Source organism: Deltaproteobacteria bacterium, from assembly GCA_016875395.1.
Taxonomy (GTDB): Bacteria; Myxococcota_A; UBA9160; order UBA9160; family UBA6930; genus VGRF01.
The window spans coordinates 1-55361 of sequence record VGRF01000018.1 but is presented as its reverse complement, the minus strand read 5'-3'; the positions used below and the strand labels follow the sequence as shown (position 1 = coordinate 55361).

Sequence of the window (55361 nt, the reverse complement as noted above, 5' to 3'; positions counted from 1 at the left end):
CTGCTGAACGGCGTGAAGCGCGCGGCGATGGAGTCGCGCCCGCTGAGCGGCGGAGCGATTCCGCTCACGCTCGACGACCTCGAAGTGAACGAGTGCGACTACTCGACGCAGACGACCACGGTGTTGTTACTGGACATGAGCTGGTCGATGTCGTGGGCGGGCCGTTTCCCCGCCGCGAAGCGGGTCGCGATGGCGCTCGATCACCTGATTCGCACGCGCTACCCGCGCGACAAGTTCTTCGTGGTGGGCTTCTCGACGCGCGCGAAGGATCTCCCGATCCAGAAGCTGCCGTACGCGACGTGGGACATGGGCGACCCGTTCACGAACCTGCAAGAAGGTCTGATGCGCGCCGAGCAGCTGATCCTCGAGAACCCGAGTCCGAGCCCGCAGATCCTCGTGATCACGGACGGCCAGCCCACGGCCTACTTCCGCGGCAAGGAGCTGCACGTGGAGTGGCCCATGGGTTTCGGCGGCGTCTCGCCGCACGCGGTGGCGGAGACGCTGAAGACGGTGCGCCGCGTGACGGGGCGCGGCGTCACGATCAACACGTTCATGCTCGACGATTCGCCGGAGCTCGTGGGGTTCGTCGAGCGCATGACCGAGATCAATCGCGGGCGCGCGTTCTTCACGTCGCCGACGGCGCTCGGCTCGTTTCTCACGGTGGACTACCTCAACCACAAGCGCTCTCGAAGCCGCGGTTGATTCGCTCGCACGCGGCGTGTTGTTAGGAGCTTCGAGGCGGTCCGCTCCTTCCTTCGCGACGATCGCGCGCCACCCAGCGGCGAGCGGCGCGCTCCTTGACTTCGCTCGCCTCGCCGCAGGCTGAAGTCGATGCCGTAACGCGCTCGGAGCGGCACCGCTACGGTTCCGTTTTGCAACCGGGAGCGTCCATGCCCAGCCTGACCCTGAAGAACGTGCCGCCCGACGTGCATCGAAGGCTCAAGGCCCGTGCACGTCGCCATCGGATGAGCCTCAACCGCGAAGCCATCGAGTGCCTACGCGAGGCAACTGGTGTGAGGCAGGTGGATCCGGAGATGATGCTGGCTGAGATTCGCGAGCTGCGTGCACGCGTGAATGGGAAGCTGAGCGAACGGCAGCTCGCGAAGCTGAAGGGACGCGGACGGCCGTGATCGTCGTCGACACGAACGTTCTCGCGTACCTGCTGCTGCCGGGGCCCTTCACGCGCGCCGCGGAGCAGCTGTACGAGATCGACCCGGATTGGTGCGTGCCGCTGCTCTGGCGCTCGGAGTTCCGGAGCGTGCTCGCCGGCTTTCTGCGCCGCAGCAGCGTCGATCTGCCGACCGCGACGCGGATCGCGGAGCGGGCGGCGGGCGTCGTGCGAGGCCGCGAGTACGTCGTCGGCTCGGCCGAGGTGCTCGAGGCGATTTCTTCCTCGACGTGCTCCGCATACGACTGCGAGTTCGTCGTTCTCGCCCGCGAGCTGGGCTTCAGCTTGATCACGACGGACAGCCGAATCCTGCGAGAGTTCCCGGGCGTCGCCCGATCGCTGCGAGCGGTCGTCGCCGAGGGCGCCTAGCGATGTCTCGCACGCTCAAGCACGACATCCCCGGCCCCGACCGGCGCGTCACGATCGACGACGTGCGCGCGAAGGGGTGGGGCGCTTTGTTTGCGCCCGAGCTTCGCGAGCCGTTGGCGCCGCTCGTGGTCGAGATCGGGTTCGGGCGCGGCGAGTTCCTGCGGCAGCTCGCTGCGAACGATCTCGCGACGCCGCACGTCGGCATCGAGCTGTCGTGGAAGCGCGTGCTGAAGATGGCGCGGCGGATCGCGAAGGCGGGCGATCCGAACATTCGCCTCGTGTGTGCGCGCGGCGAGGACGTGCTGCAGGAAGTCGTGGGCGACGCGAGCGTCGCGACGTTCTGGATCAACTTCTCCGATCCGTGGCCGAAGGCGCGGCATCACCGGCGCCGGCTGATCCAGACGCCCCTCGTGCGGCAGCTCGCGAAGCGGCTCGTGCCGGGCGGGATCCTGCACGTCGCGACGGACGACGTGCCGTACGCGCAGCACATCGACGAGGTGTTAGGAGCCGAGGCGCTGCTCGAGAACGCGCTCCCCGCGCGCTGGCTGCCGGAGATCGCGGGGCGGCCCGTGACGGCGTACGAGGCGATGTGGCGCGAGGAAGGGCGACCGCTGCACTTCTTCACGTACCGAAGGCGCGCGTCGTGAAGCCGGCGCGCCCGCAGCTGCGCGACTTCTCGCCCGACGCGCTGCGCGCGCGCTTCAAGAGCGAGGGCATCTCGCCGTATCGCGCGGATCAAGTCGTGCAGTGGCTGTATGCGCGCGGCGTCGACGATCCGGCGCTGATGACGGATTTGCCCGCCGAGCTGCGCGAGCGGCTTGCGAGTGACTATGAAACGCGCGCGCTCGAGGTGCGCGATCCGCAGTTCTCGGTGGACGGCACGATCAAGGCCGCGCTCGTCGCGCGCGATGGCGCCGTGCTCGAGGCGGTGCTGATCCCCGAGGAGGAGCGCACCACGCTGTGCGTGTCGACGCAGGTCGGCTGCCCCCTCGCGTGCTCCTTTTGCGCCACCGGCACGCTCGGGCTCGATCGCAATCTCGGTGTGGCGGAAATCGTCGAGCAGGTCGTGCGCATGGGCGCGCTGCTGCCCGAAGGGCGCCGCATCACGAACATCGTGTTCATGGGCATGGGCGAGCCGCTGCTCAATCTCAAGAACGTGGTGGAGGCGGTGAAGACGCTGATTCACCCGAAAGGCTTCGCGATGGCGCCGCGGCGCGTGACGGTGTCGACCGCGGGCGTGGTGCCGCGCATCGCCGACTTGCTGGAGCAAGTGCCGGTGAACCTCGCCGTCTCGCTGCACGCGCCGACCGATGCGCAGCGCGACGAGCTCGTGCCCATCAACAAGCGCTTTCCGCTCGCGGAGCTGTTCGGCGCGCTGCGCAGCATTCCGAGGCTCTCGCGCCGCCACCCGATCTTCTTCGAGTACACGCTGCTCGCGGGCGTGAACGACTCGCTCGACGATGCGCGGCGGCTCGTGGAGCTGTTACGGGACGTGCCGGCGAAGGTGAACCTCATCCCGGTGAATCCGCACGCAGGCTCGCCCTACCGCGCGCCCGACGACGACGTCGCGGATCGCTTCATGGGCGTGCTGTCGCGTGCGGGCATCACGGTGACGCTCCGGCGCAGTCGCGGCGCCGACATCGACGCCGCCTGCGGTCAGCTCGCCGCGAGGCGCCCGGCCAGCGCCCCGTCAGGCGCCACCGCCGGCTGACCGAAGAGGCGCGAATGCTCTACGCGGTCGGAGACATCCACGGCGATCTGCGCAAGCTCGATGCGCTGCTCGCGAAGCTCGCCCTCGCGAGCGGGGACCGCCTCGTCTTCCTCGGCGACTACATCGACCGCGGCCACGAGTCCGCGGCCGTGGTGGCGCGGCTGATCGAGCTTTCGCGCCATTTCGAGTGCAAGTTCCTGATGGGCAACCACGAGTCGATGTTCCTCGACTTCCTCGGCTGGCGCGGCGCGGCGTACTTCGGCGGCGACGCGTTCCTGATGAACGGCGGCGACCGCACGCTCGCGAGCTACGGCTACTTCGGCCGCTGCGACTCCGATCCCGAGACGTTCGAGCTGCCGCCCGCGCACGAGGCGTTTTACGAGCAGCTCGTGCTCTCGCACGCGGAGGGCGACTACTTGTTCGTGCATGCCGGCCTCGGCGAGCGCGGCCTCCAGTCCGCCGACCCCGCCTACGCGCTCCGCGTCTCGCGCCCCGAGGACTTGTTGTGGAACCGCACGACCGCGGACCTGCCGCACAACCTCGGAGTGACGGTCGTCTACGGCCACACGCCGCGCGCGGACTTCAGCGTGCGCTGGAACGAGCCGTTCTCGATCGGGATCGACACCGGCGCGATCTACGGCGGCTTGCTGACCGCAATTCGGCTCCCCGACGAGACGATCGTTCAAGCGGATTGAGCGAGCGCGTGGGGCCCGGCACGGAGCCGCGCCGCCGCGGCTACCTCCCGCTCGGCGTTGCCGGCGGAATCGCCGCGGGCTCCTCGGCGACCGGCGCTTCGGGCTGCGCGGCGGGTGCGGGAGGCGCGCTCAGCACGAGCGTCTGACCCACCGCGATCAGGTTCCTGTTGCGGATGCCGTTGAGCGCGATCAGCTCACTGGCCGCCACGCCCGTGCGCGACGCGATTTTCTCGAGCGTGTCGCCGCGGCGCACGACGTAGGACGTGGGCGCGAGCTCGGGGGCGGCTGCGGCGGCTTCCGTGACGGGCGCCGGAGCGACCGCTTCCGCAGGTGCTTCCGTCGCCGGCGGCTCGGGCGGTCCCGGCACGTAGATCGTCTGCCCGACGCGGATCACGTTCTTGTTACGGATCTCGTTGAGGGCGAGCAGCGCCTTCACGTCCACGTCGAACTTCTTTGCGATCGAGTCGAGCGTGTCGCCGCGGCGCACGCTGTAGACGCCCGCGTGCGAGCGATCGCCGGGCCGAGCGGTCAGGGAGCCGCCCGGCAGCTCGATGACCTGGCCGGGGTGAATCTCGTTCGCGTTGCGGATGTGGTTCACGGTGGCGAGATCGCGCGCGGAGACGCCGAAGCGGCGCGCGATCGAGGCGAGCGTGTCGCCACGCTTCACGCGGTAGACACCCTGCGTGGGCGACGGCTCCACCGCGGCGCTCGCCGTCGTCGCGCTCGGGGGCGCCGCTTCCTGCGGATGCGGCGGCGCGTAGCCCGGGATCTTGAGGCGCTGTCCGACGCGGATCAGGTTTGCGCTGCGCAGCCCGTTCGCGCGCTGCAGCGCCTTCGTCGACACGCCGTACTTCTTGGCAATGCCGGCGAGCGTCTCGCCGCGCCGCACTTTGTGCGTGCCGCTCGAGTCCGCGACCTGGGCGTGGATGCGCTCTCCGCCGCCGATGCTCGCGAGCACCACCTTCGGCGACGCGCGCATCGGATCGCGCGGCACGCGCAGCTCGTAGCCGCGCGGCAGGTGGCGGCGGCCGGACCACACCGACTCGCTCACGGCGGGGTTCACTTCGCGCAGCGCAGCCATGCTCACGCCGAACGCCTGGGCGAGCGTCGACGGCCGGTAGTACGCGTCGAGGATCACGCGCTCGGGATCTTCGGGCGGATCGCGCCGCACCGCGCCGAAGTACTTCTCCGGCTCGCGGTCGATCTCCATCGCGGCCACGAACGACGCGTAGAAATTCTTCGACGCGAAGCCGAACGAGCGGCTCTGGTAGCGGTCGATGATGACCGCGATGTCCTTCGTGCCGAGCTGCCGCGCCGCGCGCGACGTGCCGCCGAGGCCGTGGTTGTAGCCCGTGATCGCGAGCGGCCAGGAGCCGATCGCCTCGTAGTTGGACTTGAGGAGGCGCGCGGCGGCGACCGTCGCCATGAACGGGTCGTTGCGCTCGTCGACCGCGGAGTCGACGCGCATGTAGAGGCGGCCGGTCGAGGGCATGAACTGCCAGATGCCCGACGCGCCGACGGATGAGCGCGCCGCGGGATTGAACGAGGACTCGACGTGGGGCAGGGCGCCGAGCTCGGTCGGGAGGCCGCGCTCCGCGAGAACCTGGCGGATGTGTCCGTCCCAGCGGCCCTGGCGCGCGAGGCCGGCGCGGAACTTGTCCGACTGGCCGAGCTGGAAGCGCACCTTGGCGGCCGCATCCTTGAGCTTGCGCGTCGACACCGGCGTTTCGAACAGCGCGAGGATGCGCTGCTCGTCCTCGGAAAGTCCGCCGCGCTTTCCGTTCGCGAGCGTGCTCAGCACGTGCGCGACGTGCTTCTTGCGCGCCTCGACGTGCTTGTAGCCCGCCTTGTCCCATTGCCCGTTCGGCAGCGAGATGCGCTCGTACACGAGCGTGAGGTCGTCAGGGTCGTGGAGGAAGCCGCCGTCCGTGCCCACCTCGGTGTACACGCGCTTCCAGAACTCGACGCGCGGCACCAGCTTCGCCGGCTTCGGGAAGTCTTCAGGCGCTGCGACCGCGCTCGCACTGACGAGTGCGAACACGAGTCCCAGTGCTGCTGCGATCCAGCGATTGCGCATGTCCCCCCACCCACGGCTGCGCGATCCCATCTCTATCGGACGCAAACCCCGGCCTCATTACTCGGTCGCGGGGTGATTGCGCTCACCTGCGGCCTTTCTTCCGCGCCAGCTTTTCCTGCTTGCGCTTCTTCTTTGCCGCCGACTTGTCCATCGCCTTCGCCTGCCGGCGCATCTGGCGATTTCCCATGGCGCCCATCATCGCCATCGGGTCGAAGCCCGCCGGCATGCCGCCCATCCCCGGCAAGCCCGGCATCCCGCCGCCGGCGAGCTTGCCGAGGCCCGGAATCTTCGAGAGCAGGCCGCCGCCGGCGCCGCCCATCGCGCCGCCGAGCATGCCCATCATCTCGCGCATCTGGCGGAAGCGCTTCACGAGCTCGCTGACTTCGTGCTTCTCGCGGCCCGAGCCCTTCGCGATGCGGCGCGCGCGGCTGTCGTCGATCAGCTCCGGCTTCGCGCGCTCGGCGCGCGTCATCGACTGGATCATCGCCTGCGTCTTCACGAGCTCGCGCTCGTCCACCTGATCCGCGAGCTCGCCGAACATCGGGAGCTTGCCGAGCACGTCCTTCAGCGGGCCCATCTTCTGGATCATGCGCAGCTGGGCGAGCAGGTCGTCCATGCCGAACTGGCCCTTCAGCATGCGCGCTGCGTCGGCTTCGGCCTGCTTCGCGTCGACGACCTCCTCGAAGTCCTTAACAAGTCCGACGACGTCGCCCATGCCGAGGATGCGCGAGGCGAGGCCTTCGGGCCGGAACTCTTCGAGGCGATCGGTGGTCTCGCCGGTCCCCAAGAGCTTGATCGGGACGCCGGTCTTCGCCTTCACCGCGAGCGCCGCGCCGCCGCGCGCGTCGCCGTCGAGCTTCGTGAGCACGAGGCCGTCGAGCGCGAGCCGCGCCGCGAACGCCTCGGCCACGTTCACCGCATCGCGGCCCATCAGCGCGTCGCACACGAGGATGCGATTCGCAGGCGCGACGGCGGCGTCGATGGCTTCGAGCTCGCGCATCAGCTCGTCGTCGATCGCGAGGCGGCCCGCGGTGTCGTAGACGATCGCGCCGCGGCCCTCGGCGCGCGCGCGCTCGTGCGCCGCGCGGCAGATCGCGACCGCATCGGTGCTGCCCTCGACGCGATGCACCGGCACGCCGATCGCGGCGCCGAGCTGCGCGAGCTGCTCCGCAGCCGCGGGCCGGTACACGTCGGCCGCGACGAGCAGCGGCTTCTTGCCCTGCTTCGCGAGATGCCGCGCGATCTTCGCCGCGACCGTGGTCTTGCCCACGCCCTGCAGACCGAGCAGCAGGATCGAAGTCGTGCCGCTCGCATCGCGCGCCAGGGTCGGGTCCACCGGGCCCATCAGTGCGACGAGCTCTTGCTCGCACGCGGCGATGAAGTGCTGTCCCGGCGTCACGTTCAGCACGCGCCCGTCCGCGGTCTTCACCCGCGTCTCGACCTTCTCACCGACACAGCGCGTCTTCACGCGCGCCAGGAAGTCCTTCACGACTGCGAAGTCGACGTCGGCCTCGAGCAGCGACGCGCGCACCGCTTGCAGCGCTTCGTCGACGTTCGCGTCCGACAGCTCGCGCACGCCGGCCAGGCGCTCGCGCGCGCTCTTGAAGCCTTGCGTCAGCGTTTCGAGCATGAAGTCGCAGCTCCCGGCGAAAAGTCGGCGGAAGATAAGGAGGCAATCGAGCGCGTCGACTACTTGTTGTGCTTCGCTCGGCTTCGCCTCGCTGCGCGCTTCGCTTGCGGCGTGGTTAACGTGCGCCGCGAATCAACGAGATGAGGGCGAGATGCCGACGCAGGTGGAAGCGCAGGTGACCGGGAATGTGTGGAAGGTCGAGAAGAAGGTCGGCGACTTGCTCGCGCCCGAGGACGTGATCCTGATTCTCGAGTCGATGAAGATGGAGATTCCGGTCGAGGCGCCGTGCAGCGGGCGGCTCGTAGAGCTGCGCGTGCGCGAAGGGCAGAACGTCGAAGAGGGCGCCGTTCTGGCCGTGATCGAGTAGCGATGAGTCGGGTGCGCGTGCGCCCGCTGACTGCGCGCGATCAGCCCGAGGTACTTGCGCGCCTCGAGCGCGCCGCGCGCTTGAATCTCTACCTGATCGATCTCGCGCTGCGCATGACCGAGCAAACGCCGGGGGGCGCGCGCAGCGAGCTGTTAGGGGCGTTTCGTGACGAGGCGCTGATCGGGGTCGCGAGCGTGCATCCGTCGCTCGTGCTGGATGCGACCGCGGAGCCCGCGGCGCTCGCGGCGTTCTTCCCGCATCTCGGGGCGGTGGCGAACGGGCTGGTGAAGAGCACCGAGCAGGTGGTGACGCCGCTCTATGAGTGGCTCGAGAATCACGGGCGCCAGATTCTGCTGGACCGCATCGAGCACGCGTTCGCGCTCGATGCTTCCGGCGCGAAGCTGCCGCAGGCGCCGCGCGACGTGATCGTGCGGAGTGCGGAGACGGAGGATCTGCCCGCATTGATCGAGGCTTCGCGGGCGAGCTTGTTGGAGGAGGATCGGCCGGACCCGACCGAGTCGGATCCGGGCGGGTTTCGGCGCTGGGTGGCGGGGCGCGTGAAGCAGGCCGTGGTGGCGGAGGAGCGCGGGCGCGTCGGGTTCGTCGGGTATGCGGATGTGCAATGTGCGCGGGGGTGGCTCGTTCAGGGCGTGTACACGTGGCCGTCGTTCCGGCGGCGCGGGCTGGCGCGCGTGGGCGTGGCGGAGATCTGCCGGCGCGCGTTCGCGGCGGGGGCGGAGCATGTGCAGCTGGCGGTGGTGGACGGGAATGCGGCGGCGATCGCGCTGTATGAGCAGCTCGGGTTCGTGAGGTTCGCGCGACTGCGGACGGTGCTGTTCGGGTAGCCCGCGCGGAGTTGTTATTGGCGCGGGGGAGCGAGGGAAGATCTCGTGCGGGGCTGGGTTGCCTGCACTGCGGCTCGGCTCACGCGGTCCGGGACGGGCTCTGCGCATCGAGGCTTGGGAGACGGGCGAAGCGGCGGGGCCATCGAGGCCCCGCCGCTTCGCGCTTCGCGCGCACGCTCGTCCTTGCGTGGTGTGGGGCGGAGGTGGGCGCTCGATCGAGGGATCGAGGGCTCGCCGCTTTGCGGCTTCGCATGGGGGGTTGTTTTGGAGATGAGGGGGCGGTTTTGGGCGCTGCCTCGGCTGAGCGGCGGGGCTTCGATCCCTTCTGCGCGGCGCGTGAAAGGCGGTTGGTGAGGGCGGGCTCGAGGGGCGCCCGTGCGTCGTGGCTTTGAGATGTAGGGCGCAGCGAGGTGTGCGGGGGTGCGTGGGACGGGTGAAGTGAACCGCGGTTCACATTGGCGAGGGATTAGTCGAAGCTAATCTGCGGCTCGCCCCGGTCCCGCGGTGGCTGAGTGGTGGTGCAGGTTGAGTACACGGACGAGTTCGGGCGGTGGTGGGAGGCGCTGAGCGAGGCGGAACAGGAGAGCGTGGCGCACGTGGTCGAGTTGCTGGCGGCCCGCGGAGCGCGGCTCGGGTTTCCGTTCAGTTCCGGGATCGCGGCTCGAGGCATCCGCACATGCGGGAGCTTCGCGTGCAGCACCGTGGCCGGCCGATACGGATCTTCTACGCGTTCGATCCGCGGCGCGCGGCCATTCTGTTGATCGCGGGCGACAAGACGGGGGATGAGCGGTTCTACGAGCGGCTGACGCCGGTCGCGGACCGGCTCTACGACGAGCACCTCGCGCAGCTGCGGCGCGAACGATTGATCTGAAAGGAGAAAGCGATGGCACGTCCGTTCAAGGAACTGCGCGACCGCATGAGCGCGGCGGCGCGCGCGCGGGTGCGCAACCGCGTGCGCGCGAGCTTGCGCGCAATGCGGCTCGCGGAGCTACGGCAGGAGGTGTCGGGGCTGACGCAAAGCGAGGTCGCCGAGCTGATGGAAGTGACGCAGGGCGCGATCTCGCAGCTCGAGCAGCGCGAGGACGTACTGCTCAGCAACCTCGCCGCCTACGTCCGCGCGCTGGGCGGCACGCTCGAGCTGGTCGCTCGCTTCCCGAAGGCGGAAGTGCGCGTCGCGGGGTTCGCGGGGACCGCGAGCGCAACCGACGATCGCATCGGACTCCCGGAGGGTTCCAAGCGCGCCGCCGTGACACCTAGTCGGCGCCAAGCCCGCAGCCGTTCACGCAAACGGGCGCGCACGTAACAAGACGTTCCCGCGCCGCCGAAGCGGCGGTGCTCAGGATTCCCAGAGCGCTCGCACGGGCACCGCGTAGAGGCCGTCGCGCCACGACGCCAGACGTGCGGGCGGCCTCGACCGGCAGGCCCGCAGCGAGCCATCCCGCGCAGCCGCCGCGCCACCCAGCAGCGGCGGGGCACATCGCGACGACGACTCGGGTGCCCGTCGCTGCTAGCGTGCTTCGCCTTTCGCAACCCCTAACTCTCGTTGGAGTCAATTCGATGGGTCTTCTCGATGGCAAGGTCGCGCTCGTGACGGGCGCGGGTGGTGGTCTCGGTCGCGAGCATGCGCTCGCCATGGCGCGCGAGGGCGCGAAGGTGGTCGTGAACGATCTCGGCGGCGCGCGCGACGGCAGCGGCAGCGGCGGTCACTCGATGGCGGATCAAGTCGTCGCGGAGATCAAGGCGGCTGGCGGCCAGGCGGTGGCGCAGTACGACAGCGTCGCGACGGTCGAGGGCGGCGAGCGCATCGTGAAGGCGGCCATCGACGCGTTCGGGAAGCTCGACATCTGCGTGAACAACGCGGGCATCCTGCGCGACAAGTCGCTCACGAACACCACGGAAGACATGTGGGACATCGTGAACCAGGTCCACCTCAAGGGGACGTACTGCGTCACGCGGCCCGCCTTCACGCACATGAAGGAGCGCGGGCAGGGCGGCGTGATCATCAACACCTCGTCGACGAGCGGCCTGAACGGCAACTTCGGGCAGTCGAACTACGGAGCCGCGAAGGCCGGCATTTGGGGCTTCACGCGCTGCGTCGCGATCGAGGGCAAGAAGAACCGCATTCGCGCCTACGCGCTCGCGCCGATCGCGCACACGCGTCTGACCGGTGACCTCGCGGGCTTCCAGGATCCGTCGATGCAGGAGAAGATGAATCCGAAGCTCGTCTCGCCGCTCGTGGTGTTCCTCGCCAGCGACCTCGCGGCCGACCTCACCGACAAGACGTTCCTCGTGGGCGGCGGACGCATTGCGGAGATGCGCATGGTGACGGCGCCCGGCGTGAACAAGACCGACAACGGCGGCCTGTGGAGCGCCGAGGAAGTCGCGGCGCGCATCAAGGACATCATGCTGCCGGGTTGATCGCGCGAGGCGCGATCAACCCGCGCCGACGCGCGCCGAGGTGGGACTCGTCTCCCGCATCGAGGGCGCGTCGGCGCCGTTCCTTGTTGACTTCGCTCGGCTCCGCGGACTCCGCCTCGCTGCGCGCTCCGCTTGCTGCCTCGGCCGACCTGCTTCGCAGGAGCGTCCGACTTCGAGGTCGTCCTGACAGCGCGGTGAGCGTCGGCGTGATCGTGCGCTCGGCCGTTGGTGACGCGCGCTGCGGCGCGGGCTCTTGCCCGGGGCTAACCCTTCGCGCCATGACGAACGCCGAGCTGCCCCGCGTTCGCGCGGCGAATCCGAGCGTGCTCGATCCCGCGACGGCGATGACGCCGCGCTTCCAGATCCTGTTCCGTTGGTTCGCGCGGCGCTTCTTCGCTCATCTCGACATCGACGACGAGACGGTCGCGAAGCTGCGCGATGCGGAGGCGAAGGGCGCGGTCGTGTACGTGATGCGGTACGCGAGCCGCCTCGACTACTTCCTGTTCAACACGCTGTTCGCGCGCGAGGGACTCCGCCTCTCCTCGTACGCCAACGGCATCGCGTACTGGTACTACCGCCCGTGGTGGCGCTCGGTGCCCGCGTTCCTGTTACGGGCGCTGCGCGGTTGGCGCGGCGCCGACCCGGTGAAGCGCGGGCGGGAGGACTTGCGGCGCGTCGTCGCGGCGGGCGAGTCGAGCTTTCTGTTCCTGCGCACCGCGCGCCTCGCGGCGCTCTTGCGGAGCCCGCAGGAAGCGATCGAGCGGGCGCACCGCGAGCTCGAGCTGATCGACGAGCTCGCCGATCTCGCGGCCGAGGGCAAGCCCGTGCACGTCGTGCCGCTCGCGCTCTTCTGGAGCAAAGGTCCGCGGGCGGAACGGCGCTTCTTGAACCTCTATCGCGGCGCCTCTGCGAGGCCCGGCGATCTCGCGAAGATCACGTCGTTCCTGCTCACGTACCGCGAGCTCTCGATCAAGACGGGCGATCCGGTCGACGTCGCGTCGTTCCTCGCCCACGAGGGCGGCACGCGCGACGCGCAGGTGCGGCGGCTGCGGCGCAAGATGCTGCAGTTCGTCTCCGCCGAGGAGCGCGTGGCCGAGGGGCCGGTGCTGAGGCCGCGGCACAAGGTGCAGGAAGCGGTGCTCTCCGACCCCGGCGTGCAGGAAGCCATCGAGGCGCGCGCGCAGAGCGGCAGCTCGCGCGAGGCGGCGCGCGCGGAGGCGGAGCGCGCCTTCGCCGAGATCGCCGCGAACATGTCCTCCACCGTGATCGCGGCGCTCGCGGCGCTCGTGTCGTGGATCTTCGGGCGCCTCTTCACGCGCATCGAGACGCGCGGGCTCGAGCGCGTGGCCGATCACGCGCGTCGGCATCCGGTGGTGCTCGTGCCGAGCCACCGCTCGTACTTCGACTTTCTGATCCTCTCCTGGTTTTTCTATAACAACTACGTCGTGCCGCCCCACATCGCGGCGCGCGAGAACATGGGTTTCGGCCCGTTCGGCTTCCTGTTCCGCCGCGCCGGCGCGTTCTTCCTGCGCCGCGATTTCAGCGACCCCGTCTACAAGGCCGTGTTCCGCGCCTACGTGATGCACCTCGTGCGCGAGGGCTTCACGCAAGAGTTCTTCATCGAGGGCGGCCGCTCGCGCACGGGCAAGACGCTCGCGCCGCGCATGGGCATGCTCGCGTGGAACGTGCAGGGCTTCGTCGACAGCGGGCGCCGCGATCTCTTCTTCGTGCCCGTCGCGATCTCTTACGAACGCCTCGTCGAAGAGGGCGCGATGGTCTCGGAGCTCGAGGGCGGCGCGAAGCAGCAGGAGTCGATGGCCGGGCTCGTGCGCGCGCGCAGCGTGCTGAAGCGCAACTTCGGCAGCGTGCACGTGAACTTCGCGGAGCCCGTCTCGCTCGCGGAGGTGCTCGCGGGCCGCGGCGAGCTGTGGAAGCGCGGCGACGAGGTGGAGCCCGAGCGGCGCGCGATCGTCGAGGGGCTCGGGCGCGAGCTGGTCGAGCGCATCAACTGTGGCATGGTGGCGACCGCGACGAACGTGGCTGCGGCCGCGCTGCTCGGCGAGCCGCACCGCGGGCTCTTTCGCAGGCAGCTCGCGGCGCGCATGACGCAGATCGTCGCGCTCTTGCGCATGCAGAACGTGACGCTCACCGACGCGCTCGAAGCCGACGTCGAGAACGGCTTCAACGACTCGATCGACTTCATGCTGCGGCTCGGCATGGTCCGCCGCGAGCTCGACCTGCGCGGCGAGCTGATCTACTTCGACGAATCGCAGCGCCGCGCGCTCGACGTCTACCGCAACGGCATCTACCACGCGCTCGCCGCGCCGAGCCTGATCGCGCGGCGGCTGCTCGAGAGCTCCGTCACCGAGGCGGAGCTGCGCGCGGAGGTCTCGTTCTGGCTCGAGCTGCTGGACGTCGAGTGGTTCGCGCCGCGCGCGGAGATTCAGCAGCAGCAGTTCGGCGAGTTCCTCGCCGCGTTCCTGCAGGACGCGGTGGTCGAGCGCGAAGGCGGCCCCCTGCGCGTGAGCGAGACCGGCCGCTCGCTGCTCACGTTCCTCGCGGAGCAGACGCGCAGCGTGCTCGAGGCTTATTACGTCGCCTTCTGCACATTCGAGAACGTGACGGAGCCCCTCACCGCGAAGGCCCTCGAGAAAGCGAGCGAGACCTATCACTCGCGCGCGCAGCTACTCGGCGAGGTGCGGCGGCCAGAAGGCTGGAACCCCGTCACGTTCGGCAACGCGCTCGAGCTGATGGCGCAGCGCGGTGTGCTCGCGCGTGTGAAGAGCGACGCGCGCGAGGCCGCGTATGGGCGCGGCCCGGCGTTCGGCGAGCTCGCGGGCCTGCGCGCTCGTCTGGCAGCGGAATTGGCCTCTGGGTAAGTTCTCGCGCCTCATGTCTACGGAAAATCTCCCTGACTTCGCGAAGCGCGGCGGCCTAATCACTGCGATCGCGCAAGACTTCGCTTCCGGCGAGATCCTGATGGTCGCCTACATGAACGAGGAGTCGTTCAAGGCGACGCTCGCGCGCGGCGAGGTCGTGTACTGGAGCACCTCTCGCAACGAGCTCTGGCACAAGGGCGACTCGAGCGGCAACACGCAGACGCTGAAGTCGCTGCGCATCGACTGCGACGGCGACGCCGTCGTGCTGCAGGTCGAGCAGAAGGGCGGCGCGGCGTGCCACACCGGCCGGCGCAGCTGCTTCTATCGCCTGCGCGAGGGCGAGGGCTGGAAGACGACGATGGAGCCGGTGTTCGACCCCGATCAGGTGTACAAGCGATGAAGCGCGTGGATGGAAAACGTCAGCTCGTGCTCGGTCTCCCGAAGGGCAGCCTGCAGGACACGACCGCGAAGCTCTTCGCCACCGCGGGCTTCAACCTGCGCATTCCCGATCGCTCCTACTACCCCGAGATCGACGACCCCGAGCTCTCCTGCGTGCTGATCCGCGCGCAGGAAGTCGCGCGCTACGTCGAGCAGGGCGTGCTCGACGCGGGCATCACCGGCGTCGACTGGGTGCTGGAGAACGGCGCGAAGGTGAAGGAGCTCGCGGACCTGCGCGCGCCGTGGCCGAACTATCGCCCCGTGCGCTGGCTGCTCGCCGTGAAAGAGGACTCGCACATCAAGACCGTGAAGGACCTCGAAGGCGGGCGCATCGCGACCGAGACGGTGGGCCTCACCAAGCGATACTTGAAGCAGCACGGCGTGAAGGCCGAGGTGGAGTTCTCGTATGGCGCCACCGAGGTGAAGCCGCCGCTGCTCGCCGACGCGATCGTCGACGTGAGCGAGACGGGCTCGTCGATTCGCGCGAACCGGCTGCGCGTGATCGACACGGTGCTCGAGTCGACGCCGCGCTTCATCGCGAACAGGGACGCGTACGCGGACGAGTGGAAGCGGCGCAAGATGGAGCGCCTGTTGTTACTGCTGAACGGCGCGATCGCGGCGGCCGGGCGCGTGGGCCTGATGATGAACGTGCCGCGCTCGCACCTCGCGAAGGTGCTCGACGTGCTGCCGGCGCTCGCGACGCCCACGATCTCGACGCTCGCGGACGAGAGCTGGGTGGCGCTCAACACCGTGGTCGAGGAGAAGCTCGTGCGCGAGCTGATCCCCGAGCTCGTGGACCGCGGCGCCCGCGGCATCGTCGAGTATCCGCTCTCCAAGATCGTTGGGTGAGGCTGCCGCGGAGTGAACCGCGCCGAGGCGACGCAAGCGCGGACGCCTCGCCGTGAGAGCCGTCAGCGCGCTGTCGGCGCTCGCGCGGCTGCCGCTCGATCACGGGCGCAACGCGCTGAAGGGCGTGTTCGCCGGGCGCTTGCGGGCGCGCACCGTGGTGCAGGCAGTGGTTAGGTCCGACGCCGGCGTGCTGCTCTCCCTGCGCAGCGACCTCATGGGGTGGGAGCTGCCGGGCGGCAGCGCGCTTCCCGGCGAGTCCGAGGAGCGCGCGATCGTGCGCGAGGTGTCGGAGGAGACGGGGCTCGCAGTCGGGGTGGTGCGGATCGTGGGCGAGTACCGGCGCACGGGCTTCTTCGCGCATCGCGCGCGGGTGTACGAGGCGCGCGTGGTCGGCGGAGTGATTACGCCCAGCGTGGAGGCGCCCGCGGTGCGCTGGTACCCGGTCGACGCGCTGCCGCGCGAGCTGTTCCCGTGGTTTCGCGCGCCGCTCGAGGATGCACTGCGTGGAGGAGCGCCGCGGATCCGCGAGGAGCGGCTCGGACTCGCTGCGATCAGCGCGGGCTTCGCGATCGACCTGAGCGTGCGGCTGCGCGGTGGAGCCTCTGCTTTCGCGGAGGCTCCACCGCTATCGCGTTGACTTCGCTCGGCTTCGCCTCGCTGCGCGCGGCGCTTGCGGATCATCCCCGCGCGCCGAGCACCTTCGCGGCGTCGGCGAGCTTCGCGACGCGCTGGATGCGCGCGCGCTTGCAGACCGCCTTGCACTGCGCCGTCAGCGCTTTGCTCGCTTGGTCCCCCACGCCGGTGACGAGGCCGTCGCTGATCCAGAGGCGCGGGCCGGGCTGGCGCGCGAGCCAGCCGAGCGCGGGCAGGTCGACGATGTTGCCTCCGCCAGGCGCTGCGAGGTGCTTGTCGGCGGCGCGCGCTGCGCCCTGGGCCACCACGCGCAGCTCGCCCTTGTCGCCCTTGCCGCTGTAGATCGCGACGACGAGGCCCGCGTTCGTGCTCGCGAGCATCGCGTCGAGATCGGCGGGCTTCAGCGACATCGAGCCGCTCACGTCGATCAGCAGCGTGCCGCGGGCGAGCCGCGCCTTGCGGCGAAAGATCGCGCGGTCCGCGGTCCAGCGATGCGCGTAGCGCACGACGCTGCCCTCACTCGCAGCGCGCCAGCCGCGCGGCGCCCCGCCGCCACTCCGTGCGCGCTGCAGCGGCGCGCGTGTGATAGTGAGCTCGCCGGGCTTCACCCCGCCCTCGGGCTCGTCCGCTTCCTTGCGCCAGCGCCGCCGGCCGACCTCGTCCTCGTCGTGCTCGTGGCCTTCCACCGTGCAGCAGTCGATCGCGAACTCGCTCTGCGACTGGCCGCTCGCGTCGAGCACGCCCTCGGCGCGCAGCAAGCGCGCGAGCTCGCGCGCGAGTGCGCGGGCGCGCAGCTCGGGAGCGACCTCGCCGCCGCGTTCGCTGCGCGCCTCCTCGAGCTTGTTACGGATGCGCGCGATGCGCTGCAGCACGAGGTCGCCGTCGCCCGCGCGCCAGCTGAGCAGCAGCGTGCGCAGCATCGGCTCGCAGCTCGTGCCGATCGCGGCGACCGAGCGCAGCCACACCGCGAGCGCGTCGCCACGCTTCATGTCGCGCGCGAGCAGCCACGCGACGTGCAGCTCGGACTCGGGGCCGAGCTCGAGCGGCACACGGTTCGCCGCGAGCGCGAGGTTGATGCGCGCGTCCTCGACGGCCGCGAGCACGCGACGATCGAACTGCACGCGCGGCGGGCGCAGCGGCGACCAACGCACGTGCCCGAGCTCGTGCCGCACGGTCGAGCGCCCGTAAGCCTCGAGCGGCACGAGCATGCGCCGCGCGACTTTGTCGACGGCGCCCGTCACGTCTTCGCGCCCGACCGAGTCGACGATCTCGTAGCCGCGAGCGCGTTCGGCGAACGGCGTGAGCTCCACGAGCTCGGGGTAGGGCAGGTAGCGGGTGTTCAGCTCGTCGCGCATCACTTCACCACCGCCAGCACGAGGGCGTCGAAGATCTGCGAGCCGCGCTCGGCGCCGAACACCACGAGGCAGGCGGCTTCGAGGCCGAGCACGTGGCGCACGCGGTCGAGCGTGAGCCAGCTGCGCACGCTCACGCGGCGGTCGTCGCCGAGCGAGAAGCTGCGCCGCGCCGCCTCGCGCAAGGGCTCGCTGAGGCGCGCGAGCGCCGACGGATGCGGCTCGCAGATCTCGAGCAGCGCGTCGAAGCGATCGCGCAGCGCCGGCGGCAGGCCGTCCGGCGCGAGGTTGTCCGTAACGACCACGTGGAAGCCCTGCGCGGGCCGCACCGTCTCGCCCGTCGGCAGCGTGATGCGCGCCGTCTCCGGGTGCTCGAGCACGGGGTAGAGGAACGCGAGCGCGTCGTCGCTCGCGTGCGAGAGCTCGTTCAGCACGAGCCGCGCGCCTTCCTTCATCGCGCGCACGACCGGGCCGTCGTGCCACGCGAGCGTGTCGCCCTGCGGCAGATACGTGCCGCGCAGCTCCGCCGCGGGCGTCTCTTGCGTCAGCGTGCACGCGTACAGCTCACGCTCGGTGCGCCCGTAGACGTACGCGGCGTACGTCTTGCCGACGCCGGGCGGGCCGAACAGGTAGATGCGCCCGAGCAGCTCGCACGCGAGCGCGTGCTCGATCAGCTGCCACGTGACGCGCGCGCTCGCCGCGTCGCTGCGCTTGACGTTGCCCTTGCTCTTCTTGTCGTCGCTCATTTCGAATTCTCCCTGTCGAGTGGTTGAGAGGAGTGGGGAGAATCACGGCTGCAGCTTCGCCGCGGAGAAAGACCCCAACTCCACTTGGGGCCGAACTGAAAGCTGGGCGCTGAAAATGCGACGGGCCGCGCTGGCGCCAGCGCGGCCCGTCGAGCCTTGCGGACTAGTTGTTAGGCCGGCGCGCGCAGGATGATCTCGCTGCGCCACTCCTGGGAGAAGCGGAGGTCGGGCACGCGCCCCGGGATCGGGCCGGAGAGCTCGGCCATCGCGAAGCCGTCTTCGCGCAGCAGCTCCGGGTGGCGGTGGCGAAGGAGGTAAGACCAGATCAGCGACGTCGTGCTGTCCATGCCGAACGCACCGATGTAACCCGGGCCGCCGTCCCAGAGGCGCTTCACGCGCAGCACGTAGGCGGCCGTCGCGCGGTCCTTCTGCTTGCGGAAGCCCTGCGCCGTCAGGAGCTCTTTGTAACGCGCACCCTCACCTTGGTAGAACGTGACGTTGGCGCGCGACTCGAAGCCTTGCTTCAAGTGACGTGCGGCGCGCGGCTGCAGGACCATCTGCAAGCGCGCGCTGTCGAGGATGAACGGGCGCCAGGCGCGCTCGACCGCGCGCTCGAGCGGCGTGTCGCCGCGCTGCACGAACTTCTTGTACTGCCGTGCGCGCTCGAAGCGCGTCGCGGTGGCGACGAGGCCATCGGCGTCGAAGTCGGCCTTCTCGAAGCCGAGCGCCTCGTCGGCGTCGCCGGCGAGCGCCGGGTAGTTGAAGAGCAGCTCACCGATCAGGTAGCCGTCGCGCTGCAGAGCGCCGGCGAGATTCAGCAGCGCGGCGACGTCGACGTGGTACGCGACGCGCACCTTGCGCCCTTCACAGCGCGGGCGCTGGTAGTAGAGGAACGGATGAAGCGCAGACATATCTCTCGACCCCCAGTTTCACGGGCCGCGAGAGGCGCCCGCGTTCCACCCAGTATCCACCTCGACGCAAGGAGGTTTGGTTTGGGCCGAAACTGGCGCGCGAATGCGAGTGCGCCAGCCGCGCTCAGAAGCTCTCTTTGTACGGCCGCAGGTCGAGCTCGAGCGTCCATGCGCTGCGCGGCTGGCGGTGGAGCTGCCAGTACGCCTCGGCGATGTCGTCCGGCGCGAGCATGCCGTCCGCGCCAAGTCGTTCTTTCAGCTGAGGAAATCGCGCGTTGACTTGATCGCCGTCGATGACGCCGTCGACGATCACGTGGCCCACGTGAAGCCCGCGCGCGCCGAACTCGCGCGCCATCCCGAACGCGACGCTGCGCAGCGCCGCCTTCGCCGACGCGAAGGCCGTGAAGGGCGGCCGCGCGCGCAGCGATGCAGTGGCGCCCGTGAAGATCAGCGTGCCCCCGCCGGCGGGCAGCATGCGCCGGGCCGCCTCGCGCCCGACGAGGAAGCCCCCGTAACAACTCGTCCGCCACGTCTGCTCGAAGAACTCGTCCGTCATCTCGAGCAGCGGGCTCATGCGGTTGTTGCCCGCGTTGTAGACGACGCACGCCGGCGGCGCGCCGGTCTCGCGCTGCGCGGCGTCGAACAGCACCGCGACATCGGCGCTCTGCGTCGTGTCGCAGCGCTGCGCGCTCGCGCGCCCGCCTGTCGCGGCGATCTCCCGCGCGAGCTCCTCGGTGCGCTCCTCGCTGCGCGCCGCCGCGAATACGTGCATGCCCTCGCGCGCGAAGCGCCGGCACAGCGCCGCGCCGAGTCCAGCGCTCGGGCCCACACCTACGACGATCGCGGCTCGCGGCATCTCGCTCTCCCTCGCCGCGCAGAAAAGCAAACCGCCCACCTGCAACGCCAATCGCAGGTGGGCGGCATGTCTGCGCGGGCGCCGGCTTCACTCGGCGCGCCGCGAAGGAGGGTCAGCCGCGCGCGTCGCGCAGGCCGCTCGCCTCGAGCTCGCGGCCGAGCTGGGCGACCTTGCGCTTGAACTCGTCGAGGGGCTCGTCGAACGAGAGGATGATCTCGGTCGTGCGCGGGATCTCGTCGCCGTTGAGCAGGCCGCGGTAGCGGTTCAGGTTGGCGAGGATCGCCTCCGCGACCTTCAGCGCGCGCTTCTCCGTCTTGATCAGCGGCGACTGCAGCGTGTAGACGTTGTTACGGCCCCAGAGGCTCTCGTCGCGCACGATCGCGATCTCGCGGTACACGCCGTTGATCGGGTCGAAGTTGTACTCGACGCGCACCTCTTTGAAGATGTCCGAGTTGCCGGTGTAGAAGCCGCGTTCCTTCTCGACCTTGCCCAGCTGGCGGCAGCGCGGGCAGTAGAAGGTGTCGCCGTGATTCAGCAGGAACACGCCCTTGGCGTAGTCCTCGCAGTCGGTGTTCTCGCAGTAGCCGACGCCGCGCTTCATGCTGGCCATGGGAGTGGGGAGCCTCCGGTCGATTGCCGCGGCGCCCTGCTCGTACGCGCGCCGCACGAGGCGGGACGAATGCGAGCACCGTGCCACGCGAGGGGTTGGGGGGAGCGCCGTGGCGAGTCGAGTTGTTGGGGGAAGGGGTTGGGGGTTGGGATTGCGTCGAAGTTGCCGCCGCGACCGAAGCTCGTTCCAAGAGGGCGAGAGCAGTCGAAGCGCGAGGTTGAGAAACGAACCGCCCACCGCTGCCGAATCGGCCCGCGACGCCGCAGCTTTCTTCGCACCTCGAGACGGCGTCCGGAGCATGGAACGAGAGGGGGAGACGGCGTCGGGAGGGGCAACGAGCGCTGAAGGCGGAGCGGAAATGGGCTTCGGGTTTGTACCGCCGCGCGCGCGCGAGCGTCAACCGCGATTTGACTCGGCGCGCGTGATTTCTTCGCGCAGTCGCCGCGCACTCACCCGGAGCTGAACCCCGTAGGCCAGCAGCGCGCCCAAAGTCACGGCGTAGGCGGAGATCAAGTAGCTCACGCGTCCTCCCGCTCGGCCGCGAGGGCGAGCTGCTCGGCGCGCGCGGCGCGCAGGTTCCCGAGCTCGACCCGCCACACCAGCAGGAACGCGAAGGCCGCGAACGTCGCGAGCACGCCGAGCAGGAACGGAAGCCCCATGCCCTCACCCAGGCTCCCGCGCCCGAGGTTGTCGGGATGCAGCGCGCGGTTCCCGAACAGCTCGATCGCGTAGTAGTTCAGCGGGATCAGCGCCGCGCCCAGGATCCCGTACACCGCCGCGAAGCGCGCCGCGCGCTCGCTGCCCTCCGTGAACGAGCGCAGCAGCAGGTAGGCCACGTACGTGAGGTAGAGGATCAGCGTCACGGTGAGCCGCGGGTCCCAAGTCCACCACTTGCCCCAGGTGCCCCTCGCCCATATGGGGCCGGTGACCAGCATCAGCGTGGCGAACACCACGCCGACCTCGGCGGACGCCGCAGCGAAGCGGTCGAAGCGCTCGTCGCCACGCGCCAGGAAGAGCGCGCCGCCGATCGCGGCGCCGATGAAGCCCGCGTAGCAGGCGAAGGCGAGGGGCGGGTGGACGTAGAGGATCTTCTGGATCACGCCCTGAACGGAATCGAGAGGCGCCTGCCAGACCGCGTACAGCCACCACGCGCCGAGCACGGCGAGGGCGGCGGCCGTCCATGTTTTCCACTGCTGCATCCGCCTCACGCCTCACTCATCGAGCACGTACTCGAAGCACAAGAACGACACGATCAGGTAGATCGCGTCCGCGACGAGCAGCAGCTGAACGGGTGGCCACGGTAGCGACCCGGTCGCGAGCAGCTGCGTGGTGGCGCGCACCGCGCCGAGCAGCACGGGCACGAGCAGCGGCAAGAGGAGCAGCGGCAGCATCACCTCGCGGTAGCGCGTGCGGACGGAGATCGCGGCGAGCAGCGTGCCGGCGCAGGCGATGCCGAACGCGCCGAGCCCCGCCACGGCCGCGAGCTTCAGCGCGACCGGCGCGAGATCGAGGCCGAACGCCAGCGCGAACACGACCGCCGTGATCGCCTGGACTGCGGCGAGCACGACGAAGCTCGCGAGCGCCTTGCCGAGGAAGAGAAAGCCGCGGTCGACGGGCGCGAGCGCGAGCGCGGAGAGCGCGTCGTTCTCCAGCTCCGCGGCGAAGGCGCGGTTCATGCCCAGCACGCCCGCGAACAAGTACGCGACCCACAGCAGCCCCGGCACGTACCCGTTCAGCCTCGCGTCGATCGAAGGCGGCGCGGCGAAGTAGAGCACCACCACGACCAGCACCGAGAACACGAGCATCGCGGCGAAGCGGTCGCGGCTGCGCCACTCGGTCGCGAGGTCCTTCCAGAGCACGGCAAGCAGCGCGCTCACGGCGCCGTCTCCAGCGCTGCGACCGTGTCGCGATACGCGGCTTCGAGCGCGCCTGCGCTCGCGAGCGCGTCCGCGGCCAGCTCACGCGCGCGGCCGCGCACGAGCACGAGCGCGCGCGTTGCCAGCTGCGCGGCGCGCGAGAGCTCGTGCGTGACGAGCACGGCGGCGCGCCCGCCGCCGCGCTGCGCAGACAGGCGCTCCGCGAGCTTGTCGGCAGCGCGGGGATCGAGCCCGGTGAACGGCTCGTCGAGCAAGAGCAGGCGCGGCTCGTGCACGAGCGCGCGTGCGATCGCGACGCGCTGCGCCCAGCCGCGCGAGAGGGCGCCCGCCGCGCGCTCCGCGACCGGCGCGAGCTCGTGCGCCGCGATCAGCGCCGCTGCGCGCGCGTTCGGGTCGCGCACGCCGTAGAGCTTCGCTGCGAGCGCGAGGTTCTCGCGCGCCGTGAGCTGCCCATAGAGAAAGGTTGCGTGCGCGAGGAGGCCCACGGCCGCCCGCTGCTCCGGGCGCGACGCCGCGGCGACGACTTCCACCGCGCCCGCGCTCGGGCGTGCGAGGCCGGCGAGGAGGCGCAGAAGCGTGGACTTGCCTGCGCCGTTCGGGCCGAGCAGCGCGAGCGTCTCGCCGGCCGCGAGTGTGAGGTCGAGGGGGTGCAGCGCAGCGAGGGGCCCGAAGCGCTTGGCCAGCCCGCGCGCGCGCACCAGCTCGCTCACGCGGGCGACCCGAGCGGCGTGCCGCAGCTCGCGCAGAAGCGGTGCTCTGGCGCCGCTGCGACCGCGCACTGCGGACACGCGCGCGGCTGCTCGGCTGGCGCGGGCGCACCTTCCTGCGCGGCGATCAGCGCCGCCGCCTTCGCGCGCAGCTCGCCGCGCAGCTGCGCGTGATCCTCCGCCGAGACCTTCGCTGTCTCGAAGTCGTGGTCGAGATCGCGGATCGCGTCGTAGAGCGCCTCGCGCTCGTTGCGCTCGGGCTCGGCGGCCGCCGCCGGCTCCGCGGCCGCGCGAGTCGTCACGTGGCGCAGCAGCCAGAACACGAGCGCGAGCGCGCCGAGCGCTGCGACCGCGCGCGCGGCAGTCGGGCTCGCGCTGCTGCGCGGCGGGAGCGCGCCGAGCGTGAGAGCGACCCGCTCGCCGGGCGCGACGTCGAAGGCCTCGAACGCGAGGTAGTTGAGATCGTTCGTGCGCACGGGGCGCGCGCGGTGAAGGCGCTCGGCACTCGGCGCGAGCCGCCCGTGATCGACCACGAACACGCGCACGAGCGGGACGCGCACGCCGAACTCGCGCGCGAGCCGCGCGCCGCTCGCAGGCACCGCGAGCCGATACGCGATCTGCACCGGCGCTTCGCCCGGCGCGAAGCTGCCGAGCACGTCCACGGCGCCGCCGGGTCCCGGCGCGAACTCGAGCCCCTTCGCCTCGCTGCCGAAGCGCACGTCGCTCGCGCCCTCGGGCAGCGGCACGCGCAGCAGGGGCGCCTGCGGCGTTCCGAGCAGGAGGCCGTCGCCCGTCGCGCGCAGCAGGTGCATCTCGCTCACGGTCATCGCTGCGTCGTCGGCCTGCACGACGATCTGCACTTCGGGCGTGCTGAGCGCGTTCGGGTCGACCCGCGCCGCCTGCGCGACGAGCGAGATCTCGAGGCCTCGCGCGGGCGCCCCGCTGTAGCGCGTGACGCTGCGGCCGTTGTCGTCGGCAGCGCCTTCGCTCGCGAGGCCGGGAGCGCTGAACGCGCGGACCTCGTTCGGAACGAGCACGCTGACGCTCTCGGCGCCGGCCGCGGGCGTGAACGCGAAGCGGAAGCTCGCGCCGTCCGGCGTCGTCTCGGCCGCGCCCAGGCGGTAGGCCCACACCAGATCCTGGCGGCCCGGATAGAAGGGGCCGAAGTACCGGACCGTGCTGCCCTCGCGTTCGAGGCCTTCGGGAATCACGCCGAGCGGCATGCGGAAGTCGGAGGCCCCCGCCGGCAGCGTCGCGCGCACCGGTGCGATCACGCGCGCGCGCGCATCCTTCGGCGCGTGCGCGATCTCCGCGCCCGTCTGCTCGATGTCGAGCGTCTCCTCCACGCGCAGGCCCTCGGCTTCGCGATAGAGGCGCAGCGTCTGCGCGCGCACGCGAACGCGGGAGAGATCACGCGAGACCGGCGCGACGCGGATGTCCGCAGTCGCGCTCGTCTGGCCCGGCTCGAAGGCGATGCGCCCGCCCGGAACCGGGATGCCCTCGTACCGCGCGCCGACGAGATACGCGATCTGCGCCGAGCCGGAGATCTTCTCGAACGCGAACGCGCCGCTCGCATCGCTGGTCGCGCGGCGCAGGCCCGGCACGCCGTCGGCGCTGAGCGCGTAGAGCACGACCTCGACCCCGGCGATCGGCGTGGTCGTCTCGCCCTTCAGCACGCGCCCGCTGATGCGCGCCTCGCCGGCGGGCACGTCGGGCGGAGCTTCGCCCTCCGCGCTCGCGCCGGCTGCGAGAGCGAGAGCGATGAGGACTGTGAGCGCGCGGCGGAGCATCACGCGGCGGCTGCGCGGCGTGGGTGCGGCCACATCACGAGCACCGTGCCGATCACGAACGTGAGGCCGCCGAGCCAGATCCAGCTCACGAGCGGGTTCACGAACACCTTCAGCGTGGCGGAGCCGTTCGGCTCGATCGCGGTGAGGATCACGTAGAAGTCTTCGGCGAACGTCGAGTAGACCGCTGGGATCGAATTCGGCTGCTGCTCGAGCCAGTACATGCGCTTCTCGGGCGTGAGCGTCGCGAGCGGCTCGTCGTTCTTGTAGAGCGCGAGGCGCGCCTCGGCGCCGCCGTGGTGCTCGCCGAGGATCGGCTCAGCCGTGAGGTACTTCAGCTTGTAGTCGCGCACTTCGAGCGTGCCGCCGGGCGCGAGGTTCTCGAGTCGCTCGGTGTCGAGGGCCTGGCCGGTGAAGCCAATGAAGAAGAACACCACGCCGAGGTGCACGACGTAGCCGCCGTAGCGCTGCTGGTTCATGCGGAACAGCTTCGCGAGCGCGCTGGGCGCGGAGTCGCCGCCGCGCATCTTCGCCTTCGTCGCGCGCCAGAACTCCTCGCAGATCGTCCCCGTGACGAGCGCCGCGATACCCCACGTCAGCGCCGCGAGCCACTCGTCGGTCCCCAACAGCGCGAGCAGCGCCGCGAAGGTGAGCGCGCCGCAGGCGGCGGGGAAGATCAGCTGGCGGCGCAGGTTCGCGGGAGTCGCGCGGCGCCACGCGAGCAGCGGGCCGACGCCCGTGAGGAAGAGCAGGCCGATGCCGATCGGTGCGAGCCAGAGGTCGAACCACTGCGGCCCGAACAGCACTTCCTTGCCTTGGATCAGCGTCGAGAACTTCGGGTAGAGCGTCCCGAAGAACACGACCGCGAGGATCGCCATGAACAGCCAGTTGTTGATGACGAAGCTCGCCTCGCGCGAGACGACGGACTCGAGCCGGTTCGGCGAGCGCAGCTGCGGCACGCGCCAGAGCACAGCCACGACGAACGCCAGGAGCACGGCGCCGACGTACCACGCGAACAGCACGCCGAAGATCTCGGTCTGGGCAAAGGCGTGGACGGACCTGACGAGCCCTGCGCGCGTGATCATCGTGCCGAACAAGCACAGCCCGTAAGTGAGGCCGATCAGCACGAAGTTCCAAATCTTCAGCATGTCGCGCTTCTCTTGCACCATCACCGAGTGCAAGTAGGCCGTGCCCGCGAGCCAGGGCATGAACGAGGCGTTCTCGACGGGATCCCACGCCCAGTAGCCGCCCCAGCCGAGCACTTCGTAGGCCCAGCGCCCGCCGAGCAGGATGCCGATCGAGAGGAAGCACCACGCCCACAGCGTCCAGCGCCGCGTCACGCGCATCCAGGTCGTGCCGAGCTGACCGGAGGCGAGCGCGGCGAGCGCGAAGGCGAACGGCACCGAGAAGCCCGTCATGCCGAGGTAGAGCACGAGGGGGTGAATCATCATCACCGGGTGCTGCAGCAGCGGGTTCATGCCGTTGCCGTCGGACATCACGTGGGTCGCCGGCAGCTTCTCGAACGGGTTCGAGACGAAGTTCAGCAGCACGAGGAAGAACGCCGCGTTGAGGCCGAGGACGAGGCACACCCACGGAATCAGCGCGCGCTCGCGGCGCTGCACGGTGATCGCGATGGCCGCGTAGGCCGCGGTCATCCACGTCCACAACAGCAGCGAGCCCGCCTGCGCGCCCCACACCGCGGCGAGGCGATAGTGCGTGGGCATCGTGCGCGCGGCGTTCTGGGAGACGTACTCGAGCTGGAAATCGAACGTCGCGAAGGCGTAGAAGAGGCACGCGAGCGCGACGCTGGTCAGTGCGAACAAGCCGTAGATGCCGCGGCGCGCGACGGTCGCCCACTCCTCGGAGCGCGTGACGCCGCCGATCGCGCCGGCGACCGCGGCGGCGCCGGCAGCGAGCAGGGCAAGGAGAGACGCGTAGTAACCGAGATCGCTCACGAGAAATGGCTCCGCTGCTACCGCGTGGACTTCGCTCGCCTGCGGCTCGCTGCGCGCGGCGAAGCGCCGCCTGCGGGCGCCAGCGGATCGTTAGACGTTCTGTGCGCGCGCCGCCGCTTCTTCCTTCGCCTCGAACTTCGACGGGCACTTCGCCAGCAGGTTCGTCGCGTGGAAAGTGCCGCCTGGCGCGAGCTTCCCCTCGACCACCACCTCGGCGCCGTCCTTGAACAAGTCCGGCGTCTCGAGGCTCGCGTACTCGACCACGAGCGCGCCGTCGGGCGACCCGCCTGCGTGCGGCGCCTTCTCCTGCACCGCGAACGTGACGCGCTTTGCGGCGACGTCCCGCTCGATCGTGCCGAGGGCGACGTAGCCGTGAACGCGCACCGGCTCGCCCACCGCGCCGCGCGCCTGGAACTCGCCCAAGGTCTGGAAGTACGTGAACGCGTCCTCGCCGCTGCGTGACGCGCCGAACCACACCAGCAGGCCGGCGACGAGGAGGGCGCCAACCGCGATCTGAAGGCCCTTCGACATGGCCGAGCAAGCTAGGGAGAGCGCGCGGAGCGGGCAACGCGGCGGGCCGTGAGTTTCGTCACACGACGCCAGCACGATGGCGCAGCGGGTGCGCGGATTACGGGCGGGCAAACTGGGGATGGGCAGATGGAGCTGGGGACGTAAAGCCGGGGACGTTCCGCAAGAAAGTAAAGCGCGGACTTTCTTTACTTACTTGCGGAACGTCCCCGCATTCGCCGCCGCTCGGCGGCTCGCCCACGGCTCCCGCGTCCTCGATCTGGTCTATTCGCGCGCCATGCGGATTCCCGACTCGATTCGCGCGCTCTCGCCGCAAAAGCCGGGGACGCAAGAGCCGGGGACGTTCCGCAAGAAAGTAAAGTGCGGACCTTCTTTACTTACTTGCGGAACGTCCCCGCATCGCCGTCGCTCGGCGGCTCGCCCGCGGCCCCAGCGTCCTCGATCTGCTCTACTCGCGCGCCATGCAGATCCCGGACTCGATTCGCGCGCTGTCGCCGTTTCTCGCGATGGAGGTGATGGAGCGCGCGATGGCGATGGAGCGCGGCGGCGCGAGCGTGATTCACCTCGAGATCGGCGAGCCGGACTTCGCGCCGCCGCCGGCCGCGATCGCGGCGGCGCAGGCGGCGCTCGCCGCGGGCCGCACGAAGTACACGGCGAGCGTCGGCCTGCCCGAGCTGCGCGAGGCGATCGCGGCCGACAAGCGCGCGCGTACGGGCGTCGCGGTCGATCCCGAGCGCGTGCTCGTCACGAGCGGCACGTCGCCCGCGCTGCTGATGGTGTTTGCCGCGCTGTGCGAGCGCGGCAGCGAGGTGATCATCCCCGCGCCGCACTACGCCTGCTACCCGAACTTCGCGCGCTTCGTGGGCGTGGAGCCGGTCGCCGTTCCGTGCGATCCCGCGAGCGGGTACGCGATCGATCCCGACGCGGTGAAGCGCGCGATCACACCCCGCACGCGCGCGATCGTGATCGGCTCGCCCGCGAACCCGACCGGCGCCGTGCAGTCGCGCGAGGTGATGGCCGCGCTCGCGGGCCTCGGCGTGCCGCTCGTCTCCGACGAGATCTACGACGGGCTCGTCTACGACGGCGCGCGCGTGACCAGCGCGCTCGAAGTCGCGAGCGACGCCTTCGTGCTCGACGGCTTCTCGAAGCGCTACGCGATGACCGGCTTCCGCCTCGGCTACGCCATCGCGCCGCGCGCGGCGATGCGCACGCTCCAGACGCTGCAGCAGAACCTGTTCATCTCGGCGAGCGAGTTCGTGCAGCTCGCCGGCGTCGCCGCGCTGCGCGAGGGCGCGCCCACCGTCGCCGCTGCGCGCGCCGCCTACGCGAAGCGCCGCGCGCTGCTCGTCGCGGGCCTGCGCGCGCTCGGCTTCGGCGTCGCGCGCGAGCCCGCCGGCGCCTTCTACGTGTTCGCCGACGCGCGCGCCTTCGGCCGCGACTCGGTCGCGCTCGCGAGCGCGCTGCTCGAGCGCGCGCGGGTCGCCTGCACGCCGGGCGTCGACTTCGGCGCCGCGGGCGAGGGCTCCCTGCGCTTCTGCTACGCCGCGATCGAGGACGCGATCCGCGAGGCGCTCGCGCGCATGGCGCCGGTGCTGGGGGAGCTGCGGAAGGCGCGCGGGTAGGGGCAAAGCAGGCCGGGCCGACTTTGCCCCCGCCACGCGCTCGCGGCCGGCCGATCGCGCCGCGCGCTGGCCTACGTTGCCGCGCATGCTGCGCCGCGAACCCGCTCCGGATGCTGCGCCCGAGTCGCGCCCCGAGAGCGGCACGCGCGAGGTCTTCGCGTTCCCGCAGTTTCGCTGGCTGACCGCGAGCAACGTCGCGTTCTTCCTCGCGATGGGCAGCCAGGGCGTGGTGCGCCCGTATCTCGCCTACACGTTCACCAAGGACACGTTCCTGCTCGGCGTCGTCACCTTCGCCGTCGCGCTCCCGATGCTGCTGCTCGGCCCGTTCGGCGGCGTCGCGGCGGATCGCATCGACCGCCGCCGCATCATCCTCGGCGCGCAGGCCGTCGCGCTGCTCGGCGAGCTCGTCACGCTCGCGCTGCTGTGGACCGACCGCCTCCAGTTCTGGCATCTCGTCGGCACCGCGTCCGTGATGGGCTGCGTGTTCCCGTTCCTGATGCCCGCGCGCCAATCCGTCGTCGCGAATCTCGTCGGCCGCCGCCTGCTCGGCAGCGCCATCGCGAGCACCACCACGCTGATCAACGCCACGCGCGTGATCGGCCCCGCGCTGCCCGGCTTCTTCATCGACGAGCTCGGGGTGAAGTGGGCGTACCTGCTCGGCGTCGTCCTGTACGTGATCGCCTTCGTGTGCGGCCTGCGCCTCGACCCGGCGCCGCCGCCCGACACCGCCTCGCGCGCTAGCGTCATGACGCGCGTGATGGAAGGCGTGCGCTACGTGCGCGCCGATCGCGCCGTGCTCGTGCTGCTCGTGTTCGGCCTCGTCCCGATGTTCCTCGCGATGCCGTTCCAGACGCTGCTCGTGGTCTTCGCCGAAGACATCTGGCACGAAGGCCCGCGCGGCCTCTCGCAGCTCTCCGTCGCGATGGGCCTCGGCGGCATCGTCGGCTCGATGGTCGTCGCGCGCTGGACCCACGCGAGCGGCCGCGCGCGCAACATGCTGCTCTCGATGCTGGCGTTCGGCGTGCTGCTCGTCGCCTTCAGCTACTCGCCGCTCTTTCTCGCCGCGATCCCGCTGATCTTCCTCGCCAACGCCTTCGCGAGCTGGTTCGGCACGCTCAACAACACCGCGATCCAGCTGCTCATCCCCGACGACATGCGCGGCCGCGTCTCGAGCTTCCTGATGATGTCCTTCTCGCTGCCGATGCTCGGCTCCCTCGTGATCGGCGCGGCCGCGAAGCCGCTCGGCGCGCCGCTCGCGATCTCCGTCTTCGCCGTGCTCGCGATGCTCGCGTCGGTCGCGTTTTATTACGGAAGCGAGGCGCTGCGCGGGCTCGATGCGCGGATGGAGCGGGACGTGGTGCGCGCGGATGGTGAGCGATGACGTGCGCCGGCCGCGGAGCGGTCGGATCGATACGCTGTCGCAACGAGCTCGTCGAGAGCGACTGAGCGGCGCCCGCTACGAGCTCCGGCGTGCGACCCCCAACGCCCCAAAAAACACGCCCACCGCCGTCAGCGCGATCATCCCGCCCGGCGCGACGTCGAGGCGCCAGGCGAGCGCGAGGCCGCCGAGCGCGCTCGCGACGGAGATCGCGACGCTGAGCGCGAGCTGCGCGCGGTAGTGGCGCGCGAGCAGCGCGGCGGTGGCGGCCGGCACGACGAGCAGCGCCTCGATCAAGAGCACGCCGACGAGGCGCACGCCGATCACGATCGTGGCGGCGAGCAGCGCGAGCAGCGCGAGGTCGAGCAGCTGCGCGCGCTGGCCGTAGGCGCGCGCGATCTCTTCGTCGAAGGCGAGGAAGAGCTGCGGGCGGAGTAGGGCGAGCAGTGCCGCGACCACCAGCGCGCCGCCGATGGCGAGCGCGCCGAGCTCCCCGCTTGTTACGGCGAGCACGTTGCCGAACAGGTATCCGAACAGCTCCTGCTGCGCGCCGTGCTCGAGGCTCGCGAGCACGACGCCGAGCGCCATCGCGCCGCTGAAGAAGACGCCGATCACCGTGTCGCGACCGAGCCCGCTGCGTTGGCCCATGAGCGCGATGCCGATCGCCACCGCGAGCGCGAAGGCGCCGCCGGTGAGCAGCGGCGACACGCCCAACAACAAGCCGAGCGCGACGCCGCCGAGCGCGGAGTGCGAGATGCCGACGCCGATGAACGCGAGCCGCCGCAGCACGACGAAGAAGCCGAGCACGCCGCACACGACGCCCACGAGGACCGCCGCCGCGAACGCGCGCTGCATGAACGCGAACTCGAGCACGGGCTACGCCTTCGCCAGCGCGACCAGCGCCGCCGCTGCCGCTTCCTTCTGGTCCTTGCCCCAGGGCGCGCCCGCGATCTTGCCGAGCGCGGCGAGGGTCGCATCGAGCTTCGTGCGCGTCGTCGCGAGCGCTTTCGCGGCGGCGTCGAGCGCGCTCTTGTCGGGCAGCGTCGTGAGCGCGAGGCCGCACGCGCGCGTGCCGGCGACGAGCGCATCGCGGAACAGCTCGCCCTCGGCTTTGTGCATGCGGAAGTGCACGGCGAGGATCTCGTCCGTGGTCCAAGCGGGCATGCCGGAACCGACGAGTACGGCGCAGCCACAGACTGCGTGGCCCGCATCGGTGCAGCGCTTCAGCACGCGTTGGATGGCACCCGGCACGTACTGCTGCACCGATGCGACGCCACGCTCCGCGATCTCGCGCGCTTCGGCGCCGCCGACGCGCTCGCCCGCGTGATAGGGCGCCTTCGCGAACGGCTCGTCGTCGGGCACGAGGGCGATCCGCGCGCGCTCCACGACGTGCGGCTCGCGCGCGTCGCCGCCCACCGCCACGAGCGCGGCCCAGCCCGAATGCGCCTTCCAGCCGAGCGCGACGCGCATCGCGGACCTAATGACCCGGCCCGTGGCGGCCGTGGTGATCCAGCTCGCCCGCGAGGAAGTCGAACTCGCACGCGTAAGCGGCCTTCAGCGCGTGGCTGTGCACGACTTCGTCGGGATGGCCGTGCACGTGCATGCGCTTGTTGATGCAGACGAGCTGGTCCGCTTGCCCCGCGAGCGCGACGAGATCGTGCGAGACGGCGAGCACCGCGAGGTTCAGCTCGCGCTGGAGGCGCCGTAACAACTCGTAGAACTCGTGCTCGGCGGGCAGGTCGAGGCCGATCGTGGGCTCGTCGAGCACGAGCAGCGCGCGGCTCGCGACGAGCGCCTGCGCGAGGGTCACGCGGCGCTGGAGGCCGCCCGAGAGCGCGCCGACCGGACGCTGCGCGTGCTCGGCGATGCCGACCCGCGCGAGCGCTTCGAGCGCGGCCTCGCGATCGGCGCGCGACACGCGCAGCGAGAAGCCGCCGCCGAGGCGCCCGAGCAGCACGATGTCGAGCGCGGTGGCGGGGAATGCCTCGGGAATCGCGCTTCGCTGGGGCACGTAGCCGATGCCACGGCGCGCGTGCTCGCCACGCCTTTCGCGAACTTCGCTCGCCTTCGGCTCGCTGCGCGCGATCTGCGCCGCTTCGCGGCGCTCGATCTGCTTGCCGAGGACCGTGATGGTCCCCGACGTGATCGGCGCAAGGCCGAGGATCGCCTTCAGCAGCGTGGTCTTGCCCGCGCCGTTCGGGCCGCAGATGCCGACGAACTGCCCGGGCGCGACGTCGAACGCGATGTCTTCGAGCACGATGTCGCCGCCGCGCTTCACGCACACGCTGTCGAGCGAGACGACCGCACTCATCGAGGTTCCTTCGCGAGCCCGGCCGCGAGCTGGCGCGCGTTCCAGGCGAGCAGGGCGGTATAGCTCGCGCGCTCGGGGTCGCGCGGATCGCCGAGCGGGTCGACCGTAACAACTCGCGCGCCGAGCTCTTCGGCCACGATGCGCGCGGTGTGCGGGTCGAGCTGCGGCTCGACGAGTACGGCGCGCACGTTCGCGGCGCGCGCGCTGCGAATCAGCTCGGCGAGCCGCCCGGGCGTCGACTCCTCGGCGCCGTGCGACTGGATCGCGCCGAGATCGACGAGACCGAAGAAGCCGGCGAAGCCAGACCACGCGGGGTGGAACGCGAGGAAGCTCGAGCCGCGCGCCGGCTCGAGCGTGGCCATCGCGTCGTAGGTGGCGGCGAGCAGCGCCGCACCGAAGGCCTTCTCGCGCGCCACGAATGCGTCCGCGTGCTCCGGCGCGCGCGCCGCGAGCAGGGGCATGAGCGCGGAGGCGAACGCGTGCCCCGCGCGCTTGGGGTCGAGCCAGAAGTGCGCGCAAGCGGAGTCGTCGCGCGCGCACTCCGGGCCGAGCACTACCCAGCGCTCGGTCCCGGCATTGGCCAGCGGCCCGGCCCAGTCGTCGATGCCGTTCCCCGCGCGCACCAACAAGTCGGCGCGCGCCACGGCCGCCATCGCGCTCGGGCGCGGCTCGTAGGCGTGCGGGCTCGCGCCGGGCGGCACGAGCGTGGTGCACGCGAGCGCGTCGCCGCCGATCTCGCGCACGAGCATGCAGAGCGGCTCGATCGTCGCGACGACCCGCAGCGGCTCCGCCGCGAGCGCGGGCGCGGCGCAGAGCGCGAGTGCGGCTGCGAGGGCGCGCATCAGCACACTTCTTCGCGCGCGCGGAAGCCGGCGGGCTCGAGCTGGATCGTGGCGTGCTGGATCGCGAAGCGTTCCCGCAGCTCGTGGGTGATGCGCGAGAGCAGCTCGTGCCCGTCTACCCCGCTGGCGGCCTCGACATGGCAGGAGAGCGAGACCATTCCGCTCGTGATCGTCCACACGTGGAGGTCGTGCACCGACGCGACGCCGGACTGCGTCTCCAGCGCGCGGCGCAGCGCGTCGACGTCGAGGTGCGCAGGCGCCGCTTCGAGCAGCACGTCGACCGTCTCGCGAAGGAGCGACCACGCGCTGCGCAGCACGAGCGCGGCGATTGCGAGGCTCGCGAGCGGGTCGGCGATGCGCGCGTCCGCGAGCCAGATCGCCGCGTTCGCCGCGATCGCGGCGGCGCTGCCGAGCGCGTCGGAGACGACGTGCAGCCACGCGCCGCGCAGGTTGAGCCCGTCACCCCGCGACGCGTGGAGAAGCGCGATGCCGGCGAGGTTCACCGCGAGCCCGCCCGCGGCGACGGCGAGCGCCGGCCCGGCGTCGACGGCGGGCGGCGCGGCGAAGCGCCCGAAAGCTTCGAGCGCGATGAAGACCGCGACGACCGCGAGCGCCACGCCGTTCGCGAGCGCCGCGAGAATCTCCGCGCGCCGGTAGCCGAACGTGTGCGCTGCGGGGGCGGGGCGCGACGCGAGCCAGATCGCGAACAGCGCGAGCGCGAGCGCGCCGGCATCCGCGAGCATGTGCACTGCATCCGCGAGCAGCGCCAGCGAGCCCGTCAGCCAGCCCGCGATCGCCTCGACCACGAGGTAGGCGCCCACGAGCGCGAGCGTCGCCGCCAGCCGCCGCTGCGAGCTCGCGCGCGCCCCGTGCGGGTGCGCGTGGCCTGCGTGGTCGTGCGCGTGCGCGTGCATGCGCCGGGGATCATCCGCGGCGGGCCCGCGCTGCGCTACCGCGGCCACGTGGGGTCTGGCACGAAACGGCGATTTTCGCCGTTCGGTGCCAGACCCCACGTGGCCGCGGCGTGACCTCGCGTTGACGGCGCGCGTTCGCTTCGCTTCCCTGCCGCGCGAGATGCGCTTCGCTTCGCTCGCTCGCCGCTTCGTGCCCACGCTGTTCGCAGCGCTGGTGTTGCTCGCGACGCTCGCGAGCAGCGCGCACACGCACGCGACGCCGGCGCGCGGGCCTGCGCTCGCGGCGGAGGCTGCCGGCGCTGCGCACGGGAGCGTCGCGGACTTCGGCTGCGCACTCTGCGCGCATGGCGAGCGCCTCGCGCACGGCGCGGCGCTGGCGCCCGCGAGCGCGACGGTCGTCGGGCTGGGTCGCGGCCTCACGCGCGTCTGCGAGCGCTCCTCGCCGCCGCGCGTCCTCCTCGAACGCCTCGCCCCGCGCGCACCGCCTCGGATCGGCTGACCGCTCGCGCGCGCAGCACGGCTGCGCGCGCCGTCATCCATCCACCCATCCGAGGTTTCTCATGCGACTTTCACTCGCGCGCGCGTTTGCGCTCGCCGCCCTGCTTCCCCTGCCCGTCACGGCGCAGACCGCCACCGAGACCGAGACCGAGACCGAGACCGAGACGAAGACCGATGCCCACGACGCGCCCGACCACGGCGGCGCGCTCGAGGAGATCGTGATCACCGCGAGCGGCCACGAGCGCACTCGCTTCGATGTCCTGCACAGCACGAACGTCCTCAGCGGCGACACGCTCGATCGCGAAGTGCGTGCGACGCTCGGCGACACACTCGCCGCCCAGCCCGGCATCGCGTCCTCGGGGTTCGCGGCGGGGTCGAGCCGCCCCGTGATTCGCGGCCTCGACGGTCCGCGGGTGCGCGTACTGCAGAACGGCGTCGGCACCGGCGACGCCTCGGTCGTGAGCGCCGATCACCAAGTCACCGCCGAGCCGCTGCTCGTGGAGCGCATCGAGGTCCTGCGCGGTGCGGGCACGCTTCGCTACGGCAGCAGCGGCATCGGCGGCGTCGTGAACGTGATCGACGGCTCGATCCCGAGTGCGCTGCCGGAGGATCGCTTCGACGGAGCGTTTGCGGGCGCGTACGACCTGAACGCCGATGCACGCGACGTTGGCGGCGCGCTGCGCGGCGAAGTCGGCGGCGGCTTCGTGCTCTCGCTCGACGGCCTCTACCGCCGCAGCGCGCGTGTCGACATCCCCGGCTCGTCGTGGACGGCGGCCGAGCGGGCGGCGAGCGGCCCCGCCTTCGGCTCCGATGTCCGCGGCGATGTCCCCAACTCCGGCATCGAGGGGTGGAATACGCGCGTCGGCGGTTCACGCGTGTTCGAGAGTGGCTTCCTCGGCGCGAGCTACACGCGGAACGAATCGCGCTACGGCGTCCCGGTCTCCGAGGAGGACGAGCCGATCGACATCGATCTCGTGCAGAACCGCTACGACGCCGCCGGCGCCCTCGATGTGGCGCTCGGCGTGTTCGAGCGCGCGAGCTTCCGCTTCACGCACTCGGACTACGAGCACACGGAGCTCGAAGGTGAGGAAGCCGGCACGCTCTTCACGAACGACGAGGACGAGCTGCGGCTCGAGCTCGTGCAGGCGGCGATCGGCGAGCTCGATGGGGTGATCGGCTTTCAGTGGCACGCACGCGATCTCGAGGCGATCGGGGCTGAGGCCTTCATCCCGCCGTCGGAGCTCGATCAGTACAGCCTGTTCGCGATCGAGGAGTGGCACGCCGAGCGCTTCGGCGTCGAAGGTGGCGTTCGCGTCGAGCGCACGAATGCGGACGGCGAGGCTCGCCCCCGCCGAAGTTTCACGACCTGGAGCGCGTCGCTCGGCGCGAGCTTCCAGCCGACCCGCGCGACGCTACTCGGAGTGAGCTTCTCGCGCGCCGAGCGGCCGCCGACGCTCGAGGAGTTGTATGCCGACGGCGCGCACTTCGCGACGGCGAGCTTCGAGGTCGGCGACGCTTCGCTCGATCCGGAAATCGCGCACGGCGTCGAGGTGAGCGCGCGCGTGCGCGGCGAGCACGCGAGTGCGGGCGTGACGTTCTTCTACACGCACTTCGATGGCTTCATCTTCCTGCGCGACACGGGCAACATCCAGGACGGCCTGCCCGAGCGCGTCTACTCCGCGACCGACGCGCGCTTCCTCGGCGTCGAGATCGAGGGCGACGCGGATCTCGCGCACTTCGGCGAGTGGGTGCTGAAGGCGCGCGGCTCGCTCGACCTGACGCGCGCCGAGCGCGACGACGGCGGCGACCTCCCGCGCATCGCGCCGCTGCGCCTGCGCGGCGCGCTTGCCCTCGAAGGCACGCACGCGGATGCGAGCCTCGGCTTCGAGTGGGCGGCGCGGCAGAAGAAGATCGCGGCGTTCGAGCGCGAGACGGACGCGTACGCGTTCTTGAACGCGAGCGTGGCGTGGCGGCCACTCGAGCAGCTGCCGGGGTTCGCGCTGCGGCTCGACGCGCGCAACCTGCTCGACGCGACGGGACGCAATCACGTCTCGTTCTTGAAGGAGTTAGCGCCGCTGCCGGGGAGGAGCGTGAGGGTGAGCGCGCGAGTCGAGTTCTAGCGGGCGCTCTCGGGGGGCGCGGCGGGCAGCGGCCAGAGCGCGTTGAGCGCGAGGCCGCCGAGCACGAGCCCGGCCGCTCCGAGCTTCCACGCGGGCAGCGCCTCGCCCAGCAGCCAGGCGCTGCCCGCCATCCCGACGACCGGCACGAGCAACGAGAGCGGCGCGACACGCGCCACCGGGTGACGCGCGAGCAGCCAGTTCCAGCCCCCGTAGCCGAACAAGGCGTTGCCCCAGCCTTGGAAGAGCACCGCCGCCCACGTGAACGCATCCGCGCGAGCGATGCCCGCCGCGATCGCCGGCGCGCCCTCGAAGAGCAGCGCGAGCGCGAGCAGCGGCGGCACCGCGAACGCGCTCGACCACACCGTGAACGCGAGCATGTCGTCGGGCAGCGCGCGCTTCGCGACGAGGTTGCCGCTCGCCCAGCCGAGAGCGGCGCACAGGACGAGCGCGAGGCCGAGCGGGGTTGCATCGCCTTCCGTGTGCAGTGCGATCCACGCGATGCCCGCCGCCGCGAGCGCGAGCGCGGCGAGCTGGTGCGGCCGCACCCGCTCGCGCAGCGCGACCAGAGCGAGCCCGATCGAGAAGAAAACTTGCGTCTGGACGACGAGCGACGCGAGGCCGGGCGAGATGAAACGAGTCATCGCGAGGTAGAGCAGCGCGAACTGGCCGACGCCGATCGCAACGCCATATCCCGCGAGCGCGCGCAGCGAAACGCGCGGGCGACGCAGCAGCAGCGCTCCCGGCAGGAACGCGCTCGCGAAACGCAGCGTCGCCAGCGTGAGCGGCGGGAGCTTCGCCAGCGCGAGCTCGATCACGACGAAGTTCGAGCCCCACACCGCGACCACGGCGAGGGCGAGCAGGAGATGCTTGAGCGGCAGCGCAGGCGTCAGGACAGCGCTCGCACCGCGCTGCGCGGGTGAACGAGGCGCACCCGCGCAGCGGTGGGATTCGAGTTACTTCGCCGCCTTCGGCTTCACGAAGCGCAGCGTCATGCGGTCGCTCTCGCCGATCGCCTCGTACTTCGCGCGGTCCGTGTCTCCTTCGGCGAAGTTCGGCGGCAACGTCCACACGCCCTTCGGGTAGTCCTTCGTGTCGCGCGGGTTGGCGTTGATCTCGCTCTTGGCGTCGAGCACGAAGCCGGCAGCTTCGGCGGGCGCGATCACGGCGGCCTCGGGCAAGTAGCCGGTCTTCATCGCGACCGCGGGATCGGCGCCTTCCGCCGCGCGGTGCTGCACGACGCCGAGCACGCCGCCGGGCTTCAGCACGCGGAGCGCTTCGCGGTAGACGGCGTCCTGATAGCCGCCGTTCAGCCAGCTGTGGTTGTTACGGAAGGTGACGATCATGTCGACCGAGTCGGCCTCGCCGAACGAGAGCTGATCCGGCGGCGCGACGATGTGCGCCGAGACTTTTCCGAGCCGCGCTTCGTTCGCGGCGAGATGGTCCGCATAGCCGCGGGCCAGCTTGTGGGCGTACTTGTCCTGCGGCCCGTTCGGGTCGGCGTTCGTGACGCTCAGCTTGCCCTTCTCGCGCAGCACCGGGCCGAGCACCTCGGTGTACCAGCCGCCGCCCGGCCACAGCTCGAGCACGTGCATGTCCGGCTTCAGGCCGAAGAACGTCAAGGTCTCGAGCGGGTGCCGCTGCGCATCGCGCGCGCGATCGGCTTCCTTGCGCGCGGGGTCGGCGAGCGCGGCGCGGATCGCGTCTTCGGTCGAGGCGAACGACGGCGCTGCGAGCAGCGCCGTGAGAGTGACGAAGGCGAAGCGAGCGAGATGTTGCATGGGAGCTCCTTGTTAGGGCGCGACGGTTTCGCGGAGACAGCGGTCGATGCGCCCGAGCACGGACTCGCGCCCGAGCACGGCGAGCGTCTCGCCGAGCGGCGGGCTCGCGGCAGTGCCGGTCAGGGCGACGCGCAGCGGCTGCGCGACTTTGCCCATGCCGAGGCCGCGCGCTTCGCAGAAGCTCGCGACCGCGGCCTCGATCGCGGCGGGCTCGAACGCGGCGATCGCGTCGAGTGCGCCGCGCGCGTCGCGCAGCACGGTGTGCCCGCTCGGCTCGCCCTTGGCGAGCCACTTCGCGACGGCCTTCTCGTCGTACGCGAACGCGTCGTCCGCCACGAGCGCGAAGCGGCCGGGACCGTTCGCGGCGCTGGCGGCGGCGAGCGTCGCGCAGCGCGTCTTCATCGACGCCGCGAACACGAGGGCACGCCGAGGATCGGCGAGCACGCGCTGCGGATCGGCGCCGGATCGGCCGACGTGCTCGCGATAGCGCTCGCACCACGCGCGCCAGCGCGCGAGCCACTCGGCGTCTGGGAGCGCCGCGAGCTGCTCCTGCGAGAAGGCGAGCAGCTTCGCGCGATCGAACTTCGCGGCGCCGCGGCCCACGCGTTCGAGCGAGAACTTCTCCGCGATCTCCGCCAGCGTGAAGCGCTCGCGATCGCGGCCGTCGGCGAGCTTCTCGCCGGGGTTCCAGCCCAACAACGCGATGTAGTTCACCACGGTTTCGGGCAAATAGCCCGCGTGGCGAAAGTCCTCGACCGAGACGCTCGGGAGATCGAGTCCGAGCGCGCGCTCGAGCGCGTCCACCTCGCTCGTCTCGAGCTGCGACTTCGTGTCCGCGAGCCACGCGGCGAGCCGCGTCGCGGCGACCGCGCTCTCCGCGCGCGCGCGCTGCGCCGCGTCCGCCGCGAATGCCTGCTGCGCGAGGGTGCGCGCCGCCTTGTCCTTGTCGCGCTTGCTCATCTTCGAGCCGTCGGCGTTCTGGATCGACGGGATGTGCGCGTAGATCGGTGTCGCGTATCCGAGCGCGCGCTGCAGCGCGATGTGCTTCGGCGTGTTGTTGAGGTGCTCTGGCCCGCGCAGCACGTGCGTGACCGCCATCGCCTCGTCGTCGACCACGACCGCGAGGTGATAGGTGGGGAAGCCGTCGCGCTTGCGCAGCACGAAGTCGTCGATCTGCTCGGGCCCGAACGACACGTCGCCGAGGATCTGGTCGCTCACCACGATCGTCTCGTCGGGCGCGCGCAGGCGGATCACGTGCGGCTCGCGCTGCATGCGCGCGAGCGCGGCGTCGCGCTTCCAAGCCGCGCTGCGCACGTAGCGGAACGCGCGCTTCTCGGCGCTCGCGACTCTGCGCAGCGCGTCGAGCTCCTCGGTCGTATCGAAGGCGGGGTAGGCGAGGTCCTTCGCGACGAGCTCTTCGATCGCGGCGTCGTACCGCGCGAGGCGCTCGCTCTGGAAGAACGGGCCGACGCCGCGCGGGTCGCCGCCGATGCCGGCGTGCACGGGACCCTCGTGCCACTGGATGCCGAGCCACGCGAGGTCGTCGAGGATGCCGCGCACCGCCTCGTGCGAGTTGCGCGCCTGGTCCGTGTCTTCGATCCGTAACAAGAAGTGCCCGCCGAGCCTTTGCGCGAGCGCCCAGTTGAACAGCGCGGTGCGCGCGCCGCCAACGTGCAGGTGCCCGGTGGGCGAGGGCGCGAAGCGCGTGATCACGGTCATCGCGCGCGGATCACTTCAGCACGATCCGCACGACGCCCTTCACGTTCGCGCACGCGCTCGGCGCACCGGGCACGCCTTCGGGAATCAGCAGCCGGTAGGGGCCGCCTTGCTTCGCATCGAGCGGCTCGCCGTTCACGCTGTGCACGAGCAGGCCCTCGCGCAGCGCGGCGAGGGGCACCGGCTCGCTCGCGAAGCCGTCGGCTGCGCACACCACGGCGCTGCCTTCCTCGGGCGCCTTGTGCGCCGCGAGCAGCGCCGACACGCGAGCCGCCGCGCCGCTGCGCTTCGGCACGAGCGCGGCGACGTCGTCGACGCCGCCGGGCAGCCCCAACAGCTCGTCGCGCGTGACGAAGCGCGTGCGCCCGTTCGGGAACACCAGCTCGACGCGCGTCGCGCGCGCCGCGAGGTCGCTGTCGCTGAGCACGGCGCCCGCGAGCCAGCTCCCGATGCGCGCGAACGCGTCCTCGCCGCCGCCTTCGAGGATGACGTCGAGGCGCGAGTCGCGGCGGAAGGGGCTGCGCTCCTCGTGCATCTGTCCGCCCGCGACCTCTAGCAACACCACGCCTTCGTCGGTTCGGAAGATGCCCTTCCAGCGCGCGAGCTTCGCACCGGCGAGCCCTTCGCTCGCGCGCAGCGCCGCGCGCGAGATGCGCTCGCGCGAGAACACCGTGTCGGGCGACCAGCGGAACGAGCGCACCGTGTGCGCGGAAGTGGACGCGTGCGAGTGCGCGTGGTCGTGATCGTGCGCGTGCTTGCCCGCGCGCGGCAGGCGCGCGCCTTCGTTCGCGGGCCACTCGAACGCCTCGGTCGGGAGCTTGCCGCGCGTGGTCTTGTGCACCGAGAGCGGGCGCGGCCAGAGCGAGTCGGCCAGCGCGTCGAACTTCGCGAGCGCGTCGGGGCTCGCGAGGTCCGTGCGATTCGCGACGAGCACGTCCGCGATGCCCGCCTGCAGCGCGATCAGCTCGGCCTCGTCGTGCGACTTCGCGCCGAGCCTCGCAGGATCGACGAGCACGACGAGCGGGCCGAGCGCGAGCGCGTCCTTGTGCGGCGAGCGGCGGATCGTGTCGACGATGTCCTGCGGTCGCGCCAGGCCGGTGGGCTCGATGATCAGGCGATCGGGCTGCTCGGCGAGCACGGCGCCGAGCGCGTCGACGAAACCCTCGGGCGCGGTGCAGCACACGCAGCCGCCGGGGATGTTGCGGATCGCGAACGACTGCTCGCCCGCGAGCACCGCTTCGTCGAGCCCCGCATCGCCGAAGTCGTTGACGATGACGGCGACCTTCTCGTGCGTGCGCGACGAGAGCTGGTGGCGAATCGCGGTCGTCTTCCCCGTGCCCAAGAACCCCGCGACGATGTGAACCGGAACCGCCATGCGCGCCACCCCTCGAAGGCGCGGCAGTGTAACGGCGTCGCTGCGGGCGGATCGCGGTGCCCCGGATCGGGACGCGCGATCGGGGACGTTCCGCAAGCAAGTAAAGAAACTCTCGCTTTACTTTCTTGCGGAGCGTCCCCGGTTCGACGTCCCCGTTCGACCCCCCCGCTCCGACCGCCCCTCGTTCGCCCGCGCCCGCGCCCCGGCTCGTGCGCCACGCCTATGCTGCGCGCCCTCATGCAGATCCTGCGCGCCGAGTTCGTCACGTCCGCCGCGAGCCGCGCGGGCTTTCCTGGCGAGGGGCTGCCCGAGGTCGCGTTCGTGGGGCGCTCGAACGTGGGTAAGTCGTCGCTGCTGAACAAGCTCGCGCAGCGGCGCGCGCTCGCGCGCACGAGCGCGACGCCCGGGAAGACTCGCCTCGTGAACTTCTTCCGCATCGAGCGCCGCGAGCGCGCGCCGGTGCTCTTCGTCGACCTACCCGGGTACGGCTGGGCGCGCGTCGCACGCAAAGAGCGCGCCGAGTGGCAGAAGCTGATCGAGGGCTATCTCGACGGCCGCGGGCCGCTCCGCGCGGTGCTGTTGTTGCTGGACGCGCGCCGCGATCCGGGCGACGACGAGCGCGACTTTCTGCCGTGGCTCGCGGAGCGCGCGATCCCCGTGCGGCTCGTCGTCACGAAGATCGACAAGCTGAACGCTTCGGAGCGCGACATGCGCCTGCGCGCGATCACGAAGGAGCTCGGCATCCCGCGCGAGGCGTTCGTGCTGACCAGCGCGCACACGGGGCTGGGCGTGGACGCGCTCTGGAGCGAGATCGATGCGCTGGTGGCGCGCGGCGAGGGCGCCCCGTGATTCGCTGCGTCGCCTTCGACCTGGACGGCGTCGTGCTTCCCTCGCAGCCGTGCTTCGACTGGCTCGAGCGAGCGCGCGGCGCACGCGGGCGAGGGTGATCTCCACGCGCTTCCGCGCTCGGGACTCACCTCGGCGCAGCCATCACCCGCGCCTAGCTCGGCTCCGCGAGGAACACGGGAATCTTGCGCGTGGTGCGCGCCTGATACTCCGCGTACGGCGGATACGCCGCGACGCTCGCGGTCCACAACCGCGAGCGCTCCGCCTCGTCGGTGACTTCGCGCGCGCGCATCTTCGTCACGACCGTGGCGTCGCGGATCTCGACGTTCGGGTCCGCCCGCAGGTTGTAGACCCACACCGGATTCTTCGGTTGCCCGCCCATCGAGCCGACCAGCACGTAACCCGCACCCACCTTCACGCGCATCAGCGGGATCTTGCGGATGCCCCCTGTCTTGTTCCCGCGGTGCGTCACGATGATGCAGGGCATGCCCGTATCGAGCAGCGTCGTGCCCTTCGTGCCGCCGCTGCCCTCGTAGAGCTCGACCTGCTTGCGAACCCACTCGAGCGTGGGCGGGATGTACTCGGCCATCTGCAGTCCTCCTAGTTCTTCCCATCGGGAATGAAGCTGCCCGCGCCCGCTCCCCACGCGGTGCCCTTGCCGCCGCGCTCGCTGCGCTCCTGCTCGTGCTGCGCGATCGCGGTCCCGATCGCGCCGACCATCGCGCCGATGAAGCGAGGTGCGTTCGCGCTCGCCCAGTCGATGCTCGCGTGACGCGGAGCGTTGGCGCGATTCACCGCGGGCATCACGTGGCGCGCGATCAGCTCGTAGCTGCGCCTCGTGGCTTCCCAGTTCGCGCAGTTGTGCGCCAGTAACAAGAAGCAGCCGAAGCCTCCGCTGTGCTCGCGCACCGCTTCGATCGCGGCGATGGCGTCGTCGGGCGTACCGAGCGTGAGCTTCCCGAACGTGGCGATGCCTTTGTTCACCCACGAATCGAGCGCGGCGTCGTGCGAGCGCGCGTACTCGGGCTCGATGCCGCCGAGCTTGGTCGTGTACCGCAGCAGCCGCAGCGTCCCGTGCGCCATGTCGGCCTCGGCCTGCGCGCGCGTCTCGGCGATGTGCATCGGGGCGACCAGGCGCCAGTTGTTACGGGAAACGCTCTTGCCGTGCTCGCGTGCCTTCTCCTCGCACACGTCCCAGTGCTTCGGCAGCTGCTCGAAGCCCTCGGTCGTGCTGGCCGCGACCGACAGCAGGCCGATCCCGTTCTGCCCCGCCGCGCGCGCGCCGCTCGGCGAGATCGCGCTCGCGACGGCGAGCTCGAGGTGCGGGTACGAGAAGTTCGGCAGCTGGAGCCTGCCCTCGTTCAGCTCGAACCAGTCGCTCTTGCGCGTCACCGTCTCGCCGCGGAAGAGCGCGCAGATCACCTCGATCGCTTCGTTCATGCGCCGCCGCTGCGTCGCGACGTCGACGCCGAGCATGAACGCGTCGCTCGGCAGCTGCCCGGGCCCCATCCCCAGCATCACGCGCCCGCGCGTCTGGTGATCGAGCTGCAGCATGCGGTCGGCGACGAGCAGCGGGTGGTGGTACGAGAGCGAAGTCACGCCCGTGCCGAGGCGGATACGCTGCGTGATCGCCGCAGCGTGCGCGATGAGGATCTCCGGCGAGCCGATGATTTCGTACGAGCCCGAGTGGTGCTCGCCGATCCACGCCTCGTCGTAGCCGAGCGCGTCCATGTGCTGGACGAGCGCGAGATCGCGATGGATCTGCTCGGTCGGGCTCTCGTCGTCGGGATGGAAGGGCGCGATGAACGCGCCGAAGCGCAGCGGCGGATTGGGCAAGGGCGTGACTCCGGGTTGGCCGCGAGCCTACGCGAGGCGGCCGGTCTCCCGCAGCCGATGGCGACACGGCGCGGCCGGTCAGAACACGGCCTAGCTTCGCGAGATGAAGAGGCCGCCGCTGACGTCCGGGCTCTCGGCCGCAGAGTTTCGGCGCTGGTACTGGCTCAAGAGCGAGCTGATCGCGTATTGCCGCGCTGCCGGACTGCGCACGGCTGGCTCGAAGCTAACGCTGACCGAGCAGATTGCCGCGCAGCTGGGCGGCCGCGCGCGATCCCAAGCGCCGCGCGGTCGCCGTGCGGTCGCCCCGATGCCGGAGCGTTTCACGCTCAGCTCGAGGATCGGAGAGGGCTGGCGCTGTTCACAGGCGCTCCGCGAGTTCTTCCGCGAGCACACCGGCGCCAGCTTTCGCTTCAACGCCGCGCTGCGCGACTTCATCCACGACGGAGCGGGCCGAACGCTCGCCGAGGCGCTCGCGCACTACGAGTCGAGCCTGACTGCGCCCGCGCCCGAGATCGGCGAACAGTTCGAGTACAACCGCCACACCCGCGAGTTCTTCGCTGCAAACCCCGGTGCGACGCGAGAGCAAGCGATCGACGCGTGGTGGAAGAAGCGCGGTGCTCGGCGGCGGCGCTAACGAAACAGATCCAGCTTCGAGTCGCGCACCAGTTGCCGCGCGCTCCCGTCGCCGCGTAGCTCCACGCCGCTGATCCACACCGCGGGCACGCCGTCGGCTTTCTTCATCAACAGGCCCGCGGCCGCCGCGAGCGCGTCCGCGGTTGCGGGGATCGTCACCTGCAGCTCGCGGCCGCGGCGATCGGTGCTGCCGCGCAGGTCGTCGAGCGGCGCGATGCCGGAGACGCCGAGCGCAACGTCGACGAGCCCTTCGCGCCACGGGCGGCCGAAGGTGTCCGTAACAACCACCGCGAGCGGCCCGCAGCCGAGCGCGGCGAGGCCCGCGCGGAGGCGGCGCGCGGAGGCGTCGGGGTCGCGCGGCAGGATCACCGCGGTGAAGTCGTCGGGCGCGTTCGAGAGGTCGACCCCCGCGTTCGCGCACACGAAGCCGTGAATCGTCTCGGTGATCAGCACGTACTTCGCGCGCCGCACCGTGCGCACGCTCTCGCGCAGGATCAGCTCGATGTGGCGCGGGTCCTTCTCGTCCTCCGCGGCGATCGCGATCGCCTCGGGCCGCGGCTCGAGCGTGCGCAGGTCGACCAACGCGCCCTCCGCCTTCGACACGATCTTCTGGCACACGCACAGCACACCGTTCGAAAGAGCGACGCCGCTCTTCCGCGCGCTCTCGTGCACGAGCGCGGCGAGATCGTCGCCGGGCCGGATCTCGGGCAGGCCGCGCAGAGGCGTGAGGGTGATCGCGTCGCTCATCGTGGAGTCGGCCTCCAAGCTCTCAACTACTCAGGGTCTGACCCGGCCTTCCCGGGCGGCGCGGCTGCGTAGCCGAGGCGCGCGAGCAGCGCCCGCGTGCGCGGCGCTGCGGCGCTGTCGCTCGCGAGCAGCGCGGCGAGATCCTCCGGGCGATCGAGGTCGATCGCGAGCGCGGGTCGTGCGACTTCACGGAACGCGGCGCCCGCAGCGCTCGCGATCGCACGGTGCGCGGCGGCGCTCTGCGCTCCGAAGCGCGTGCGCATCACGGAGTGCGGCGCGCGCAGCAGCGCCGCGGTGCCGCCGTCGCGCGAGGGCGCGAGCACGACGCCGCGCCGGCCGAGCTGCGCGAGGGCATCGAAGAGCGCCGCGAAGTCGCGCGGCGTCGCGCCCGCGACATCCCCCAATACCACGAGCACCGCTTCGTCCTCGCGCGCAAGCTCTTCGCACGCCGCCGCGATGCCCTCGTTCAGCCCCGCGTCCTCGGCCACGCGCGCGTTCGCGCCGGCCGCGCGCGCCACCTGGGCGACGGCCGCGTCGGGCGTCACCACGCACACGCGCTCGAGCTGCGGGGAAGCGACGAGCGCATCGAGCACGTCGGCGAGCATCGCGAGCGTGAGCTCGTCCGCCTGCGCGCCGAGCTCGCCGCGCAGCCGCGACTTCGCGGCGCCGAGCCGCTTCACCGGCACGAGCGCGAGGGTCACGCGTTTCGCGCTCGCGCCGCTGCGCGCGGGCGCACTTCCTCCGCGAGGGCGAGGCACACGCGCGCCAGCGCCTCGCTGATCGCGACATCGCGCATCAGCGTGTCCACCGCGCGCGCGGCGAGACCGAGCGCCTCGATGTCGCGCACCTGCTCGGCGTCGCGCTGATCGAGCACGAAGCCGTGGCACCAGCTCGCGTAGAGCTGCGCGACACCGCGCGCGGACACTTCGGCGCCGGTGCCCCGTAACAAGCGATCCGCGGGACCTTTCACGGGCATCCCGCCGATGATCGGCGAGATCGCGACGACCGGCGCGCCGCTGCGCACGATCGCTTCGCGCACGCCCGGCAGCGCGAGGATCGGCCCGATCGAGACGATCGGGTTGCTCGGGCAAACGAGCACCGCGTCGGCGCTCGCGATCGCGTCGAGTACGCCCGGAGCGGCTCGCGCCGCATGCGCCGCACTGAGGTCGACGCTCTCGACGTCGTCGGGCGCGCCGTCGCGCACCAGGTACTCCTCGAAGTGCACGCGCGCGCCATTCGAGAGGCGCACGAAGGTCGGGCACGCCTCGTCGCTCATGGGCAGGATGCGGCAGGCGAGCCCGTGCGCGCGGCGCACCTCGTCCGTAACGACCGCGAGGCCGGCGCCCGCGCGCAGCCGCTGCGTTCGGTGCAGGCACGTCGCGAGGTCGCGGTCGCCGAGGCGGAACCAGGTCGAATGCCCGTACGCGGCGAGCGCCTCGATCACGCTGAACGTGTCGCCGCTGAGGCCGTAGCCGCGCTCGGCATCGACGCGGCCCGCGAGCGTGTAGGTCACGATGTCGAGGTCGGGCGAGACGTGCACGCCGTAGAACTCGCGGTCGTCGCCGGTGTTCACCACGATCGTCAGCTGCGCGGGATCGAGCGCGCGCACGAGGCCTCGCAGAAAGCGCGCCGCGCCCACGCCGCCGGCGAGCGCGACGACGCGCACGCCTAGTCTCGGCTCGGCGCGCCGAGCGCCTCGCGCTCCGCCTTCAGCTTCTGCAGCTCCTGGATGCGCGCGGGCATGCGCCCTGCGACTTCCCGGAGCGCGTCGTTCGACTGCACCGCGGCGTCGTCGATCAGCTGCCCCTTCAGTAGCTCCTCGTCTGCCGCGATCGCCTGCTCGAGCTCCGCGATGCGCGCATCGAGGGCGGCGGCGCGGTCGGTGCTCGCGGCGCTCGTGTTCACGGACGGTGAGGGCGGCTCGGGGATGCGCTCTTGGCGGATCCACGCGTCCGCGGCGGCCGGCGCGTTCGCGCTCAGCTCTTCGCGACGCAGCGGCTGCTCGCGCAGCTCCTCGGGCACGCGCTCGAGGTCCGTCGTGTAGTGCGCGACGCCGTTCTGGTCGACCCAGCGGTAGATGCGCGGCGGCGCAGCGTCTTCGTCGGCCGCGAGCGGAGAGGCCAGCAGTGCTGCGAGCGCGAGCAGGGCGGTGGGGCGCATGGAGGCGCAGTCTTGTCGGCGCGCCTGCGCGGGTCAAGGCGAACGGCGCTCCGCGGGCACGTGAACGAGGCTCGTTCACGCGGCTCGCCAAGAGCTTTCGCAAGCCGCCCGCAACTGCTTGGAATTGCAGCGATCTCGCGCGGTCTGGCGGCGGCGCGTCGCGGCACGCGCGTTGCGTTTGGCGAGCGGCATGTCGCGCCTCACGTCACTCCTCAGCCTCCTCACCACGCTCGCCCTCCCGAGCGCGCCCGTCGCCCAAGAGTTCGCGCCGCTCGCGGGCTTCGAGCGAGTTCGCGGCGCTACCGCGATCGCCAGCGATGCCAGCGGCGAGCGCGTCGCGGTCGGCACGCGCAGCAGCGTGTGGCTCGCGGCGCGAGGTGAGACCGCGCAGCGCGCGCTGCGCGTGGGCGCGGTGCGAGATCTCGCGTTTGGCACGGACGGCACGCTCTGGGTGGCCTCCGATCGAGGGGTGTTCTCGTTTGCAGGCGCCGTCGCGACCCCGCACGCAGCGGGCCTCGGCGCGAGCGGCCGAGCGACCCGGCTGACGTGGCTTGGCGACGCGCTCGCCGTGGGCACGGAGGACGGGCTCGCGTTCCGGGCGCGAGGCAAAGGCTTCGTGCGCGCGAATGGCGCCGCTCCCGAGGGCGCGGTCGCCGCGCTCGTTGCCGCGAGCGATCGCGAGCTGATCGCCGTGATCGGCGGCGAGATCGCGGGCGTGCGCTTCGACGCCGCTGCGCGAGTTGTTACGGACGCCGCGCGCGAGAACCTGCCCGCGGGCGACGGCGCCGCCCTCGATCTCGCGCGCGCGAGCGGCGACGTCGTCGCGCTGCGCGAGCGCGGGCTCGCGCGCCGCACCCACGCGGGCTGGGAGCGCGTGCCGCTCGCGCTGCCGCCCGGCGCCGCTCCGACGCGCATCGCCGCGAATGCGCGCGGTGTGTTCCTCGCGACCGAGACCGGCGTGCTGTTCGCGCCGCGCGTCGACGCCGCGTTCGAGCGCCTCTCCGCGCCCGCGGGCCGCGCCCCCACTTCCGCGCTCGCGCTCGGCGAGCGCTCGCTCCTTCTCGCCGGCCCGCGCGGCGTGCTGCGCGGCGAGCTTCACGCGCAACTTCCCGCCTCGCGCGACGAGGCGCCCGCGACGGTCGCGGCGCAGCCCGCGCGCGAGCCCGGCGTGCTCGCCGTGCAGCGCGCCGCGCTTCGCTACCTCGCGCTCGATCCCGAGCGCAGCGCGTCATTGGGGCGCCGCGCGCGGCGCAGCGCGCTCGCGCCGGTGCTCGAGCTGTACGGCGGCATCGGTGGCGACCGCAGCCGCGAGCTCGATCGGGATGAGACCTTCACGTCTGGCTTCGACCGCACGTTCTTCGATCGCCGCCGCGAGCGCGGCCGCGATTTCGACGCCGGCGCGCGGCTCGTCTGGCAGCTCGCCGGCGCGATCTATCACCCCGAGGAGATCGACGCGTCGCGCGAATCCCGCGAGTGGCTCGAGCTGCGCGACGAAGTGCTCGACGAGATCTCGCAGCTCTACTTCGAGCGCCGCCGGGCGCTGCTCGACCTCGCGCGCGAGCGCGACCCGCACCTCGCCGCGCGCCTTGCGCTTCGCGCCGACGAGCTCGCCGCTGGCCTCGACGCCTGGACGGGCGGCTGGTGGCACGCGCAGCTCGCACAGCTCTCACCCCGTGGTCCCGCACACGAACTGGAGACGACACCATGAACGCATTTCGCGCCGCGCTCGCCGCGGCCTGCTTGTTAGGGGCGGCCCAGGCCGGCGCCGCTCCGCTCTTGTCCGAGATCTTCTACGACGCGGTCGGCGCGGACGACGGCAACAGCTTCATCGAGATCTGGGGAACGCCGGGCAGCGTGCTCGACGGCCTCACGATCGAGGGCATCAACGGCACGGGCGGCACCGTCACGCACACCCTCACGCTGACCGGAACGATCGGCGCGAGCGGCCTGTTCGTGATCGCGGACGGCCTCGCGGGCGGCACGACGAACGTCGCGAACGCCGACCTGATCCTCGACTTCGATTTCCAGAACGGGCCCGACTCCGTCGTGCTGCGCAGCGGCGCGACGATCCTCGACGCCGTCGGCTACGGCGTCTTCACGGCGAGCGACGTGTTCGCGGGCGAGGGCTCGCCGACCGTCGATCCACTGGCAGGCAGCTCGATCGCGCGGGTCTTCGCCAACGTCGACACGAACGACAACGCCGCCGACTGGATCGGCGGCGCGCCGACGCCCGGCAGCGCGAGCTTGCAGCCCGTCTCGGAGCCGCCGCTCGGTGCGCTCTTCGGCATCACGGGGCTCGCGCTCTTCGCACGCAAGCGCTCCATGGCACGCGCGGGGTGAAACCGCGCGCGATGGCGCAGCCGCTCCTCAGCCTCGCGCCATCCCCAGGGCTGGGCGGTCTTGCGGCCGCCCAGCCCGCACGCCTTCAGGCGCCTCGCTCGCGCTCCGATAACGCCACGCAGATTGAAAGGGCGGGGTGTGTCCGGGAGACTGCGCGGCGCTTTCGGGTTGGCGGCGGGGGGTTAGGCCCGAAGATGCTCACTGGCTTCAACACGAACATTCGCCATCGCGGCGTGCTGTTTCACGTGCAGAGTGAGGACAGCGGGCGCGCGCATCCGCACATCATCACGCACCTGTATCACGGCGGGACGATCATCCACTCAGAGAAGAGCTCGTACGCTGCGAGCGTCGACGAGGCGAACCTCGAGGACGTGGTGCGTGGTCTGATGGAAGGCCAGCACAAGGCCGTGCTGAAGCGCCTGCGCGCAGGCGAGTTCGATGACCCCATCCGGGAGCGCCTGGGCGACGTCCTAGCGGCGAGCGACGGCGACAACCGGGCGAAGACGAAGCCGACCGAGACTTCACCGCTCGCGGCGGAGGCCGAGCCGGCGCCCGAGGTGCCGACTGCGGCGCAGCTCGTCGCCACGACGCAAGCGAGCGGCGCGAAGGGCGGGAGCGGCGACCGTCCGCTCGACGACGTGATCCTCGGCTACCTGATCGAGAACGCGCGCAAGCGCCGTGCGAAGTAACGCGCGCGGTGCGGCGGAACGCGCGAGCGTGCGGACTCGGGGCCCGCGATGAGCGCTGAGGCGTGGAGCGGAGAAGCTGAGCTGTCCGCGCTCGGCGGCGGCCTCGTGCGGTTGTTCCACGTCTCGAAGAACTACCTCGCCGGCACGCCCGCGCTGCGCGACGTCACGCTCGAGCTCGCGAAGGGCGAGTTCGTGTTCCTCACCGGGCCGAGCGGCGCGGGCAAGTCCACGCTGATGCGCCTCATGTTCGGCGCGGATCTCCCGAGCGAGGGCCAGATTCTCGTGCTCGGGCGCAACGTCGCGCGGCTCGGGCCGGCGGGGCTCCCGGCACTGCGCCGGCGCATCGGCGTCGTCTTCCAAGACTTCAAGCTGCTGACGCGCCGCACGGTCGAGGACAACGTGGGCGTCGCACTGGACGTGATCGGCGTGCCGCCGCGCGATCGCAAGGCGCGTGTCTTCGCGATGCTGAAGCGCGTGGGCCTGCAGCACCGCCGCGAGCACTATCCGCTGATGCTGTCGGGCGGCGAGCAGCAGCGCCTCGCCCTCGCACGCGCCCTCGTGACCGAGCCCGAGCTGCTGCTCGCGGACGAGCCCACGGGAAACCTCGATCCGGAGCTCACCGTCGAGATCATGGATCTGATCGCGGACGCCGCGGCGCGCGGCACCGCGGTCCTCGTCGCGACGCACGATCACGGGCTCGTTCAGCGCTATGGCAAGCGCGTCGTGCGCCTCGAAGGCGGCGCGATCGTCCACGACGGCCGCCCCACGCGATGAGTCGACGCGCACAAACGACAACCTCGAGCTCGCCCGGCGCGCGGATGTGCCCGGCAGGTGAGGCGCGCGAGCGAAGGCGTATTGCGACATACGGCGAGCGCAGCGCAACGAAGCCTGACGGGCAAAGACGCGCGCCCGGCGACGGCCGCCCCACGCGATGAGTGTCTTCGCGCAGCTGCGCTCGGCGCTGGCGAACACGCTCGCGGGCCTGCGCGGCAGCCCGCTCACGAGCACGATCGCGGCGGCCACGATCGGGGTGTGCTTGGTATTGGCGGGAGCGTTCGCGGTGCTGGTCGCGAACATGGAGGCGATCCTCGAGCGCTTCGGCGAGGAGCTGCACGTCGTCGCGTACCTCGCGCCCGACCTCCCGCCGCATCAGGTCGATGCGCTGATGGAGCGCGCGCTCGCGCAGCCGGGCGTCGACTCGGTCACGCACGTGAGCGCCGAAGAGGCCGCAGAGCGCTTCCGGCGCACGCAGCCCGAGCGCGCAGTGCTGCTCGACGGCCTCGAAGCGAATCCGCTGCCGGCGTCGATCGAGCTGCAGCTGGCGCCTGCACAGCGCAGCTCCGAGGCCGTGCGCGCCGTGTCCGAGATGCTCGCGGGCCTCGACGGCGTCACGGAGATCGGCAGCGGCAACGAGTGGATCGAGGGCTACGCGCAAGCCGTCGCGCTGATCCGCGGCGTCGGCCTCGCGATCGGCGCGGTGCTCGCGCTCGCGACGCTGCTGATCGTCGCGAACACGATCCGGCTCTCGATCTACGCGCGCCGTGACGAGATCGACATCCTCCGCCTGGTCGGCGCGAGCCGCAGCTACGTGGCGGCGCCGTTCCTCCTCGAGGGCCTGCTCGAGGGCATCGTGGGCGGACTGCTCGGGCTCGCGTCGTTGTGGGCCGGCTGGAGCGGTCTCGCGCCGCTGCTGGGCGGCGGCCTCACGCTGCTGATCGGCGACAACGAGCCGCGCTTTCTCAGCGCGGCGGCGTCGGCGTGGATCGTCGGCGCCGGCGCGCTGCTCGGCGTGCTCGGCTCTGCGGCTGCGCTGCTGCAGACGCGCCAGGGCCGCTGATGCGCGCGCTCGTCGCAGCGCTCGTGCTTGCCGCCAGCGCGGCGCTCGCGCAGGACGCGGACCTCGCAGAGCTGAAGCGCGCGATCGACGAGCGGCGCGAACGCGTCGCGGCGTACGAGCGCGAAGAGCAGGGCCTGTTCGCTGCAATCGATGCGGTGGACGCAGCGGCGCGCGCGCTGAAGAAAGAGGTGACGCGCGCGGAGAAGGCGGCGCGCGACGCGGCGGTCAAGCACGTCACGCTGGAGCGCAAGCGCAGCGCGCTCGAAGCCGAGGTGGCGCGCACCGAGCAGTTGTTACGGACGCGCGCGGTCTCGCTCTACAAGGCAGGCGAGGCCGGCTCGCTCGCGCTGGTGTTCGCGCCCGGCACGCTGCGCGATCGGCTGACGCGCATCCGCACGCTGCAGCGCATGTTCGACCACGACGGCGCCCTGCTTGCGCGGGCGCGCGCCGAGCGCGCCGAGCTCGAGGCGGCGCGCGTCGCAGCCGCCGAGGCGACGCGCCTGCGCGATGCCGCGCGCGCCGCGCTGCGCCAGCGCCGCGGCGAGCTCGAGGCCGAGCGCCTCGCGAAGCGCGAGCTGCTCGCGCGCGTGCGCCGCGACCAGGCGCGCGAGCGCGCCCTGCTGAACGAGCTCGAAGCCGCGGCGCGCGCGCTCGAGGGCAAGCTCGCCGAGATCGATGCGACGCCCGCGGCAACCGTGGCGCCGCCCGAGGCCCCGACGTTCCGCGCGCAGCGCGGGCACCTCGATCCGCCCGTCGCCGGCAAGCTGCTGCGGCGCTTCGGCAAGGTGATCGACGCGGAGTACCGCACCGAGACGTTCCAGAAGGGCGTCGACTTCGCGGTCGAAGTCGGCGAGCCCGTCTACGCCGTCAGCGCGGGCGAAGTCCGCTTCGCCGACTGGTTCGCCGGCTACGGGCGCATGGTGATCCTCGACCACGGCGACGGCTTCTTCACCGTGACCGGCCATCTCGACACGATCGACATCGAGCTCGGCCAGCGCGTCGCCGCGGGCGACCGCCTCGGCGCCGCCGGCGAGACCGGCTCGCTCTCGGGCCCGCGCCTCTACTTCGAGATTCGCAACGGCGCCGACGCGGTCGACCCCGAGGAGTGGCTCGCCCTCGCGCCCAACCTCTGAGCGGCGGCGTCTTCGCCCGCCTGGCTTCGTTGCGCGGCGCTCGCCGGCTACCCGCGGACGGGGCGCGCTTCGGGGACGTTCCGCAAGAAAGTAAACTTCGGCTGGTTGCTTTTCTTGCGGAACGTCCCCGAAGCTGCGCGCGATGCCGCAGATTGAGACGACTCGCTTCGGACCGCGCCGTGTGCTGAGCGTCGCGGAGCTGGTCGGCGGTGTGCGCGAGCTGGTAGAAGAGCTCGGGCCGGTGTGGGTGGTGGGAGAGATCAGCAACCTGCGCCGCGCGGGCTCGGGGCACGCGTACTTCACGCTGAAGGACGACGACGCGCAGCTCCGTGCGGTGCTGTTTCGCGGCAATGCGGTGCGGGTCCCGTTCGATCCTGAAGAGGGGCTCGAGGTGATCGCGGGCGGCGAGCTCACGGTCTACGGCGCGCGCGGCGACCTTCAGCTGATCGTGCGCCAGCTCGAGCCGCGCGGGCGCGGCGCGCTGCAGCTCGCGTTCGAGCAGCTGCGCGCGCGGCTCGAGGCGGAGGGCCTGTTCGCGGAAGATCTCAAGCGCGAGCTGCCGCGCTTTCCGCGCCGCATCGGCATCGTCACGTCCGCGAGCGGCGCTGCGCTCCACGACGTGATCTTCGTGACGGGCCGGCGCTTTCCCGCGACGCCGTTGTTATTGGCGCCCACGCGCGTGCAGGGCGAAGGCGCCGAGGGGGAGCTCGCGCACGCGCTCGCGCAGCTCGCGCGCGTGCCCGACGTCGACGTGATCCTGCTCGTGCGCGGCGGCGGCTCGCTCGAGGATCTGATGCCGTTCAACACCGAGCGCATCGCGCGCGCGATTCGCGCGTGCCCGGTGCCGGTGATCGCGGGCGTCGGGCACGAGGTGGACGTGACGATCGCGGACCTCGCGGCCGACGCGCGCGCGGCGACGCCCTCCGCCGCGGCGGAGCTCGCGCTGCCCGATCGCGACGCGGTGGAGAGCGAGCTGCACGCGCTGCAGCGCGCCCTCACGCGCGCTGCGCTCGAGCGGACGCGCGATGCGCGGCGAACGCTCGCCGGCCTCGCGCGCACGCTGCGCGCGCACGCGCCGACCGCGCGCCTCGTCGCGCGCCGCGTGCGCCTCGCTGCGCTGACGCGCGCGCTCGTGCAGCGCGGCGGCGCGCTCGCGCGGGAGCGCCGCGCGCAGCTCG

55 protein-coding genes and 1 pseudogene (1 of these 56 running past the window's edge) are annotated in these 55361 nt (G+C 71.5%); 28 read left to right on the top strand and 28 right to left on the bottom strand.

The features are described 5' to 3' along the window. From FJ091_14315 to FJ091_14290, 6 genes are all read left to right on the top strand, one after another. Nucleotides 1-702: the end of a hypothetical protein gene (locus FJ091_14315; GenBank protein ID MBM4384525.1), read on the top strand. 930 nt of this gene lie to the left of the window's left edge; 702 of the gene's 1632 nt are visible here — the last part of the coding sequence; its start codon lies off the left edge, out of view; the stop codon is at nt 700-702. A 188-nt stretch (nt 703-890) separates the two neighbouring features. Beyond that, entirely contained in the window at nt 891-1130 is a 240-nt protein-coding gene (locus tag FJ091_14310; GenBank protein ID MBM4384524.1) for a plasmid stability protein, read from the top strand. Further along, nucleotides 1127-1537, top strand: a complete 411-nt coding sequence (locus FJ091_14305) for a type II toxin-antitoxin system VapC family toxin (protein MBM4384523.1) — start codon at nt 1127-1129, stop codon at nt 1535-1537. Before FJ091_14310 ends, FJ091_14305 begins: the two co-directional genes overlap by 4 nt. A 2-nt stretch (nt 1538-1539) precedes the next feature. Continuing rightward, the gene (trmB, locus tag FJ091_14300; GenBank protein ID MBM4384522.1) at nt 1540-2184 is read left to right on the top strand and encodes a tRNA (guanosine(46)-N7)-methyltransferase TrmB; all 645 of its coding nucleotides are present in this window, start codon (nt 1540-1542) and stop codon (nt 2182-2184) included. Then, nucleotides 2181-3248, top strand: a complete 1068-nt coding sequence (rlmN, locus tag FJ091_14295) for a 23S rRNA (adenine(2503)-C(2))-methyltransferase RlmN (GenBank protein ID MBM4384521.1) — start codon at nt 2181-2183, stop codon at nt 3246-3248. Before trmB ends, rlmN begins: the two co-directional genes overlap by 4 nt. Before the next feature lie 14 nt (nt 3249-3262). Further along, nucleotides 3263-3943: a serine/threonine protein phosphatase gene (locus tag FJ091_14290; GenBank protein MBM4384520.1), complete on the top strand. Its 681-nt coding sequence runs from the start codon at nt 3263-3265 to the stop codon at nt 3941-3943. A gap of 40 nt (nt 3944-3983) precedes the next feature. Here the strand turns inward: FJ091_14290 and FJ091_14285 are convergent, their stop codons facing one another. Continuing rightward, entirely contained in the window at nt 3984-6020 is a 2037-nt protein-coding gene (locus FJ091_14285) for a LysM peptidoglycan-binding domain-containing protein (protein MBM4384519.1), read from the bottom strand. 82 nt (nt 6021-6102) lie between these two features. Beyond that, nucleotides 6103-7650, bottom strand: coding sequence for a signal recognition particle protein (gene ffh / locus FJ091_14280; GenBank protein ID MBM4384518.1), 1548 nt, complete (start codon nt 7648-7650; stop codon nt 6103-6105). Nucleotides 7651-7801: 151 nt separating this feature from the next. On the opposite strand from ffh, the gene FJ091_14275 reads away from it, so the two are divergent. The 9 genes and pseudogenes from FJ091_14275 (at nt 7802) to FJ091_14235 (ending at nt 16083) form a co-directional block, all read left to right on the top strand. Then, on the top strand, nt 7802-8017 hold the full coding sequence (locus FJ091_14275; protein ID MBM4384517.1) for a biotin/lipoyl-binding protein: 216 nt from the start codon (nt 7802-7804) through the stop codon (nt 8015-8017). Nucleotides 8018-8019: 2 nt separating this feature from the next. Further along, nucleotides 8020-8862, top strand: a complete 843-nt coding sequence (locus FJ091_14270) for a GNAT family N-acetyltransferase (GenBank protein ID MBM4384516.1) — start codon at nt 8020-8022, stop codon at nt 8860-8862. A gap of 512 nt (nt 8863-9374) precedes the next feature. Further along, nucleotides 9375-9733, top strand: a pseudogene (locus tag FJ091_14265) (type II toxin-antitoxin system RelE/ParE family toxin). A gap of 12 nt (nt 9734-9745) precedes the next feature. After that, the gene (locus tag FJ091_14260) at nt 9746-10165 is read left to right on the top strand and encodes a helix-turn-helix transcriptional regulator (GenBank protein MBM4384515.1); all 420 of its coding nucleotides are present in this window, start codon (nt 9746-9748) and stop codon (nt 10163-10165) included. 254 nt (nt 10166-10419) lie between these two features. Then, nucleotides 10420-11280, top strand: a complete 861-nt coding sequence (locus tag FJ091_14255; GenBank protein MBM4384514.1) for an SDR family NAD(P)-dependent oxidoreductase — start codon at nt 10420-10422, stop codon at nt 11278-11280. Between the two features lie 278 nt (nt 11281-11558). After that, nucleotides 11559-14159: a 1-acyl-sn-glycerol-3-phosphate acyltransferase gene (locus tag FJ091_14250; protein ID MBM4384513.1), complete on the top strand. Its 2601-nt coding sequence runs from the start codon at nt 11559-11561 to the stop codon at nt 14157-14159. Nucleotides 14160-14172: 13 nt separating this feature from the next. After that, the gene (gene hisI / locus FJ091_14245) at nt 14173-14559 is read left to right on the top strand and encodes a phosphoribosyl-AMP cyclohydrolase (protein MBM4384512.1); all 387 of its coding nucleotides are present in this window, start codon (nt 14173-14175) and stop codon (nt 14557-14559) included. After that, nucleotides 14556-15446, top strand: coding sequence for an ATP phosphoribosyltransferase (locus FJ091_14240; protein MBM4384511.1), 891 nt, complete (start codon nt 14556-14558; stop codon nt 15444-15446). Before hisI ends, FJ091_14240 begins: the two co-directional genes overlap by 4 nt. Before the next feature lie 52 nt (nt 15447-15498). Continuing rightward, nucleotides 15499-16083: an NUDIX domain-containing protein gene (locus FJ091_14235; protein ID MBM4384510.1), complete on the top strand. Its 585-nt coding sequence runs from the start codon at nt 15499-15501 to the stop codon at nt 16081-16083. Between the two features lie 40 nt (nt 16084-16123). Here FJ091_14235 and FJ091_14230 read toward each other — a convergent pair whose 3' ends face one another. From FJ091_14230 to FJ091_14180, 11 genes are all read right to left on the bottom strand, one after another. Next, nucleotides 16124-17434, bottom strand: coding sequence for a hypothetical protein (locus FJ091_14230; GenBank protein ID MBM4384509.1), 1311 nt, complete (start codon nt 17432-17434; stop codon nt 16124-16126). Beyond that, a complete protein-coding gene (locus FJ091_14225) occupies nt 17434-18177 on the bottom strand; it encodes an AAA family ATPase (GenBank protein MBM4384508.1) in 744 nt (247 codons plus the stop codon). Before FJ091_14225 ends, FJ091_14230 begins: the two co-directional genes overlap by 1 nt. A gap of 170 nt (nt 18178-18347) precedes the next feature. Next, nucleotides 18348-19088, bottom strand: a complete 741-nt coding sequence (locus FJ091_14220) for a hypothetical protein (protein ID MBM4384507.1) — start codon at nt 19086-19088, stop codon at nt 18348-18350. Between the two features lie 124 nt (nt 19089-19212). Further along, nucleotides 19213-19944 (bottom strand): SDR family NAD(P)-dependent oxidoreductase, encoded by a 732-nt coding sequence (locus FJ091_14215; protein ID MBM4384506.1) that lies wholly within the window; start codon nt 19942-19944, stop codon nt 19213-19215. Nucleotides 19945-20056: 112 nt separating this feature from the next. After that, nucleotides 20057-20554: a hypothetical protein gene (locus tag FJ091_14210; GenBank protein ID MBM4384505.1), complete on the bottom strand. Its 498-nt coding sequence runs from the start codon at nt 20552-20554 to the stop codon at nt 20057-20059. 518 nt (nt 20555-21072) lie between these two features. Continuing rightward, nucleotides 21073-21753 carry a cytochrome c biogenesis protein CcsA gene (gene ccsA / locus FJ091_14205; GenBank protein MBM4384504.1) on the bottom strand — a complete coding sequence of 227 codons (681 nt, stop codon included), beginning with the start codon at nt 21751-21753 and terminating at the stop codon, nt 21073-21075. A gap of 12 nt (nt 21754-21765) precedes the next feature. Then, on the bottom strand, nt 21766-22431 hold the full coding sequence (locus FJ091_14200; GenBank protein MBM4384503.1) for a heme exporter protein CcmB: 666 nt from the start codon (nt 22429-22431) through the stop codon (nt 21766-21768). Further along, nucleotides 22428-23141, bottom strand: a complete 714-nt coding sequence (locus FJ091_14195) for an ABC transporter ATP-binding protein (protein MBM4384502.1) — start codon at nt 23139-23141, stop codon at nt 22428-22430. The genes FJ091_14200 and FJ091_14195 overlap by 4 nt, the downstream gene beginning before the upstream one ends. Continuing rightward, entirely contained in the window at nt 23138-24961 is a 1824-nt protein-coding gene (locus tag FJ091_14190) for a hypothetical protein (GenBank protein MBM4384501.1), read from the bottom strand. Before FJ091_14190 ends, FJ091_14195 begins: the two co-directional genes overlap by 4 nt. Further along, on the bottom strand, nt 24928-26880 hold the full coding sequence (locus tag FJ091_14185) for a heme lyase CcmF/NrfE family subunit (GenBank protein MBM4384500.1): 1953 nt from the start codon (nt 26878-26880) through the stop codon (nt 24928-24930). Before FJ091_14185 ends, FJ091_14190 begins: the two co-directional genes overlap by 34 nt. A gap of 90 nt (nt 26881-26970) precedes the next feature. After that, the gene (locus tag FJ091_14180; GenBank protein MBM4384499.1) at nt 26971-27411 is read right to left on the bottom strand and encodes a cytochrome c maturation protein CcmE; all 441 of its coding nucleotides are present in this window, start codon (nt 27409-27411) and stop codon (nt 26971-26973) included. Between the two features lie 458 nt (nt 27412-27869). On the opposite strand from FJ091_14180, the gene FJ091_14175 reads away from it, so the two are divergent. Together FJ091_14175 and FJ091_14170 are read left to right on the top strand one after the other, a co-directional pair. Then, a complete protein-coding gene (locus FJ091_14175) occupies nt 27870-29030 on the top strand; it encodes an aminotransferase class I/II-fold pyridoxal phosphate-dependent enzyme (protein ID MBM4384498.1) in 1161 nt (386 codons plus the stop codon). Between the two features lie 85 nt (nt 29031-29115). Then, nucleotides 29116-30411 carry an MFS transporter gene (locus FJ091_14170; GenBank protein ID MBM4384497.1) on the top strand — a complete coding sequence of 432 codons (1296 nt, stop codon included), beginning with the start codon at nt 29116-29118 and terminating at the stop codon, nt 30409-30411. Nucleotides 30412-30486: 75 nt separating this feature from the next. Here the strand turns inward: FJ091_14170 and FJ091_14165 are convergent, their stop codons facing one another. From FJ091_14165 to FJ091_14145, 5 genes are read right to left on the bottom strand one after another with little or no spacing between them, the layout of a single operon-like run. Beyond that, nucleotides 30487-31281, bottom strand: coding sequence for a metal ABC transporter permease (locus FJ091_14165; GenBank protein MBM4384496.1), 795 nt, complete (start codon nt 31279-31281; stop codon nt 30487-30489). A gap of 3 nt (nt 31282-31284) precedes the next feature. After that, the gene (locus FJ091_14160; GenBank protein MBM4384495.1) at nt 31285-31878 is read right to left on the bottom strand and encodes a hypothetical protein; all 594 of its coding nucleotides are present in this window, start codon (nt 31876-31878) and stop codon (nt 31285-31287) included. A gap of 7 nt (nt 31879-31885) precedes the next feature. Next, nucleotides 31886-32719, bottom strand: a complete 834-nt coding sequence (locus FJ091_14155) for an ABC transporter ATP-binding protein (GenBank protein ID MBM4384494.1) — start codon at nt 32717-32719, stop codon at nt 31886-31888. After that, nucleotides 32716-33561 carry a zinc ABC transporter substrate-binding protein gene (locus FJ091_14150; protein ID MBM4384493.1) on the bottom strand — a complete coding sequence of 282 codons (846 nt, stop codon included), beginning with the start codon at nt 33559-33561 and terminating at the stop codon, nt 32716-32718. Before FJ091_14150 ends, FJ091_14155 begins: the two co-directional genes overlap by 4 nt. Next, complete coding sequence (locus FJ091_14145; GenBank protein ID MBM4384492.1) at nt 33561-34475, bottom strand: cation transporter; 915 nt, start codon at nt 34473-34475, stop codon at nt 33561-33563. Before FJ091_14145 ends, FJ091_14150 begins: the two co-directional genes overlap by 1 nt. A 160-nt stretch (nt 34476-34635) precedes the next feature. Between FJ091_14145 and FJ091_14140 the strand changes: the two genes are divergently transcribed. After that, on the top strand, nt 34636-34974 hold the full coding sequence (locus FJ091_14140; GenBank protein ID MBM4384491.1) for a hypothetical protein: 339 nt from the start codon (nt 34636-34638) through the stop codon (nt 34972-34974). A gap of 61 nt (nt 34975-35035) precedes the next feature. After that, nucleotides 35036-37093, top strand: coding sequence for a TonB-dependent receptor (locus tag FJ091_14135; GenBank protein ID MBM4384490.1), 2058 nt, complete (start codon nt 35036-35038; stop codon nt 37091-37093). Here FJ091_14135 and FJ091_14130 read toward each other — a convergent pair. The 4 genes from FJ091_14130 to FJ091_14115 form a co-directional block, all read right to left on the bottom strand. After that, entirely contained in the window at nt 37090-37971 is an 882-nt protein-coding gene (locus FJ091_14130) for an EamA family transporter (protein MBM4384489.1), read from the bottom strand. The two genes, FJ091_14135 and FJ091_14130, sit on opposite strands and share 4 nt — an antisense overlap. Before the next feature lie 75 nt (nt 37972-38046). After that, complete coding sequence (locus tag FJ091_14125) at nt 38047-38871, bottom strand: class I SAM-dependent methyltransferase (GenBank protein MBM4384488.1); 825 nt, start codon at nt 38869-38871, stop codon at nt 38047-38049. A 12-nt stretch (nt 38872-38883) separates the two neighbouring features. Further along, entirely contained in the window at nt 38884-40590 is a 1707-nt protein-coding gene (gene gltX, locus FJ091_14120) for a glutamate--tRNA ligase (GenBank protein MBM4384487.1), read from the bottom strand. Nucleotides 40591-40600: 10 nt separating this feature from the next. Next, the gene (locus FJ091_14115) at nt 40601-41962 is read right to left on the bottom strand and encodes a molybdopterin-dependent oxidoreductase (protein MBM4384486.1); all 1362 of its coding nucleotides are present in this window, start codon (nt 41960-41962) and stop codon (nt 40601-40603) included. A gap of 237 nt (nt 41963-42199) precedes the next feature. Here FJ091_14115 and FJ091_14110 point away from each other — a divergent pair, with 237 nt between their 5' ends. Next, a complete protein-coding gene (locus FJ091_14110; protein ID MBM4384485.1) occupies nt 42200-42811 on the top strand; it encodes a YihA family ribosome biogenesis GTP-binding protein in 612 nt (203 codons plus the stop codon). 151 nt (nt 42812-42962) lie between these two features. On the opposite strand, the gene FJ091_14105 is transcribed toward FJ091_14110, so the two are convergent. Next, nucleotides 42963-43397 carry a nitroreductase family deazaflavin-dependent oxidoreductase gene (locus FJ091_14105; protein ID MBM4384484.1) on the bottom strand — a complete coding sequence of 145 codons (435 nt, stop codon included), beginning with the start codon at nt 43395-43397 and terminating at the stop codon, nt 42963-42965. Between the two features lie 11 nt (nt 43398-43408). Further along, nucleotides 43409-44629: an LLM class flavin-dependent oxidoreductase gene (locus FJ091_14100; GenBank protein ID MBM4384483.1), complete on the bottom strand. Its 1221-nt coding sequence runs from the start codon at nt 44627-44629 to the stop codon at nt 43409-43411. 118 nt (nt 44630-44747) lie between these two features. Between FJ091_14100 and FJ091_14095 the strand changes: the two genes are divergently transcribed. Beyond that, nucleotides 44748-45278, top strand: coding sequence for a hypothetical protein (locus FJ091_14095; GenBank protein MBM4384482.1), 531 nt, complete (start codon nt 44748-44750; stop codon nt 45276-45278). On the opposite strand, the gene cofE is transcribed toward FJ091_14095, so the two are convergent. From cofE to FJ091_14075, 4 genes are read right to left on the bottom strand one after another with little or no spacing between them, the layout of a single operon-like run. Then, entirely contained in the window at nt 45275-46024 is a 750-nt protein-coding gene (gene cofE / locus FJ091_14090) for a coenzyme F420-0:L-glutamate ligase (protein ID MBM4384481.1), read from the bottom strand. The two genes, FJ091_14095 and cofE, sit on opposite strands and share 4 nt — an antisense overlap. A gap of 26 nt (nt 46025-46050) precedes the next feature. Continuing rightward, on the bottom strand, nt 46051-46725 hold the full coding sequence (gene cofC, locus FJ091_14085; GenBank protein ID MBM4384480.1) for a 2-phospho-L-lactate guanylyltransferase: 675 nt from the start codon (nt 46723-46725) through the stop codon (nt 46051-46053). After that, entirely contained in the window at nt 46722-47690 is a 969-nt protein-coding gene (locus FJ091_14080; protein MBM4384479.1) for a 2-phospho-L-lactate transferase, read from the bottom strand. The genes cofC and FJ091_14080 overlap by 4 nt, the downstream gene beginning before the upstream one ends. A gap of 2 nt (nt 47691-47692) precedes the next feature. Next, nucleotides 47693-48184, bottom strand: a complete 492-nt coding sequence (locus tag FJ091_14075; protein MBM4384478.1) for a hypothetical protein — start codon at nt 48182-48184, stop codon at nt 47693-47695. A 190-nt stretch (nt 48185-48374) separates the two neighbouring features. Here FJ091_14075 and FJ091_14070 point away from each other — a divergent pair, with 190 nt between their 5' ends. The 7 genes from FJ091_14070 to xseA all read left to right on the top strand — a co-directional run. Next, nucleotides 48375-49892 carry a hypothetical protein gene (locus FJ091_14070; protein ID MBM4384477.1) on the top strand — a complete coding sequence of 506 codons (1518 nt, stop codon included), beginning with the start codon at nt 48375-48377 and terminating at the stop codon, nt 49890-49892. Next, nucleotides 49889-50524 carry a hypothetical protein gene (locus FJ091_14065; protein MBM4384476.1) on the top strand — a complete coding sequence of 212 codons (636 nt, stop codon included), beginning with the start codon at nt 49889-49891 and terminating at the stop codon, nt 50522-50524. The genes FJ091_14070 and FJ091_14065 overlap by 4 nt, the downstream gene beginning before the upstream one ends. Before the next feature lie 194 nt (nt 50525-50718). After that, nucleotides 50719-51213, top strand: coding sequence for a hypothetical protein (locus tag FJ091_14060; GenBank protein MBM4384475.1), 495 nt, complete (start codon nt 50719-50721; stop codon nt 51211-51213). Nucleotides 51214-51261: 48 nt separating this feature from the next. Further along, entirely contained in the window at nt 51262-51987 is a 726-nt protein-coding gene (gene ftsE, locus FJ091_14055) for a cell division ATP-binding protein FtsE (protein MBM4384474.1), read from the top strand. 157 nt (nt 51988-52144) lie between these two features. Next, nucleotides 52145-53050, top strand: a complete 906-nt coding sequence (locus FJ091_14050; protein ID MBM4384473.1) for an ABC transporter permease — start codon at nt 52145-52147, stop codon at nt 53048-53050. Beyond that, complete coding sequence (locus FJ091_14045) at nt 53050-54183, top strand: peptidoglycan DD-metalloendopeptidase family protein (protein MBM4384472.1); 1134 nt, start codon at nt 53050-53052, stop codon at nt 54181-54183. The genes FJ091_14050 and FJ091_14045 overlap by 1 nt, the downstream gene beginning before the upstream one ends. Nucleotides 54184-54325: 142 nt before the next feature. Further along, nucleotides 54326-55361, top strand: a 1036-nt coding sequence (xseA, locus tag FJ091_14040; protein ID MBM4384471.1) for an exodeoxyribonuclease VII large subunit, incomplete at its 3' end; no start/stop codon positions are given.

What these genes read in the sequence shown, in the direction of transcription:
- FJ091_14135 (MBM4384490.1), top strand. Translation starts at nt 35,036, where the DNA reads ATGCGACTTTCACTCGCGCGCGCGTTTGCGCTCGCCGCCCTGCTTCCC.
- FJ091_14215 (MBM4384506.1), bottom strand. Translation starts at nt 19,944, where the DNA reads ATGCCGCGAGCCGCGATCGTCGTAGGTGTGGGCCCGAGCGCTGGACTC.
- FJ091_14160 (MBM4384495.1), bottom strand. Translation starts at nt 31,878, where the DNA reads ATGCGCGTCGCGCTCGGCTGGAAGGCGCATTCGGGCTGGGCCGCGCTC.
- FJ091_14140 (MBM4384491.1), top strand. Translation starts at nt 34,636, where the DNA reads ATGCGCTTCGCTTCGCTCGCTCGCCGCTTCGTGCCCACGCTGTTCGCA.
- FJ091_14125 (MBM4384488.1), bottom strand. Translation starts at nt 38,871, where the DNA reads ATGCAACATCTCGCTCGCTTCGCCTTCGTCACTCTCACGGCGCTGCTC.
- FJ091_14145 (MBM4384492.1), bottom strand. Translation starts at nt 34,475, where the DNA reads ATGCACGCGCACGCGCACGACCACGCAGGCCACGCGCACCCGCACGGG.
- FJ091_14250 (MBM4384513.1), top strand. Translation starts at nt 11,559, where the DNA reads ATGACGAACGCCGAGCTGCCCCGCGTTCGCGCGGCGAATCCGAGCGTG.
- FJ091_14105 (MBM4384484.1), bottom strand. Translation starts at nt 43,397, where the DNA reads ATGGCCGAGTACATCCCGCCCACGCTCGAGTGGGTTCGCAAGCAGGTC.
- FJ091_14225 (MBM4384508.1), bottom strand. Translation starts at nt 18,177, where the DNA reads ATGAGCGACGACAAGAAGAGCAAGGGCAACGTCAAGCGCAGCGACGCG.
- FJ091_14180 (MBM4384499.1), bottom strand. Translation starts at nt 27,411, where the DNA reads ATGTCGAAGGGCCTTCAGATCGCGGTTGGCGCCCTCCTCGTCGCCGGC.
- FJ091_14290 (MBM4384520.1), top strand. Translation starts at nt 3,263, where the DNA reads ATGCTCTACGCGGTCGGAGACATCCACGGCGATCTGCGCAAGCTCGAT.
- FJ091_14175 (MBM4384498.1), top strand. Translation starts at nt 27,870, where the DNA reads ATGCAGATCCCGGACTCGATTCGCGCGCTGTCGCCGTTTCTCGCGATG.
- FJ091_14255 (MBM4384514.1), top strand. Translation starts at nt 10,420, where the DNA reads ATGGGTCTTCTCGATGGCAAGGTCGCGCTCGTGACGGGCGCGGGTGGT.
- FJ091_14150 (MBM4384493.1), bottom strand. Translation starts at nt 33,561, where the DNA reads ATGCGCGCCCTCGCAGCCGCACTCGCGCTCTGCGCCGCGCCCGCGCTC.
- FJ091_14270 (MBM4384516.1), top strand. Translation starts at nt 8,020, where the DNA reads ATGAGTCGGGTGCGCGTGCGCCCGCTGACTGCGCGCGATCAGCCCGAG.
- FJ091_14075 (MBM4384478.1), bottom strand. Translation starts at nt 48,184, where the DNA reads ATGCGCCCCACCGCCCTGCTCGCGCTCGCAGCACTGCTGGCCTCTCCG.
- FJ091_14220 (MBM4384507.1), bottom strand. Translation starts at nt 19,088, where the DNA reads ATGTCTGCGCTTCATCCGTTCCTCTACTACCAGCGCCCGCGCTGTGAA.
- FJ091_14110 (MBM4384485.1), top strand. Translation starts at nt 42,200, where the DNA reads ATGCAGATCCTGCGCGCCGAGTTCGTCACGTCCGCCGCGAGCCGCGCG.
- FJ091_14260 (MBM4384515.1), top strand. Translation starts at nt 9,746, where the DNA reads ATGGCACGTCCGTTCAAGGAACTGCGCGACCGCATGAGCGCGGCGGCG.
- FJ091_14065 (MBM4384476.1), top strand. Translation starts at nt 49,889, where the DNA reads ATGAACGCATTTCGCGCCGCGCTCGCCGCGGCCTGCTTGTTAGGGGCG.
- gltX (MBM4384487.1), bottom strand. Translation starts at nt 40,590, where the DNA reads ATGACCGTGATCACGCGCTTCGCGCCCTCGCCCACCGGGCACCTGCAC.
- FJ091_14155 (MBM4384494.1), bottom strand. Translation starts at nt 32,719, where the DNA reads ATGAGTGCGGTCGTCTCGCTCGACAGCGTGTGCGTGAAGCGCGGCGGC.
- FJ091_14115 (MBM4384486.1), bottom strand. Translation starts at nt 41,962, where the DNA reads ATGGCGGTTCCGGTTCACATCGTCGCGGGGTTCTTGGGCACGGGGAAG.
- FJ091_14310 (MBM4384524.1), top strand. Translation starts at nt 891, where the DNA reads ATGCCCAGCCTGACCCTGAAGAACGTGCCGCCCGACGTGCATCGAAGG.
- FJ091_14170 (MBM4384497.1), top strand. Translation starts at nt 29,116, where the DNA reads ATGCTGCGCCGCGAACCCGCTCCGGATGCTGCGCCCGAGTCGCGCCCC.
- trmB (MBM4384522.1), top strand. Translation starts at nt 1,540, where the DNA reads ATGTCTCGCACGCTCAAGCACGACATCCCCGGCCCCGACCGGCGCGTC.
- FJ091_14230 (MBM4384509.1), bottom strand. Translation starts at nt 17,434, where the DNA reads ATGCGCGACGAGCTGAACACCCGCTACCTGCCCTACCCCGAGCTCGTG.
- FJ091_14070 (MBM4384477.1), top strand. Translation starts at nt 48,375, where the DNA reads ATGTCGCGCCTCACGTCACTCCTCAGCCTCCTCACCACGCTCGCCCTC.
- ffh (MBM4384518.1), bottom strand. Translation starts at nt 7,650, where the DNA reads ATGCTCGAAACGCTGACGCAAGGCTTCAAGAGCGCGCGCGAGCGCCTG.
- FJ091_14210 (MBM4384505.1), bottom strand. Translation starts at nt 20,554, where the DNA reads ATGGCCAGCATGAAGCGCGGCGTCGGCTACTGCGAGAACACCGACTGC.
- FJ091_14045 (MBM4384472.1), top strand. Translation starts at nt 53,050, where the DNA reads ATGCGCGCGCTCGTCGCAGCGCTCGTGCTTGCCGCCAGCGCGGCGCTC.
- FJ091_14275 (MBM4384517.1), top strand. Translation starts at nt 7,802, where the DNA reads ATGCCGACGCAGGTGGAAGCGCAGGTGACCGGGAATGTGTGGAAGGTC.
- ftsE (MBM4384474.1), top strand. Translation starts at nt 51,262, where the DNA reads ATGAGCGCTGAGGCGTGGAGCGGAGAAGCTGAGCTGTCCGCGCTCGGC.
- FJ091_14095 (MBM4384482.1), top strand. Translation starts at nt 44,748, where the DNA reads ATGAAGAGGCCGCCGCTGACGTCCGGGCTCTCGGCCGCAGAGTTTCGG.
- FJ091_14240 (MBM4384511.1), top strand. Translation starts at nt 14,556, where the DNA reads ATGAAGCGCGTGGATGGAAAACGTCAGCTCGTGCTCGGTCTCCCGAAG.
- FJ091_14060 (MBM4384475.1), top strand. Translation starts at nt 50,719, where the DNA reads ATGCTCACTGGCTTCAACACGAACATTCGCCATCGCGGCGTGCTGTTT.
- ccsA (MBM4384504.1), bottom strand. Translation starts at nt 21,753, where the DNA reads ATGCAGCAGTGGAAAACATGGACGGCCGCCGCCCTCGCCGTGCTCGGC.
- cofE (MBM4384481.1), bottom strand. Translation starts at nt 46,024, where the DNA reads ATGAGCGACGCGATCACCCTCACGCCTCTGCGCGGCCTGCCCGAGATC.
- FJ091_14050 (MBM4384473.1), top strand. Translation starts at nt 52,145, where the DNA reads ATGAGTGTCTTCGCGCAGCTGCGCTCGGCGCTGGCGAACACGCTCGCG.
- FJ091_14285 (MBM4384519.1), bottom strand. Translation starts at nt 6,020, where the DNA reads ATGCGCAATCGCTGGATCGCAGCAGCACTGGGACTCGTGTTCGCACTC.
- hisI (MBM4384512.1), top strand. Translation starts at nt 14,173, where the DNA reads ATGTCTACGGAAAATCTCCCTGACTTCGCGAAGCGCGGCGGCCTAATC.